The 56,490-nt window shown below is 65.6% G+C and carries 54 protein-coding genes and 1 pseudogene (1 of these 55 running past the window's edge); 27 read left to right on the forward strand and 28 right to left on the reverse strand.

Going from position 1 to position 56,490, the window contains the following annotated elements:
- A protein-coding gene (locus ACVT6V_RS11360; protein ID WP_489899839.1) for an ABC transporter substrate-binding protein crosses the window boundary here: on the reverse strand, positions 1–1,118 show its 5' portion. It extends 145 nt beyond the left edge of the window; the window shows 1,118 of its 1,263 coding nt (coding positions 1–1,118); the start codon lies at positions 1,116–1,118; its stop codon lies off the left edge, out of view.
- Positions 1,119–1,290: 172 nt separating this feature from the next.
- Here ACVT6V_RS11360 and ACVT6V_RS11365 point away from each other — a divergent pair, with 172 nt between their 5' ends.
- Positions 1,291–1,947 (forward strand): SDR family oxidoreductase, encoded by a 657-nt coding sequence (locus tag ACVT6V_RS11365; RefSeq protein WP_489899840.1) that lies wholly within the window; start codon positions 1,291–1,293, stop codon positions 1,945–1,947.
- A 105-nt stretch (positions 1,948–2,052) separates the two neighbouring features.
- Here ACVT6V_RS11365 and ACVT6V_RS11370 read toward each other — a convergent pair whose 3' ends face one another.
- From ACVT6V_RS11370 to ACVT6V_RS11380, 3 genes are read right to left on the reverse strand one after another with little or no spacing between them, the layout of a single operon-like run.
- The gene (locus ACVT6V_RS11370; RefSeq protein WP_489899841.1) at positions 2,053–2,748 is read right to left on the reverse strand and encodes a TSUP family transporter; all 696 of its coding nucleotides are present in this window, start codon (positions 2,746–2,748) and stop codon (positions 2,053–2,055) included.
- Between the two features lie 34 nt (positions 2,749–2,782).
- Positions 2,783–4,054, reverse strand: coding sequence for a Glu/Leu/Phe/Val family dehydrogenase (locus ACVT6V_RS11375; protein ID WP_489899842.1), 1,272 nt, complete (start codon positions 4,052–4,054; stop codon positions 2,783–2,785).
- Positions 4,051–5,439 carry an aspartate aminotransferase family protein gene (locus tag ACVT6V_RS11380; RefSeq protein ID WP_489899843.1) on the reverse strand — a complete coding sequence of 463 codons (1,389 nt, stop codon included), beginning with the start codon at positions 5,437–5,439 and terminating at the stop codon, positions 4,051–4,053. Before ACVT6V_RS11380 ends, ACVT6V_RS11375 begins: the two co-directional genes overlap by 4 nt.
- 177 nt (positions 5,440–5,616) lie before the next feature.
- On the opposite strand from ACVT6V_RS11380, the gene ACVT6V_RS11385 reads away from it, so the two are divergent.
- The 9 genes from ACVT6V_RS11385 to ACVT6V_RS11425 all read left to right on the forward strand — a co-directional run bounded on the left by ACVT6V_RS11385 (position 5,617) and on the right by ACVT6V_RS11425 (position 16,491).
- Entirely contained in the window at positions 5,617–6,405 is a 789-nt protein-coding gene (locus ACVT6V_RS11385) for an SDR family NAD(P)-dependent oxidoreductase (RefSeq protein ID WP_489899844.1), read from the forward strand.
- 155 nt (positions 6,406–6,560) lie between these two features.
- Positions 6,561–8,033 (forward strand): MocR-like pyridoxine biosynthesis transcription factor PdxR, encoded by a 1,473-nt coding sequence (gene pdxR, locus ACVT6V_RS11390; RefSeq protein WP_489899845.1) that lies wholly within the window; start codon positions 6,561–6,563, stop codon positions 8,031–8,033.
- Positions 8,034–8,303: 270 nt separating this feature from the next.
- Complete coding sequence (locus ACVT6V_RS11395) at positions 8,304–9,251, forward strand: ABC transporter permease (RefSeq protein ID WP_489899846.1); 948 nt, start codon at positions 8,304–8,306, stop codon at positions 9,249–9,251.
- Position 9,252: 1 nt separating this feature from the next.
- Entirely contained in the window at positions 9,253–10,227 is a 975-nt protein-coding gene (locus ACVT6V_RS11400; protein ID WP_489899847.1) for an ABC transporter permease, read from the forward strand.
- Positions 10,224–11,798: an ABC transporter substrate-binding protein gene (locus ACVT6V_RS11405; protein ID WP_489899848.1), complete on the forward strand. Its 1,575-nt coding sequence runs from the start codon at positions 10,224–10,226 to the stop codon at positions 11,796–11,798. The genes ACVT6V_RS11400 and ACVT6V_RS11405 overlap by 4 nt, the downstream gene beginning before the upstream one ends.
- A complete protein-coding gene (locus ACVT6V_RS11410; protein ID WP_489899850.1) occupies positions 11,795–12,817 on the forward strand; it encodes an ABC transporter ATP-binding protein in 1,023 nt (340 codons plus the stop codon). The genes ACVT6V_RS11405 and ACVT6V_RS11410 overlap by 4 nt, the downstream gene beginning before the upstream one ends.
- Positions 12,818–12,845: 28 nt before the next feature.
- Positions 12,846–13,862, forward strand: a complete 1,017-nt coding sequence (locus ACVT6V_RS11415; RefSeq protein WP_489899851.1) for an ABC transporter ATP-binding protein — start codon at positions 12,846–12,848, stop codon at positions 13,860–13,862.
- Between the two features lie 48 nt (positions 13,863–13,910).
- Positions 13,911–15,578 carry an amidohydrolase gene (locus ACVT6V_RS11420; protein WP_489899852.1) on the forward strand — a complete coding sequence of 556 codons (1,668 nt, stop codon included), beginning with the start codon at positions 13,911–13,913 and terminating at the stop codon, positions 15,576–15,578.
- Position 15,579: 1 nt separating this feature from the next.
- Positions 15,580–16,491: a CobW family GTP-binding protein gene (locus ACVT6V_RS11425; RefSeq protein WP_489899853.1), complete on the forward strand. Its 912-nt coding sequence runs from the start codon at positions 15,580–15,582 to the stop codon at positions 16,489–16,491.
- Between the two features lie 241 nt (positions 16,492–16,732).
- On the opposite strand, the gene ACVT6V_RS11430 is transcribed toward ACVT6V_RS11425, so the two are convergent.
- Positions 16,733–18,214, reverse strand: a complete 1,482-nt coding sequence (locus ACVT6V_RS11430; RefSeq protein WP_489899854.1) for an MFS transporter — start codon at positions 18,212–18,214, stop codon at positions 16,733–16,735.
- An 84-nt stretch (positions 18,215–18,298) separates the two neighbouring features.
- On the opposite strand from ACVT6V_RS11430, the gene ACVT6V_RS11435 reads away from it, so the two are divergent.
- Positions 18,299–19,297 (forward strand): Lrp/AsnC ligand binding domain-containing protein, encoded by a 999-nt coding sequence (locus ACVT6V_RS11435; protein WP_489899855.1) that lies wholly within the window; start codon positions 18,299–18,301, stop codon positions 19,295–19,297.
- Positions 19,298–19,522: 225 nt separating this feature from the next.
- On the opposite strand, the gene ACVT6V_RS11440 is transcribed toward ACVT6V_RS11435, so the two are convergent.
- A complete protein-coding gene (locus tag ACVT6V_RS11440; RefSeq protein ID WP_489899856.1) occupies positions 19,523–21,001 on the reverse strand; it encodes an amidase in 1,479 nt (492 codons plus the stop codon).
- Positions 21,002–21,058: 57 nt separating this feature from the next.
- Here ACVT6V_RS11440 and ACVT6V_RS11445 point away from each other — a divergent pair, with 57 nt between their 5' ends.
- Entirely contained in the window at positions 21,059–21,835 is a 777-nt protein-coding gene (locus tag ACVT6V_RS11445) for a TetR/AcrR family transcriptional regulator (protein WP_489899857.1), read from the forward strand.
- A gap of 424 nt (positions 21,836–22,259) precedes the next feature.
- Here the strand turns inward: ACVT6V_RS11445 and ACVT6V_RS11450 are convergent, their stop codons facing one another.
- On the reverse strand, positions 22,260–23,108 hold the full coding sequence (locus ACVT6V_RS11450; protein ID WP_489899858.1) for an alpha/beta fold hydrolase: 849 nt from the start codon (positions 23,106–23,108) through the stop codon (positions 22,260–22,262).
- Between the two features lie 72 nt (positions 23,109–23,180).
- On the opposite strand from ACVT6V_RS11450, the gene ACVT6V_RS11455 reads away from it, so the two are divergent.
- Positions 23,181–23,774 (forward strand): TetR/AcrR family transcriptional regulator, encoded by a 594-nt coding sequence (locus tag ACVT6V_RS11455; RefSeq protein WP_489899859.1) that lies wholly within the window; start codon positions 23,181–23,183, stop codon positions 23,772–23,774.
- A gap of 304 nt (positions 23,775–24,078) precedes the next feature.
- On the opposite strand, the gene ACVT6V_RS11460 is transcribed toward ACVT6V_RS11455, so the two are convergent.
- The 6 genes from ACVT6V_RS11460 to ACVT6V_RS11485 form a co-directional block, all read right to left on the reverse strand.
- The gene (locus tag ACVT6V_RS11460; protein ID WP_489899860.1) at positions 24,079–24,747 is read right to left on the reverse strand and encodes a TetR/AcrR family transcriptional regulator; all 669 of its coding nucleotides are present in this window, start codon (positions 24,745–24,747) and stop codon (positions 24,079–24,081) included.
- A gap of 31 nt (positions 24,748–24,778) precedes the next feature.
- The gene (locus ACVT6V_RS11465) at positions 24,779–25,924 is read right to left on the reverse strand and encodes an acyl-CoA dehydrogenase family protein (protein ID WP_489899861.1); all 1,146 of its coding nucleotides are present in this window, start codon (positions 25,922–25,924) and stop codon (positions 24,779–24,781) included.
- 307 nt (positions 25,925–26,231) lie between these two features.
- Positions 26,232–27,440 carry an acyl-CoA dehydrogenase family protein gene (locus tag ACVT6V_RS11470; protein WP_489899862.1) on the reverse strand — a complete coding sequence of 403 codons (1,209 nt, stop codon included), beginning with the start codon at positions 27,438–27,440 and terminating at the stop codon, positions 26,232–26,234.
- Positions 27,437–29,125, reverse strand: coding sequence for a class I adenylate-forming enzyme family protein (locus tag ACVT6V_RS11475; protein ID WP_489899863.1), 1,689 nt, complete (start codon positions 29,123–29,125; stop codon positions 27,437–27,439). The genes ACVT6V_RS11470 and ACVT6V_RS11475 overlap by 4 nt, the downstream gene beginning before the upstream one ends.
- Before the next feature lie 33 nt (positions 29,126–29,158).
- Entirely contained in the window at positions 29,159–29,908 is a 750-nt protein-coding gene (locus tag ACVT6V_RS11480) for an SDR family NAD(P)-dependent oxidoreductase (protein ID WP_489899864.1), read from the reverse strand.
- A gap of 35 nt (positions 29,909–29,943) precedes the next feature.
- Complete coding sequence (locus ACVT6V_RS11485) at positions 29,944–30,735, reverse strand: enoyl-CoA hydratase-related protein (RefSeq protein WP_489899865.1); 792 nt, start codon at positions 30,733–30,735, stop codon at positions 29,944–29,946.
- Positions 30,736–30,959: 224 nt separating this feature from the next.
- Here ACVT6V_RS11485 and ACVT6V_RS11490 point away from each other — a divergent pair, with 224 nt between their 5' ends.
- Complete coding sequence (locus ACVT6V_RS11490; RefSeq protein ID WP_489899866.1) at positions 30,960–32,081, forward strand: alcohol dehydrogenase family protein; 1,122 nt, start codon at positions 30,960–30,962, stop codon at positions 32,079–32,081.
- Positions 32,082–32,108: 27 nt separating this feature from the next.
- Here ACVT6V_RS11490 and ACVT6V_RS11495 read toward each other — a convergent pair whose 3' ends face one another.
- Entirely contained in the window at positions 32,109–32,279 is a 171-nt protein-coding gene (locus ACVT6V_RS11495) for a hypothetical protein (protein ID WP_489899867.1), read from the reverse strand.
- Between the two features lie 251 nt (positions 32,280–32,530).
- On the opposite strand from ACVT6V_RS11495, the gene ACVT6V_RS11500 reads away from it, so the two are divergent.
- Complete coding sequence (locus ACVT6V_RS11500; RefSeq protein ID WP_489899868.1) at positions 32,531–33,391, forward strand: ABC transporter permease; 861 nt, start codon at positions 32,531–32,533, stop codon at positions 33,389–33,391.
- Between the two features lie 84 nt (positions 33,392–33,475).
- On the forward strand, positions 33,476–34,276 hold the full coding sequence (locus tag ACVT6V_RS11505) for an MlaE family ABC transporter permease (RefSeq protein WP_489899869.1): 801 nt from the start codon (positions 33,476–33,478) through the stop codon (positions 34,274–34,276).
- A gap of 52 nt (positions 34,277–34,328) precedes the next feature.
- On the opposite strand, the pseudogene ACVT6V_RS11510 reads toward ACVT6V_RS11505, so the two are convergent.
- Together ACVT6V_RS11510 and ACVT6V_RS11515 are read right to left on the reverse strand one after the other, a co-directional pair.
- Positions 34,329–34,793 (reverse strand): annotated as a pseudogene (locus ACVT6V_RS11510) (FAD-dependent oxidoreductase); the annotation flags it as partial.
- Between the two features lie 10 nt (positions 34,794–34,803).
- Entirely contained in the window at positions 34,804–35,322 is a 519-nt protein-coding gene (locus ACVT6V_RS11515) for an NAD(P)/FAD-dependent oxidoreductase (protein WP_489899870.1), read from the reverse strand.
- 126 nt (positions 35,323–35,448) lie between these two features.
- On the opposite strand from ACVT6V_RS11515, the gene ACVT6V_RS11520 reads away from it, so the two are divergent.
- Both ACVT6V_RS11520 and ACVT6V_RS11525 read left to right on the forward strand, forming a co-directional pair.
- The gene (locus tag ACVT6V_RS11520) at positions 35,449–35,859 is read left to right on the forward strand and encodes a PucR family transcriptional regulator ligand-binding domain-containing protein (RefSeq protein ID WP_489899871.1); all 411 of its coding nucleotides are present in this window, start codon (positions 35,449–35,451) and stop codon (positions 35,857–35,859) included.
- Positions 35,860–35,905: 46 nt separating this feature from the next.
- On the forward strand, positions 35,906–36,901 hold the full coding sequence (locus ACVT6V_RS11525; protein WP_489899872.1) for a PucR family transcriptional regulator: 996 nt from the start codon (positions 35,906–35,908) through the stop codon (positions 36,899–36,901).
- Positions 36,902–36,956: 55 nt separating this feature from the next.
- On the opposite strand, the gene ACVT6V_RS11530 is transcribed toward ACVT6V_RS11525, so the two are convergent.
- On the reverse strand, positions 36,957–37,865 hold the full coding sequence (locus ACVT6V_RS11530; RefSeq protein ID WP_489899873.1) for a LysR family transcriptional regulator: 909 nt from the start codon (positions 37,863–37,865) through the stop codon (positions 36,957–36,959).
- Positions 37,866–37,949: 84 nt separating this feature from the next.
- Between ACVT6V_RS11530 and ACVT6V_RS11535 the strand changes: the two genes are divergently transcribed.
- Positions 37,950–38,870 carry an EamA family transporter gene (locus tag ACVT6V_RS11535; RefSeq protein ID WP_489899874.1) on the forward strand — a complete coding sequence of 307 codons (921 nt, stop codon included), beginning with the start codon at positions 37,950–37,952 and terminating at the stop codon, positions 38,868–38,870.
- 96 nt (positions 38,871–38,966) lie between these two features.
- On the opposite strand, the gene ACVT6V_RS11540 is transcribed toward ACVT6V_RS11535, so the two are convergent.
- The 4 genes from ACVT6V_RS11540 to ACVT6V_RS11555 all read right to left on the reverse strand — a co-directional run bounded on the left by ACVT6V_RS11540 (position 38,967) and on the right by ACVT6V_RS11555 (position 40,560).
- Positions 38,967–39,404 (reverse strand): type II toxin-antitoxin system VapC family toxin, encoded by a 438-nt coding sequence (locus tag ACVT6V_RS11540; protein ID WP_489899875.1) that lies wholly within the window; start codon positions 39,402–39,404, stop codon positions 38,967–38,969.
- Entirely contained in the window at positions 39,401–39,637 is a 237-nt protein-coding gene (locus tag ACVT6V_RS11545; protein ID WP_489899876.1) for a FitA-like ribbon-helix-helix domain-containing protein, read from the reverse strand. Before ACVT6V_RS11545 ends, ACVT6V_RS11540 begins: the two co-directional genes overlap by 4 nt.
- A 279-nt stretch (positions 39,638–39,916) precedes the next feature.
- On the reverse strand, positions 39,917–40,312 hold the full coding sequence (locus ACVT6V_RS11550) for a type II toxin-antitoxin system VapC family toxin (protein ID WP_489899877.1): 396 nt from the start codon (positions 40,310–40,312) through the stop codon (positions 39,917–39,919).
- Positions 40,309–40,560 (reverse strand): FitA-like ribbon-helix-helix domain-containing protein, encoded by a 252-nt coding sequence (locus ACVT6V_RS11555; protein WP_489900778.1) that lies wholly within the window; start codon positions 40,558–40,560, stop codon positions 40,309–40,311. Before ACVT6V_RS11555 ends, ACVT6V_RS11550 begins: the two co-directional genes overlap by 4 nt.
- Before the next feature lie 311 nt (positions 40,561–40,871).
- Between ACVT6V_RS11555 and ACVT6V_RS11560 the strand changes: the two genes are divergently transcribed.
- Genes ACVT6V_RS11560 through ACVT6V_RS11575 form a run of 4 tightly spaced genes read left to right on the forward strand, consistent with a single transcriptional unit; the run spans position 40,872 to position 45,361 of the window.
- Positions 40,872–42,233: an MFS transporter gene (locus tag ACVT6V_RS11560; RefSeq protein ID WP_489900779.1), complete on the forward strand. Its 1,362-nt coding sequence runs from the start codon at positions 40,872–40,874 to the stop codon at positions 42,231–42,233.
- 58 nt (positions 42,234–42,291) lie between these two features.
- Complete coding sequence (locus ACVT6V_RS11565; protein WP_489899878.1) at positions 42,292–43,692, forward strand: protoporphyrinogen/coproporphyrinogen oxidase; 1,401 nt, start codon at positions 42,292–42,294, stop codon at positions 43,690–43,692.
- Positions 43,693–43,730: 38 nt separating this feature from the next.
- Positions 43,731–44,627, forward strand: coding sequence for a dihydrodipicolinate synthase family protein (locus ACVT6V_RS11570; protein ID WP_489899879.1), 897 nt, complete (start codon positions 43,731–43,733; stop codon positions 44,625–44,627).
- Between the two features lie 56 nt (positions 44,628–44,683).
- Positions 44,684–45,361 carry a GntR family transcriptional regulator gene (locus ACVT6V_RS11575; protein WP_489899880.1) on the forward strand — a complete coding sequence of 226 codons (678 nt, stop codon included), beginning with the start codon at positions 44,684–44,686 and terminating at the stop codon, positions 45,359–45,361.
- 89 nt (positions 45,362–45,450) lie between these two features.
- Here ACVT6V_RS11575 and ACVT6V_RS11580 read toward each other — a convergent pair whose 3' ends face one another.
- Positions 45,451–46,107 carry a TetR/AcrR family transcriptional regulator gene (locus tag ACVT6V_RS11580; protein ID WP_489899881.1) on the reverse strand — a complete coding sequence of 219 codons (657 nt, stop codon included), beginning with the start codon at positions 46,105–46,107 and terminating at the stop codon, positions 45,451–45,453.
- 218 nt (positions 46,108–46,325) lie between these two features.
- On the opposite strand from ACVT6V_RS11580, the gene ACVT6V_RS11585 reads away from it, so the two are divergent.
- The gene (locus ACVT6V_RS11585) at positions 46,326–46,721 is read left to right on the forward strand and encodes a (R)-mandelonitrile lyase (RefSeq protein ID WP_489899882.1); all 396 of its coding nucleotides are present in this window, start codon (positions 46,326–46,328) and stop codon (positions 46,719–46,721) included.
- A 15-nt stretch (positions 46,722–46,736) separates the two neighbouring features.
- Positions 46,737–47,591, forward strand: a complete 855-nt coding sequence (locus tag ACVT6V_RS11590) for an aldo/keto reductase (protein ID WP_489899883.1) — start codon at positions 46,737–46,739, stop codon at positions 47,589–47,591.
- 57 nt (positions 47,592–47,648) lie between these two features.
- Here the strand turns inward: ACVT6V_RS11590 and ACVT6V_RS11595 are convergent, their stop codons facing one another.
- The 5 genes from ACVT6V_RS11595 to ACVT6V_RS11615 form a co-directional block, all read right to left on the reverse strand.
- Positions 47,649–49,022, reverse strand: a complete 1,374-nt coding sequence (locus ACVT6V_RS11595; RefSeq protein ID WP_489899884.1) for an MFS transporter — start codon at positions 49,020–49,022, stop codon at positions 47,649–47,651.
- A gap of 163 nt (positions 49,023–49,185) precedes the next feature.
- Positions 49,186–50,388: a cytochrome P450 gene (locus ACVT6V_RS11600; protein WP_489899885.1), complete on the reverse strand. Its 1,203-nt coding sequence runs from the start codon at positions 50,386–50,388 to the stop codon at positions 49,186–49,188.
- A 12-nt stretch (positions 50,389–50,400) separates the two neighbouring features.
- A complete protein-coding gene (locus ACVT6V_RS11605) occupies positions 50,401–51,378 on the reverse strand; it encodes a PDR/VanB family oxidoreductase (protein WP_489899886.1) in 978 nt (325 codons plus the stop codon).
- Positions 51,379–51,451: 73 nt separating this feature from the next.
- Positions 51,452–52,213 (reverse strand): IclR family transcriptional regulator, encoded by a 762-nt coding sequence (locus ACVT6V_RS11610; protein ID WP_489899887.1) that lies wholly within the window; start codon positions 52,211–52,213, stop codon positions 51,452–51,454.
- A 95-nt stretch (positions 52,214–52,308) separates the two neighbouring features.
- A complete protein-coding gene (locus ACVT6V_RS11615; RefSeq protein WP_489899888.1) occupies positions 52,309–52,557 on the reverse strand; it encodes a DUF2530 domain-containing protein in 249 nt (82 codons plus the stop codon).
- Between the two features lie 145 nt (positions 52,558–52,702).
- Here ACVT6V_RS11615 and ACVT6V_RS11620 point away from each other — a divergent pair, with 145 nt between their 5' ends.
- Positions 52,703–54,166: an NCS2 family permease gene (locus ACVT6V_RS11620; protein WP_489899889.1), complete on the forward strand. Its 1,464-nt coding sequence runs from the start codon at positions 52,703–52,705 to the stop codon at positions 54,164–54,166.
- A gap of 203 nt (positions 54,167–54,369) precedes the next feature.
- Positions 54,370–54,819, forward strand: a complete 450-nt coding sequence (locus ACVT6V_RS11625) for a MarR family winged helix-turn-helix transcriptional regulator (RefSeq protein WP_489900780.1) — start codon at positions 54,370–54,372, stop codon at positions 54,817–54,819.
- Between the two features lie 363 nt (positions 54,820–55,182).
- On the opposite strand, the gene ACVT6V_RS11630 is transcribed toward ACVT6V_RS11625, so the two are convergent.
- Positions 55,183–56,427: a GNAT family N-acetyltransferase gene (locus ACVT6V_RS11630; protein ID WP_489899890.1), complete on the reverse strand. Its 1,245-nt coding sequence runs from the start codon at positions 56,425–56,427 to the stop codon at positions 55,183–55,185.
- Positions 56,428–56,490: the final 63 nt, after the last annotated feature.

Below are 56,490 nucleotides of genomic sequence, written 5' to 3' on the forward strand. Positions count from 1 at the left end.
GCTGCGGCACGGATGGCACTGTTCACCGACGCTGCAGTGACGTCGCCCTTGACAGTTCCGGCGGTGCGGACGAAGCCGAGCATCGACTGATAGGCGGTCACCGCGGTTCCGTCGGGTGAGACCGAGGGTGCGTACTTGGCCATGATCGCCTGATAAGTCAGCGATTCCGGATCGGTTCCGGAGCCGAAGGCGGTGTTGAACACCTTGGACCCGTTCAGCTCTGCGCTGGCGGCCTCCATGACGCTCGGATCGAGGCATGGTCCGATCACCATCTTCTCCGCGTCCGTGCCGACGGTGCCGAGAGCCTTGAGCACGGAGGTGCACATCGTCGGATCGCCGACGATGCCCACGGCCTGCGGGTTGTTCTTGAGGCCGGCGGACACCTGCGGTGAGGCATCAGGATTCCCGAGGGGGATGGCAACGACGTTCAGGTTGATGCCGGCCGCCTGGAACGCCGGAACACCCATGGCCTTCGCGCCGTTGATGGCGGCTGCGGAGTCGGTGACATAGAGCGTCACGTCCTTCATGCCGCTACCCGCCGTGTACTTGGCCATCCCGCTCAGAACCGCGGGAAAGCCACCCGTCCATGAGTAGGAGTAATCCGGAGCCGTCAGCTCGGTCTGTCCTGCGCCCTGGTACGAGGTGTAGGGGATCTTGGCGCCGGTGAGGATGGGTACCATCACGTCGCCTTGGGCGGTGTTGGTCACCACGACGCCCACCACACCCGCCTCGACCATCTGGTTGGCGCACGCAGTTGCAGACGCCGGGTCTTCCTTGGATTTGCATTCCACAAGTTCGATCGGTCGACCGCCGATGCCTGCGAGATTCTCGTTGGCGTACTTGACCACGGCCTCGGCCGTTTCTCGATCCTCGGGCAACGAGATCGCCGGGCCGCCTTCGGGGTTGATCAGCCCCACCTTGACCGGTGTCCCGCTGGCCTGATTGCCGGCAAATGTACCGCTGGGTGCAGCCGCGACCGCGCTCTCGGCGGCTGCCGACGATGAGCCGCCCTCACTGGAAGAATCCTCGGTACATGCTGTGGCGCCGGCGATGACGACCACGGCGCCGAGGCACGCTGCCGCATAGCGGCGACGCGAGCGGGATGACGCGAAACGCATACTGACTTCCTTTGATCGGCGAGGCTCGTCGCGAGCCTCGGCACATTTTCGCTGCGTTGTGATGCAGACCACTCCGAAGGGTGATGGACGAAAGGTAGACGAATCAGTGAATACATGTCAATAAGTAAACTGATTTTGCTGAATATATTTGGTCCGACTATGCTTGAAACCCATGAGCAAACCGGTCATCGTCGTGGTGGGAGCAGGTCCGGGCGTCAGCGGTTCGGTCGCTCGGCGATTCGCGGCGAAGGGATACGACGTCGGGCTGCTCGGCACCGATGCGGATCGGCTGGCGGAGTTGGATCGCCAGGTTGCCGACCAGGGCGCGCAGACTCTCGCCGAGGTCGTGGACGTCACGGACGTGGCGGCGGCCACGTCAGAGATTCGTTCAATGGGGCAGTGGTGGAACCGAATCGACGTCCTTCACTTCAACCCCAGTGCTTTCCGGGAAAAGGATCCACTCGAACTCACTGTCGAGGAACTGCTCGAGGATGTCGCGCTCGGTGTGGGCGGCCTACTCACTGCGGTTCAGGCCGCGCGGCCGTTCATGTCGCCGGGTGGCCGCATCACCGTGACCGGGAGCATGGCGGCGGACAAGCCGTGGAATCGTGCGGCGTCTCTGGGCGTGCAGAAGGCAGGGATCCGGAATCTTGTTTTCAGTATCGACACGACTCTCGCACCGGAGGGCATCCGCACCGTGTCGGTGACGGTGCAGGGTTCGCTCGCCCAGGACGGGCCCTTCACTCCCGATCGGGTGGCCGGGGCGATCTGGGAAGCCGCCCACCAGGACGAGGCGTCATGGTGTGCCGAGGTGGCCTACCACGGGTGAGCGCGGTTCGATCCTCAGCGTGGCGGATCCCTTTCGCGTCAGGTGGGTTACGGGGCTGATCGGTCAAACCTCTGCACGACCACACTTTCGCCCCGACAGTAGCGCTCAGACGAGCGTGCGTGCGAGGAGTGCGCTGCCGGCGATGAGAATGACGGCCGAGGTGAGTTTGCGCGCGGTGGCGACCGACACCCAGTTCGCCATCCGGCCGCCCGCGGCGCCGCCGAGTATGACGGCGGGGGTGAGTAGCGCGGCGTCACCCCAATCGGATCCGCCGACATCGCCGGTCGCCTGAAGCAGGATGAGCGAAACCACTGAGACGGCGAGGAAGAACACCGACAGGGTTGCGCGCAATGTCCGGGCGTCCCCGGGTCGGTAGGCAAGTGCCAGTGGGGGACCGGGAAGCGCTGCGACTGCTCCCATGAGCCCGCCCATCGCGCCGGCCCACGCGAGGATCGACTTTCGCTGGGGCAGTCCAGCTCCGGCGAACGCTGCGAGTGCTGCGGCGATCGACACCGCGGCAGTCGTCGCGGTGAGCACGGTGGGGTCGGCGACGGAGGTCAGCCACACGCCCAGCGCCACCCCGGGCAGCATCGCCACGCCCAGCCGGATCGCCGTCGCCCGGTCGCAGTGTCGACCGTCGCGCCACACGACGGAGGCCATCGCGACGATGGTGAGCACGAATAGCGGCCCGGGCACGAGATCTGGGTCGATCATGAGTAGCAACGGTGCCGCGACCAGACCGAACCCGGAACCGGTCACCGCTTGCAGCATCGACGCGATGAACAGGACCGTGATCGCCACGCAAAGGTACGACATTCTGTTGCCGCCGTAGCTCTCAGTGCCCGAGTCCGCGGGCCACGCATGCCTCCGCGACTCGGGCGACCGCGATGTCGGTGGCCGCGACCCGCAGACCGGTGCCGTCGTGTCGTGCCGCCTCGACGACGTACTGCCAGGCGCGGGTCATCCGGACGTCGAGACGGTCACGGACCTCGTCGGCGCCCCACCACAATCCCTGTTGGGCCTGTACCCATTCGAAGTAGGAGACCAGCACTCCGCCCGCGTTCGCGAGGATGTCCGGGACCACCAGCACTCCCGCATCGTCGAGAAGTTCGCCCGCCGCGGTGCTGATCGGTCCGTTGGCGCCCTCCACGACGACCGCTGCCCGGACCTGCCGGACGTTGCCCTCGTGGATCACGCGCTCGACCGATGCCGGGACCAGCAGGTCCACGTCGAGTTCGAGGACATCGTCGGGGTCGGGGAGTGGGTCGGCGTTCCGGTATCCGACGACGGTGCCGGTATCCGCGACATGGCGTCGCAGGTCGGTGATGTCGAGGCCGCCACGGTTGAAAACCGCCCCGAACCGGTCGGCGACGGCGACCACCGAGTGCCCGCGCTCTTGCAGCAGACTCGCAGTCCAGGCTCCGACGTTGCCGAAGCCGTGCACCGCCGCACGCACATGGTCGCCGCTCACGCCCGCGTGACGTAGCGCCAAACTCGCGACGTGCACGACCCCATGAGCCGTCGCTGACGTGCGTCCCTGCGAACCGCCGAGTGCCAGTGGCTTGCCCGTCACCACACCAGGGACCGCGCGGCCGGCGGTGGTGGAGAAGGCGTCCATGATCCAGGCCATCGTCCGCTCGTCGGTGCCCACGTCGGGGGCCGGAATGTCGGTATCGGGACCGATGATCGGTCCGATGCCACTGACAAAGTTTCGGGTCACCCGTTCGAGTTCGGCGACACTGCTGGTGGCGGGGTCGACGGTCACCCCACCCTTGGCGCCGCCGTAGGGAATGTCGAGCAGCGCGCATTTCCACGTCATCCACATCGCGAGTGCCCGCACCTCGTCCAGGTCCACCAGCGGGCTGAATCGGATGCCACCCTTGCCGGGGCCGCGGGCCAGGTTGTGTTGCACGCGGTATCCGGTGAGCATCTCGACGCGGCCGTCGTCGCGCACCAGGGGAACGGCGACGGTCATCTCGCGTCGCGGATGCTGCAGCACCGAGCGTAACCCGGGCTCCAGCGCCAGCCGGTCAGCGGACGCCCGATACTGCGACAATGCGTCCTCGTAGGGTCCGGCGGTTCTCTCGACCGAGTCGAGGAGTGTCACCGCGCACCCGCGGTGTGCGAGTCGGCGACCTCGAGTGCCGTGTCCAGGATCGCGAGTCCCTCGGCCACCTCGTCAGGGGTGATGATGCATGGCGGAACAATGTGCAGACGATGGTACTGGTTGAACACCAGCAGCCCGTTCTCCTTTGCCGCACCCAGGGTTTCGCCGATCGCAGCGCTGGTGCCGCCGTACGGGGCAAGCGGTTCTTTGGTCTCTCGGTCACGCACCAGGTCCAGCGCCCAGAACACGCCGAGTCCGCGGACGTCGCCGACGCTCGGGTGTTTGGCGGCGAGTGCACGCAGACCGGGGCCGAGCACATCGCGGCCGATGGCGGCGGCGTTCTCGACGATGCCCTCTTCTCGCATCGTCTCGATGGTCGCCACGGCCGCCGCACATGCCAGCGGGTGTCCGGAATAGGTCAGACCGCCCTGGTAGACACGTTCGTCGAAGGTAGCGGCGATGCGCTCACCCACGATCACGCCGCCGAGCGGGACGTATCCCGAGTTCACGCCCTTGGCGAACGTGATCAGGTCGGGGGTGACGTCGTAGTGGTCGACCGCCAGCCATGCGCCCGTGCGCCCGAACCCGGCCATCACCTCGTCGCAAATCATGACGATGCCGTAACGATCGCAGATCTCACGCACACCGGGCAGATATCCGGGCGGCGGCGGCATGATGCCCGAGGTACCGGGAATCGTCTCGATCAGGATCGCCGCGAACGCCTCGGGTCCCTCGAAGCGGATCAGCGAATCGAGATGCTCGAGCGCCCGCTCGCACTCCTGTTCCTCTGTCTCCGAGTGGAATTCGGACCGGTAGAGGAACGGGGCGTGGAAGTGGACCGCACCGGCGCTGCCGTAGTCATTGACCCACCGGCGATGATCGCCGGAGAAGTTGATGGTCTCGGCGGTGGCGCCGTGATATGACCGGAAGGCCGACAACACCTTGTAGCGACCGGTGTGCAGGCGTGCCATGCGCACCGCGTGCTCGTTGGCGTCGGCTCCGCCGTTGGTGAAGAAGACCTTGTCCATTCCGTCCGGTGCAACCTCGGCCACGAGTCGGGCTGCCTCCGCACGTGCACTGTTGGCGTGTGCGGGTGCGATGGTGCACAGTTTGGCGGCCTGCTCCTGGATCGCAGCGATCACCCGCGGATGCTGGTGGCCGATATTGGTGAACACCAGCTGGGAGGTGAAGTCGAGGTAGCTGCGGCCTTCGCCATCCCACAGCCGGCTTCCCTCGGATCGTTCGATCACCATCGGACGCAACGATTTCTGCGCCGACCAGGAATGGAAGACGTGTGCACGATCGGTGTCGTAGGTCAGTTGTGCGGTGGAGATGACAGGCGCGGCCACGGGCCCTCCTCGATAGTCGAACGGATACCACTCCATGCTGGTTCGCCAGGGTCGGACTCACCAGAGCCAGTGACCCACCCGGATCGGGGGGCCAGCAACACTGTTACAACTGGCACCATCGAGACCCTGCCTCGGTGGCACTTCCGGGCCGGCCAGTTCCGGGCCACGATAAGAGCCATGAGTGAACACACCTCTCGCACTGACAGTCCGAATATGCCGGCTCCGAACGCGATGGCGGCATCGCCGAAAGTGTCGGTGGCCGAGCCCCATACGCCCGTAGCAGTGGTGACCGGCGCGAGCAGCGGTATCGGCGCTGCCACCGTCCGCCACCTCACGAAGCTGGGGTACCACGTCGTGATGGGTGCACGCCGACTCGATCGTCTCGAGGCACTCGCCGACGAGACGGGCGCGGTCGCGCATCGACTGGATGTGACCGACAAGGCCTCGGTCGACGCGTTCTGCGCGGCGATCCCTCGCTGCGACGTTCTCGTGAACAATGCCGGTGGTGCTGTGGGTACCGAGTCGATCGAGACCGCGGATGAGGCCGACTGGTTGGCGATGTACGACGTGAATGTCCTCGGCGTACTGCGGGTGACCCAGGGCTTGCTGCCCCGCCTGCGTGAGAGTGGAAACGCCACCGTGGTGTGCATCGGGTCGATCGCCGCTCGCGAACCGTACCTCGGTGGCGGTGGGTACAACGCCGCCAAGCACGCGGTCGGAGCGCTCAACCGGGTCCTGCGTCTCGAGTTGCTCGGCGAACCGATCCGGGTGTGTCAGATCGACCCGGGACTCGTCGAGACGGAGTTCTCGGTGGTTCGTTTCCGCGGCGACCAGGACCGCGCCAGCGCCGTGTATGACGGCATCGATCCGTTGACTGCCGACGACATCGCCGAGTGCGTCACCTGGATCGTGTCCCGCCCCGCCCACGTCAACATTGATTCGATGCTGGTGCTCACCCGCGACCAGACCTCGGCGCAGCGGGTGCATCGGCGGACTGCCTGACACGGTCCCCGACCACCGCCTCGCGTTCACCGCCAACGAAGTCGGCGGGCGCGGGGCGGCTCCATGATGTATGCCACATCCAGGCTTCTGGAACCATCGACATAGCAAAGGCGTGCAATACTTCGGGTGCCAGATAGTCATCCGGGAGGTATGCCATGTCCGCCAACTCCGGGGCGGGACCCATCTATCGTCGAGTCCGCGTGCTGCTGGAGGAACGCTTGGCGGCGGGTTTGTACGACGGTGGCCGGCCCCTCCCGTCGACGCGATACCTCGCCCAGGAACTCGGGGTCTCGCGCAACACCGTGACCGCCGCGTATGACGAACTGATTGCGCTCGGGGTCATCGAGAGCAGGCCACGCAGTGGTCTCTATGCGGCTGACACCCTGTCGACGCGCGCCGCGGCGCCGACCGTCGCCGCCCCACCGGCACCGGCGTCGTCCGACGTGGACTGGGGAAAGCTGTTGCGGGTGCGGCAGTCGCCGGAATTGACCCGCACCCTGGGTCATCCCGATGCCTTCGACTACCCGTACCCGTTCATCAGCTCGCAGCCGGAGCTTCGGTCGTTCCCGGTGCGGGCCTGGATGCGTGCGATGAACGATGCCATGAGTGGACCCAATCTGCGGTTCAGCATCCGAGACGCGGTCGACGAGAACGATCCGCTCCTGGTGGAAGCGCTGTGCAGCGAGATCCTCCCGTCCCGAGGCATCTCGGCGACGCCTGATCAGATTCTCATCACCAGTGGAGCGCAGCAGGGTCTTTCGCTGGTGACCGACGTGCTACTCGGGCCCGACAAGGTGATCGGCGTGGAGAACCCCGGGTATCTCGACGCCATGCACATCTTCGCGCGGTCCGGGGCGACCCTGCTGCCCATCCCCGTCGACTCCCGCGGTGCCGCGATCGACAAGGTCGGCCACTTCGACGCGGTGTACCTGACGCCGTCACACCACCACCCCACGAATGTCACGCTCAGTCTTCCGCGACGCAAACTACTGCTGCAGTTGCTGGGTCAGCGTAATGGCTTCGCCATCGAGGATGACTACGACAGCGAGTTCCGATTCCGTGGCCGACCCACGCCATCGCTGAAGTCACTCGACGCCAACGGGCGGGTGATCTACCTGGGTTCATTCTCCAAGTTCTTGTCCGCCGGGCTGCGCATCGGTTTCGTCGTCGCAGACCCGGCGGTGATCGAGGCGCTCCGAGCCGAGCGTCATCACCGGACGAAGCACCTGCCCGGGCAGATCCAGCGGGCTCTCGGACTGTTCATCCAGTCCGGCGAGTACCACAAGGTGCTGCGAGCTCAGCGCCGTCGGCTCAAGCAGAACTGGACGACCATCACCGCAGCCACCAGTCGGCATCTGCCGTCCGACGGACTCGAGGCGTTTCCGCCGGGTGGGATGTGTATCTGGTATCGGGGCCCGGGATGGCTCGACGCCGAGGAGGTGGCCCGACGCGCACGCGAGAGGGGCATCCTGGTAGCCGACGGGGCGCGCTATTTCATGCCCGGGACCGAGCAGCAAAACTTCCTTCGACTCGGATTCGGCTCCATCCGGCATGACGCCATCGAGCCGGGAATTGAGCTCTTGGGGAAGCTGATCACTGAATTGCACCCATCCGTCACCATTGCCTGAAGCGAGACCGGGGACACGGCGGATCGAGCCACGTTCGTGACCGACAGTGAGCTACGAACCACCGGTGTCAGTGGTCGGCGTCACGTCGGGAGCACGCGAAGCGGGCAGAAAGCCCACCCAGCCGTGAATTGTTAACGGCAGGAATCCTAACGAATTACACCATGTGACAACTGGATCGACGATTGCGCGATTTCCTGGTCCTTGTCGGTGGCAGCGCTGTCGACGACGATTGATTCGAATCAATTTCCACGACAACGGGAGACGCGCGGCATGGCATGGTATCTGGCTAGGAGAATAGGGACGGCGGTGATGGTGATCGTCGCGCTCTCGCTCATCGCGTTCGGGATGGTGCGTCTGATACCCGGTGATCCCGCGATGGTGTACCTCAACGTCAGCGACCCGGATCCCGCTGCCCTGGCGCAGATCCGGTCGCAACTCGGTCTCGACCGCCCGTGGATCACCCAGTACTGGGACTGGATTCAAGGCATCCTCACCGGCGACTTCGGCTCCTCGCTGACACGGCCCTACCAGATCGGTGATCAGCTCGGGGATCGGTTGCCGGTGAGTCTCCAGCTCGCGGTGTCGGCGATGATCGTTGCCGTCGCGATCGGCGTTCCGGCGGGCGTGGTTTCCGCGGTGCGGTCAGGTCGCGCGGCAGACACGGCGATCCGAGCAGGACCATTTGTGCTGCTGGCGATCCCGGCGTTTGTGATCGGCACCATCGTGATCCTGGTGAACTCGATGACGCTGAAGCTTCCCCTGGTCGGATACGTGCCGTTGAGCGAAGGCCTCCTGCGCTCGACCGCGTCGATGCTGGTACCGATCCTCGTGTTGTCCCTGTCGATGGCGGCGATACTGGCCCGCTACACCCGCAATACGGTCATCGATACCCTCGCGCAGGATTACGTGCGGACCGCCCGCGCGAAGGGCGCGTCGAGCTCCCGTATTGTGCTCCGGCACGCGCTGCGCAACGGACTGATCCCCGTCGTGACGATCGTCGGTGTCCAACTCGGCGCACTGATCGGCGGCACGATCGTGGTCGAGAACGTCTTCGCGATCCCGGGGATGGGCAGCATGCTCGTCGAGGCCATCAATTCGACCGACTACCCGGTCATCCAGACCTGCGTGCTGGTGCTCGGCGCCATCTACGTGGCCATCAACCTCGCGGTCGACCTGCTCTACCCGCTGATCGACCCTCGGATAAGGGCTGTGAACTGACATGACTGTTCTGACCACAACACGATCGTTCGTACTGAACCCATTGCGCGACAGAAGGTTGTACCTCCGTCGTCCTACCGCGCTCGGCTGGGGCGTCGGCCTGCTCGCCGCGATCGCCGTGGCGGCGGTCTTCGTCCCGATCCTGAGCCCGTACGCCGTCACCGAGATCGGTGACACCCCCTTCGGGGGCGTCAGCGCCGAACACTGGCTCGGTACCGACAACCTCGGCCGTGACAACTTGACCAGGCTCGCCTCGGCGGCGCAGGTGGCCCTGCTCGTATCGTTCTTCGCCACCACCATTGCCGCCGTCGTGGGATCTGCGATCGGTATCGCCGCCGGCTACCTCGGCGGTATGGTCGACAACCTGGCGATGCGTTTGGTGGACATCCTGCTCGCCATCCCGGCGGTGCTGCTGGCGCTGCTGGCCGGTGCGGTCTTCGGCCACGGCATGGTGCCGCTGATCCTGGCGCTCGCCCTCATCGCTGCGCCCGGTTTCGCACGGTTGATGAGAGCGCCGATCATGTCTCTCAAGGAGCGCGACTTCGTGGTGGCCGCCGAGGTCGCCGGCGTGCGACGTCCGCAGATCGCGGTGCGCCACCTGCTCCCCAACGCGCTGACCCCCCTGTTCGTCCAGTTCGCGTCCACGGCCTCGCTGGTCGTACTCCTCGAGTCCACGCTCAGCTTCCTCGGCCAGGGCATCGTGCCGCCAGACCCCAGTGCCGGCCGGATGATCTCGGACTCCATTCGGTTCATGGAGCGTGACCCGATGCTGATCCTGCTACCGTCCGCGCTCATCGTGTTGCTCACCATCGCCTGGAATCTGATCGCCGACGGGCTCCAGAACAAGTTCTCTCCCCAGGGCGGTGCCCTGCGCATCGCGGTCGGGCCCGTGCGGGCACTGGTCCGACGCGCCGACACCGGCGCCGATCCTGCCCTCAGCCTGAACCCCGAAACCAGCAAGGAGTCGACCCGATGATCGGTAGCCGACGATGGAAGGCGACGGTCGTCGCCCTGACCGCAACCGTCGCGGTCGGACTGAGCGGGTGCGCCGCCGACTCGGGCCGGCCGCTGCCCGCCGCGACCCCGGTGAGTGGCGGGGTGCTCGAGTACGGCACGGACGTGCAACCGACGGCCGGGGGTCTCGATCCCTACGTCGGGGGTTCGTTTGCGGCGCAGAATATTCTGGTCCAGGTCTACGAGTCGCTGCTGACCCGTGGCGACGATGGCAACTACCAGCCCGGTCTCGCCGAGGCGTGGAAGCAGACCGGTGAGCTGACCTACCGGTTCACTCTCCGCGACAATGCGCGCTTCAGCGACGGATCGCCGGTCACCGCAGACGACGTCGTCTTCTCCTACGAGCAGATGCGCGGGCCGACCGCGTCGCAACACACCCTGCTCACCGCCCTGAAAGACGTTGTCGCGGTTGGCCGGCGCGATGTCGAGTTCCGGCTCGCCTCGACGAGCGGAACATTCCTCAATCTGATTTCGGATCGCGGTGCGGGTGTGATCGTGTCCAAGGCGTGGTACCAGTCGACCCCTCCAGAGGTGCGACAACGCTCCACGATGGGATCGGGTCCGTTCAAGCTGACCAACTGGCAGGACCAGGTGATGATCTCGTTGGCCCGCAATCCTTACTACTGGGATGCTCCGCGACCGTATCTGGACGGGATCAACTTCCGGATCATCCCGGACGCCCAGGCCCGACTCGCCATGCTGCGTCAGGGGACCGTCGATGCCATCTGGTTGGCCGACCCGCAACTCGGCGAGCAGGCCGAAAGCGAAGGCTTTCAGATGGGGGAGAATGCCGAAACGCGCGGACTCTCGATCATGGTCGACGCCACCACTGGTCCGATGGCCAACCGTCTCGTTCGCCAGGCCGTCTCGAAGGCGCTGGATCGCGACCAGATCGCGAAACTTGCCACCTACGGGTACGGGAAGAAGTCGCTGACGGTCCCGGTCGGTGCCCCCGACGCGGTTGCGCCCGATGCCGCCACGCCGAACTACACCTACGACCCGGACGGGGCGCGAGCCCTGCTCGCGCAGGCAGGGCTCCACCACGTGACGATCGGCCTCACCTATCCGGGGGATGCGTCGTTCTCCCAGGACACGCCCACCTACGAGGTGATGCAAGAACAGCTGGGCAGGGTCGGGATCACGCTCAACCTGCATCCCCTGCCGTGGGCCGACGTCATGCAGCGCATGATGGGCGGCACGTTCACCGACTTGCTGGCGCTGCCGATGCCGGTGACGGTGGACCCGGCGATGTCGTTCGCCTTCTTCCTCGCGCCGGGCATACCGAGCAACAAGACCGGGCCCGACGGCGCTGACGCGGCCAAGCTGTTCGGCCGCCTGATGGTCGTCGCCGATCCTCAGGCCCGCCGCGCAGCCCTCAGGGATCTGGAGAACGAGGTCGCCGAACAGGCGCTGGTCCTGGTCCCTTACGCAGTCCCACTCCGTCAGGAGCTCTGGTCGCGCCACCTCGCCGGCTACCGGCCCGACACCTATTCGTATCGCTACCGCCTCGCCGACAGCTGGATGGAATCATGACTGCAGCAACCGAAGTACAGACCCTGCGCGACAAAGACGACCAGGCCGATCCAATCGCGCCCTGCCTGGCCGTGTCCGGCCTGGACGTCGCCTACGGTGCGGGCACGCCTGTCGTGTCCGACTTCTCCCTGACCGTCGCTCCGGGCGAAACCGTGGGCCTGATCGGCGAATCCGGGTGTGGAAAGTCCAGCGTCGGACTGGCGCTGCTCGGCCTCCTGCCGGAGGCGGCGCGTGTCAGCGCCCGTGCCCTCCACATCGCCGGCCACGACGTGCTCGGGGCCACCGATCGTGACTTCCAGGGTCTGCGCGGCCAGGAGATCGGCATGATCTTCCAGGAGCCGATGTCGGCGCTGAACCCGTGTATGCGGATCGGCGCGCAGATCGCCGAGGTCATGCGAGTCCATGGACTGGCGGACAAGAAGTCGGCAAAGGCCCGGGCGCTGGAGCTCCTGCAGTTGGTGCAGGTCCCCGAACCCGAGTTGAGGATGCGCCAGTTCCCGCACCAGCTCTCCGGCGGCATGCGCCAGCGCATCGTGATCGCGATGGCTCTCGCCGCACGCCCACGGGTTCTGGTCGCCGACGAGCCGACCACCGCACTCGATGTGACGGTGCAGGCTCAGATCTTGCGTCTGCTGGCCGACATCCAGCGGGATTCGGGAGCCGGGATGGTGCTGATCTCACATGATCTTGGAGTCATCGCCGAAAACTGTGATCGCGTGGTGGTGATGTATGCCGGCCAGATCATCGAAGAAGGCACCCCGGACGAGGTGCTGTCCGCTCCGGCCCATCCGTACACAGCGGGTCTGCTGGCGAGTATTCCCACGCTCGCCGGAGATCCGAGCACCGAATTGTCCACGATCCCCGGCGGCATCAGCGCAGAGGACCGGGCTCGGCCAGGATGTCGGTTCGAGCCGAGGTGCGCGCTGGCCGGTCCGGAGTGCGCGCAGACCCTATCGTTGCGCGACGTGACCGAGCGGCATCGGGTGCGATGCGTGAAATCTCCTACGCAGGCCGCGTAGGCCACCGGACGACCAGTGAGGATATGAGATGAACGGAAAATCCGGCGGCAACAATCGCCACGATTACCTGCTGAGCTTCGAGGGGGTGCGGCAGGACTTTACTGCACGCGGTGGTAATGCCGTTCGTGCGCTCGATGACGTGACCCTCAACATCGTGCGCGGCGAGACGTTGGGAATCGTGGGTGAATCAGGTTGCGGGAAAAGCACTCTTGCCCGGGCGGCGATGCTGCTGCGCAAACCGACGGGCGGGCGGATCATCTTCGATGACACGGTTGTCAGCGACCTGAGCGGTGCGGCCCTGCGAAAGCGGCGGATGCGGATGCAGATGGTGTTCCAGGATCCGAACGACTCTCTCGACCCCCGGTATCGCATCGAACGCTCGATTTGCGAACCACTGATCGCCGGTGGCCGTTCGCGTGCCGAGGCGCGCGGCGACGCACGGTCGGCGCTCATTTCCGCGGGCCTCGACCCCGAGGTGGCCCGCCGCTACCCGCACGAGTTCTCCGGTGGTCAGCGGCAACGAATCGCGATCGCCCGCGCCATTGCCGCGCACCCGGAGTTCATCGTGCTCGATGAACCCACCTCAGCGCTGGACGTGTCCATCCAGGCTCAGATCCTCAACCTCCTCGCCCGCCTGCAGCGGGAGGAGAACCTCACGTACATGTTCATCTCACACAATCTCGGGGTCGTACGTCACCTGGCCACCCGAGTCGCGGTGATGTACCTCGGCCGGGTCGTCGAGGTGGGTACGACCGCCGAGGTGTTCGGCAATCCGCAGCACCCGTACACGAAGGCACTGCTGTCGGCGGTGCCGGATCCCGCGCGTACGGTCGGGGAGCCGATCGTCCTCGAAGGCGATCTGCCCAGCCCGCGTCAGCGACACAGCGGGTGCGCGTTCGCGAGTCGGTGTTGGCTGGCCACCGACAAATGCCGCACCACCAAGCCGATGCTTGACGACCACACCGACTCCCAGGGCCGGCACCTGTCGGCGTGCCACCACGCCCCGCGTGTCTCCGAAGATCTCGCGCCGGCACTTGCCGGCTGAGCCACGAGCCGAGCACCACGAAATCAAGAACAGGAAGGCGCACCGACAATGACTTCAGAACCCACCATCATCTACCCCGCCGCCACAGTCCGGACAATGGATCCGGCGCGACCCGTGGCTCAGGCTGTTGCGGTGCGTGGCAACCGGATTCGTGCGGTCGGCGCCGTGGCAGAACTGCAGAGCTACCCGAACACGGTCGTCGACGACCGCTACGTCGACCGCGTGCTCGTGCCCGGCTTCATCGAGGCGCACAGCCACAGCTTCGGCGGTCTGATGTGGGATCTCACCTATGTCGGACGCTTCGAACGAACCTCCCCGGACGGACGGCATTGGCCGGGCTGCGAGTCGGTCGAGGACATTCTCGAACGACTCCGCGACATCGAGCGCACCATGCCTTGCGATGGCTCGCCACTGCTGGCATGGGGACTCGACCCCATCTACTACCCCGGTCGCGAGGTGACCGCCACCGAACTCGACACCGTGTCCACGAGCCGACCGGTGATCGTCTCACACGCGAGCGGCCATCTGTCGGTGGTGAACTCGGCCGCGATGGCCGCATCCGGCATCGACTCCGACACGGATGTGATCGGCGTCGACAAGCATGCCGACGGCACCCCTACCGGCGTACTCCGCGAACCCGCCGCCATGTCACTGGTAAAGGGGGCAGTGTTCGACCTGGCCTCGGGCGTCTCCGCGGCCGGCTTGGCGAACTTCGCTTCCGACGCCGTGAATCACGGAGTCACGACCCTCACCGAGCTGGGCTCGGCCTGGGTGTACAGCGACGACGCACTCGCGCAGCTGCAATCCATCGTGACTGATTCCTTCCCGATCCGGCTGTCTGCCTTCGGGTTCGGCGGCGTACCGGGACACGGCGCACCGTCCGACGCCGCTGACCGGGTTGCTGCGATCCGCGACCGGAGCACCGATCGGCTGCGGCTCGGACACGTGAAGCTGATCCTCGACGGCTCGATCCAGGGATTCACCGCCCGGCTGCAGGACCCCGGCTATTACGGCGACGAACCGAACGGCATCTGGGTGACCGATCCAGCCGCCTTCGAGACGACGTTCGCGGAGTTCCACCGTGCCGGACTGACGATCCACGTCCACTGCAACGGCGACCAGGCGACCCAGGTGTTCATCGAGGTCCTCGAACGTACCCTCGCCCGGTACCCACGCTGGGATCACCGGCACACCGTCACCCATTCCCAGCTCACCACGGCAGCGCAGTACCGACGCCTCGCGGCGCTCGGCGCGTGCGCGAACATCTTCGCCAACCACGTGTGGACCTGGGGAGATCAGCACCTCGACATCTCGTTGGGCCCTGATCGGGCGTCCCGGATGAATGCCGCCGCCACCGCACTGCGCAGCGGCGTGCCGATCTCGCTGCACAGCGACACCCCGGTCACACCGCTCGGCCCGCTGAAGACCATCCAGCACGCCGTCACGCGCCTGACCCCGTCGGGCCGGGTGATGGGTGAGCACGAACGAATCACGGTGGAGCAGGCACTTCATGCGGTCACCCTGGGTGGTGCGTACATGCTCAAGTTGGATCATGAGGTCGGCTCGCTCGAGGCCGGCAAGCTCGCCGATCTCGCCGTGCTCGACGCCGATCCGATGGACGTGCCCGCGACCGAGATCGGTGAGATCGGAGTCCTCGGCACCGTGGTCGGAGGCAGCCACTACTCAGCCGCGGCGGCGACGGTCGCGGTCGGCTGAGATGTCCGCCACGGTGACGGTGCTCGGGGGCTATCTCGGCACCGGGAAGACCACCCTTCTCAACGGTCTGTTGCGGTCTGCGAACGGTCTGCGCATTGCGGTGGTGGTCAACGATTTCGGTTCCGTCAACGTCGACGCGGAGCTGATCCGTGCGGTGACCGACGACTGCATCGAACTGTCCAACGGCTGCATCTGCTGCAGCCTGGCCGACGGTGCGACCGCTGTGATGACCCGGCTGGCCGACCGCACCGACCTCGATCACGTCGTCGTCGAACTCAGCGGCGTCGCGATGCCGTCGTCGATGACCAGTTGGGGAACCTTTCCTGGACTGAGCCCCGGCCCCACCGTGGTGTGCGTCGACCCCGGCACCGTGGCGACTCGTCTGCGCGACCCGTATGTCGGTGACGTCGTCGCCACACAATTGCGCTCGGCGCAGCTGCTGGCGATCACCCACGCCGATGTCTGCGACGACGGCGTCCTTTCCACGGCCGACCGGCTGTGTGACGACAACGCGCCCGCGACGCCTCGGCTGCGGGTGGCTGCCGGATCGATATCGGTCGACGAACTGATCACCGCTGCCGCCCCAGTGGACTCCGCCGGGACGGATTCGACTGCGACGGAGGCGCCGACACCCCACCGAAGCATCACCCTCACCACGCGTCACACCGTTGACCGTGCCGCGCTGTCGGGTGCCCTCGCCGAGTCGACCGGCAGCCTGGTCCGGGCCAAAGGATTCATCCGCACCCCGGATGCGCCTGACCGCAGAACCGTGGTGCAGTACGTGCGGCCCGAGCTCCGGTTCGCCGACGGCACCGCCACCGTGTCCGACGAGTCGGTGTTGGTCCTGATCGCGACCGGTCCCAGCTCGGACCCGGACCCCTGGCCGGTCGCTCTGACCGATCTGTTCTCGTGACCTCGGGAGCCTGACGGCCACCACACGTCGGGCGGACTCATGGGAGAACAGTCGAGGCCCGCATGTGGCGAGCCGGCACCGAGGGATTCCAAGCACTGGAATCCCTCGGAACCTTTCGTTGGTGAGCTACCAATCAATGTGCCCACGGAATTGGCGGAGGATTGGGTAAGCGGCGGTTGACGCGACAGCCCGCCCGTCGTGCACCGCACACCCCCCCGGCGAGCACGTGGCGCAGACGCACTCAGACGGTTGCGCGCTCGGCATCTCCCAGATCAGGAGCGGCAGTACTCGTTGCTGTGCGGGACCGACGTGCCTCGACAAAAGGGGACAGTACGGCGATCGCAACACCGAGCGCCGCGCAGACGCCCCAGATGGTGGCATATGCGGTGAAAGACGGGACCGCGTTCGCCTTTCCGGCAACCGTGGTGGTGGTCACCAACGTCGACATGATGAGTGCGAATACCGCGCCTGCCACCGACCCGGCGCCGGTCCGAGCACTGTTGTACACACCCGACGCTATCCCGACCGAATCCGCGGGTGCTCGCTCGACGATGATCGCGGGCACGACTCCGGCAAGTATCCCCGAGCCGAAGCCCACGCAGAAAAGCCATAGCGAGAAGACCAGTACATCGTTGTGGACAGCGATCATGGCGATGTAGGCAGCCGTGCTGAGCAGCGCACCGGCGGCGATTGCGTAGCGCGGGGTCAGCGCCCGGGCGATGCTGTCGCTGATGGTGGCGCCAACGAAGGCGCCGCCTGCCGCGATCGCCATGAGCAGACCGGCGACGGTTGCGGTTACCCCGAGGCCGTAGCCGTAAGCCGACGGATCGGTCCGTGAGAAGAGGGTGATCGGCGCCTGAGAACCGAACAGCTGGGCGCCGAGCAGCCCCGCGAGGACGATCGGGATGGTGAGGTGTCCGCGCCGGATCACGCGGAAGTCGATCAGTGGGTCGGTGGTGCGATTCTCGACGATTACGAATGCCGCCAGTGCGCATGCTCCGGCGACGATGCCGCCGATCACCAGCGGGCTGGTCCACCCGAGCGCGTTGCCGTTGGACACACCTCCGAGGAACATGAGCAGCCCGGTCGAGAGCAGAGCTGCTCCGGCCCAGTCGATCCGTCCTTCCTTTCGGATGGAGGTCTCCTTCACCAGGAACCGCGCGACGGGCACGCACACCAGCATCATGACGCCCGGAACCGCCAGGACCAGGGTGAGGTCATCAAGTCTTGTCATCAGCCAGCCCGAGAAGAAGCCGCCGACGATGGCTCCGATGGTCAGGGCTCCGATGAGGCGCCCGATGTTGCGACCCGCCCGCTCCGGGTCGCGCTGCCGGACGATGGCGAACTCCAACGGCAGGAATGCGATCAACGGTGCCTGCAGGCAGCGGCCGACGAGGAGGACGGCGAACGAGGGTGCGAAGGCGGCGAGTAGACAGCCGACGGCAACTGTGGCTGCCGACACGACCAGCATCTTGCGATGGCCGTAACGGTCGCCGAGCATGGCGATCACCGGTACGCAGGCGACGGACGCCAGCAGGAAGATTGCGTTCACCCAGTTCAGCGATGCGGCCGTGACGTCATGTTCCTCACCGATGCTCGTGAGCAGCGGTGGATACCACCCTTGTAGCAGACCACTACCGAACTCCATGATCACCAGGAATCCGACGACCGCAGAGGCACCGCTGCCGCGGTCTTTGGTTGCGGTTTTCTGCCAGGTGCTCATTTTTCCTCCACGTGTAGCCTGCGCCTTGCCGTATCGTCAGCCGTGCCGATCTTCGTCACAACAGGTGTCAGGAAAAGGTGCAGGATGTCCCATCCAAAACAGGATTCGGTGCGAGCAGAGTCGGATCTCCGGTTGATACACGCTCTGCAACTCGAACCACGAGCATCCTGGTCCGATCTCGGTAGGGCCCTCAGCACAGACCCGGTTGCGCTGGCCCGGAGGTGGCGCCGAATAACCGACGAAGGCCTGGCCTGGGTCACCGGTATCTCTGCCCTGGCCGCCTTCGCAGTGGTCGAGATCGAGTGCATGCAGGGCTGCGCCGCCCAGGCCGTGCGTGTGCTGGCCGAAGAATCGATCGTGCGCACGATCGATTACACGTCGGGCGGGCGTGACCTCGTGGCCGTGGTTGCGACAGCAGATCTTGACTCGCTCTCCGAGTTCGTCATCGACCGACTCGGCAACCAGCCATTGATCACCCGCGCACGGACCCACCTGGTCACCGAGGTGCTGGTGGAGGGCAGCGCGTGGAGGCCCCACGCGCTCTCGCCGTCGGAGGCGGCGCTCGTGCCGATGGCCAAGCTGCCCAGGGCTCGGGCGCCGAGGAACGTTTCCCCCGAGCTTCGTGCGGTCATTTTCGACGAACTGTATCGCGATGGCCGGGCGGCGGCGGGAGACATCGCCCTCAAGGCCGGCGTCAGCAACCAGCGCGTCACCGATGCGATTGCGACCATGCGCCACTCGGGTGAACTGCTGCTGAGGACGGACGTCAATCGCAGTTACACCGGGTGGCCGATCAACACGTGGTACTTCCTTCAGGTACCGGCATCGTCCATCGCGACCCTAGGAACTCGACTGTCGAAGCTCTCCGAGGTTCGGCTCGCGGTCACCAGTGCAAGTATCTACAACGTGATCATGAACTTGTCGGTTCGTGATCTCGCGGACGTGAATCGCTTCGAAGCCCTGCTCGAGACGGCTCTCTCCGGCGCCCGCGTAGCCGACCGTGCCGTGGTCGTGCGGCAAGCGGTTCATCTGGGGCATCAGCTGGACGGAACCAGGGAATCGGCCGGGCCTGACGATGTCTGATCGCTTGATCAGATTGGGGCCGAGCAACTTTCACTTCCTGCGGTCGATCGACAGGCAACTCCGATGAAGTGGAGCCGTCGGTTGGCAGAAGGCTGTGGGGCTGTTCGACGTCGGGGCGCCCAAAGCCGGATGCGCTGAGCACACGAAACAGCGAACACGGTCCACTCCGACCGGAGGGACCGTGTTCGCTGTCTTCGCGTCAAATCTGTCGGCAGAGCCGGAGCGTCACTCGACGCCTGCTGCGCTCAGGCTGTCGAGCCGCTGCAGCATCTGCAGGCGTGGTGCCTCGAGTTCCGAACCAAGGGCTTCCTCGATCACACGGCAGGCCCGCAGCACCTTGGCCTCGGAATGGGCCGGTCCGATGACCTGGACACCGACGGGCATACCGTCCACATAGCCGCACGGTACGGTCACCGCGCACGTATCGGTCATATTGACCATGCCCGTGAAGGTCGTTCCGTTCTGCGGCAGTACATACGGCTCGCGCCACTCATCCGGGATGAGCGGTGCATATTCGGCCATCGTCGGGGTGAGAATCAGGTCGTACCTGTCGAACAAGGTGTCGAAACTTTGCTGCATGCGATTCCGCTCGAGGATGGCGTCCTGGTACTGCTCCAGGGTGACCGGCCCCCGTGCACCCGGCCGGAGGTGGGGACTGAGCTGCTCCGGATCGACGGCCGCGAGCCGCGCGAGGGCCTCCGGCGTTTCCAGCGGCGTCTTCGGGGTGTTCGCATACATGGCGCGCCCGAGGATCATCGTCGTGAAGGTGTCGAAGGAGTAGGGCAGGTAAATCGGATCCTCGTCCACAGTCGCCCCGCCGTCTTGAAGCAGCATTGCCGCGCGCCGACCCAGTGCAACGAGCCGCTCGTCCTTGACAGTGACGTGACCGAGATCGCCCGACCACACGGTCCGCATCCCTTCGACACCCCGGTCCAGGGATGCGAGGAACGGTCCACGTGGTACTCGCGAGAGTCCGCTGTAGTCCAGGTAGTCGTAAGCCGCGATGGCGTCCAGCATGAGGGCCGCGTCGCGGACGTCGCGAGCGATCGGGCCCAGGCTGGAGTGCGGACCACCGCCGAGTACGCCGTGGGCGGAGACGATGCTGCGCGTCGGCTGGACGCCGACGACGCCACACTGGGCGGCCGGGATGCGGGTCGAGCCGCCACCGTCAGAACCCACCGACAGCGGGATCAGTCCCGCGGCCACTGCGGCGGCGGAACCGCCGCTGGACGCTCCCGGGACCCTGGTGAAATCGTAGGGGTTCACGGTCTCACCCCATGTGGGGTTCGCGTTGCGCGGGTGGCTGCAGAACTCGGGCACGTTGTTCTTGCCGACGACGATGGCACCGTTGTCCCGCAGCAGCCTCGTCACTGTGGCGTCCTCGGTCGGGTAATGATCAGCCCAGGCGGCGGACCCCGCGGATGTCAGCACCCCCTTCGTCGCAATGATGTCCTTGAGGCCGACCGGGATTCCCGGGAGCAGCCCGCTCGCTTCCCCGCGCGCGAATGCGTCGTCGGACTTGCGGGCCTCGTCCATCGCCGCTTCGGCCAGAACGGTTATGAAACTGTTGATGGCCGGATCAATCGATTCGATCCGGTCAAGGCAGTGGCGCACATATTCCGACGGGCTGACCTGGCCGCTGCGATACCACTCGATGACCTGCCAAGCCGGCTGATAATCGAACTCGTGGCGGGGGATTGACATGGGGAGACCTTCTTTCCTGCTGGGTTCGTCGTTGACCGTTTGCCACGGCGTCCCACTATGACCGAGTCGGTCATATTGACCGACTCGGTCAAACTTGCTCTGATGTGTCAGAGTTGTCAACAGCTCGACAGCCCGAAGCCGGGCTCGTTACAGGACGTTAACCTCGTCCGCGTAACCGAGATGGAGGAAGCGATGGTCGGCACAGCAAAGACGTCGGGTGCGCTGCGCCGCGCGCCCGAGAGTGAGCTGCCCACCGCGTGGGAGCAACGTCGACAGCGCGCTGCGGCCGGGATCGAACACGCCGCGCTGAGTCTGTTCACCAAGCGTGGCTACCAGGCCGTGACCGTAGAAGACGTCGCCGCAGCGGCAGAGTGTTCGATTCGCACGGTGACTCGGCACTTTCCGATGAAAGAGGACCTTCTGCTGGCATTCCATCGACGGAAGGATCAGATGATCCTCGATGAGCTCGCGCTTCTCGAGCCGACGTCAGAGCCGATTGCCGCCATTTGGAATGTGTGGACGAACCTGGCCGAGCGGCACTCGGCAGAATTGGACGAATACATCCAGTGGATGAGGGTTGCCGCAGCCGCGCCGGAGGTGATGGACCGAGCGAACGGGGCAAGTCAGAGGAATATCCAGGCGGCTCTGACGGGCATCGTTGCCCGCTCGCTCGGCGTCGACCCGGGTTCCGACGCCAGGCCACGGCTCCTCGCGGCGGTGGTCGCATCCGCGAACTTCGCACTAGTCCGTTACTGGGTAGACCGCGGCGGCGTGGACGACCTCATCGCGTTGTACGAATCCGCAGCGGATGAGCTCTGCGAGTTCCGCGTCTAGCCGGGGCGATCGCGAGGGGATCTACGATCGTGGGCCGACCATCGACGAAGCGTTCGCGCTCGCCGATGACTGAACTGTTCCACCCGGCGGTCGAGTAGCCGAGGTGCGTCGCCACCGGAGCGGTTCCCATCCGGTCCCTGAGGAGGTCCGGAGCGCTAGCGGAGGGCCGTCACGAAGGGGCAAAGGTCGCGGGGTCTCGATACGCTCCTCACTCTGTTCGTCGCTACTCGACCAGCGGAGGGGTTCCGCTCCTCACTCTGTTCGTCGCTACTCGACCAGCGGAGGGTTCCGCTCCTCACTCTGTTCGTCGCTACTCGACCAGCGGAGGGGGGTTCCCGTCCGGTTCCCTGAGGAGGTCGCTGGTCGAGTAGCCCGAGGCGCTAGCCGAGGGCGTATCGAGACCCGCGTAAACGCCGCGGCCCCATCACATGTCCGCGGTCTCCCGTCGCTCGACCAGAAACGCGCCGATCTGCCGGGCGACCTCGGCGGGTTGATCGAGCATCGACAACACGTAGGCGTCGTCGATCTCTGCGTACCGTGCGCCGGGAATCAGTGCGGCGAGACGCCGTCCGTGGTCGGGCGGCATCACCCGGTTGTCCGACCAGAGCACCAGCGTGTCGCCGTCAAAGTGGCGCAGCGCCTCGGTGTCGCGGATCAACTCGTCGCCGACAAGAGCTGTCGCGGTGTACTTCTCCAGATCCCGGCGCACCTCTGGATTGGTCAGCGACGGTGTGGTCCAGCGGCGGGCGAGTGCATCGGAGATGGGGCGACGGGTCATCCAGCCGAACAGTGGGGGCGTTCGGCGTAGCCAGCCGATGCGGATCTGTCTGGCGGCCAGCGCGATCCCGCCGGGCAGTTTCGTTGCGAGGGTGGCCATCCGGCCGGGCAGGCCGGGTGGGAAGTTGTCGAAGGCTTCGCAGGGCAGGACAACCATCGCGCCCACTCGTTCGTCGCGACCGATTGCTGTCAGGAACAGGCCTCCACCCCAATCGGCGTGGACGACAGTCGCATCGCGCAGGTCGAGCGCCTCGAGGAAGTCGGCCAACAGGTGTGCCTGCCCGGTCAGGGAGAGGTCGGCGTCGGGATTCATCGGTACGCGGTGCCCACCCAGCGGCAGGATGGGGCGAAGGTAGCGGAAACCTTTGGGCAGCAGGGGCAGCGTGCTGTCCCAGAGGGATTCGTCCATGAACAAGCCGTGCAACAGGACCACTGGTGGGCCCGACCCGTCCTCGGCGTATTCCAGCGGACCTGCGGGGAGTTGGACCTGTCGCATGCTGACCTCCAGAGGGATTAGAACGGTTGCTCTAGAATGGTCACTCTAGAGCAATTGTTCTACGATGGCCAGATGCGGACAGATGAACGGATCGTGGTGGCGATGGGCGAGCTGTTGCGGCGCCAGGGCTACGCGGCGACGGGCATCAAGCAGATCGTGGACGCTGCCGGCGCGCCGATAGGTTCGGTGTATCACCACTTCCCGGGTGGCAAGCGCGCGGTGGCAGAGGCCGCGTTACGGCAGTCCGCGGCCGCTTATGCCGAGCTGGTGATGTCGCTGCTGGCGCCCTACGACGATCTCGCCGAGGGGATCGAGGTCGCGTTCAACGCCGCCGCCGAGGACATCGAGCAGACCGGGTGGGCCAACATGTGCCCGGTCGCCACGGTCGCCGGGGAGGTGGCCGACGCGGAGCCTGAACTGCGGGAGGTGGCTGCCGAGGTGTTCGACTCGTGGATCGTCGGTGGTGCAGCGTTGTTTCGGGAGCGGGGGCTGTCGGCGGACGACGCGAGATCCTTGATCGTCGCGCTCGTGGCCGCACTGGAAGGAGCGTTCGTGCTGGCCCGAACCCTGCGATCGGCGGACCCGCTGACCGCGGCCGGCGGGAGTGTGGCGGCGTACGCGCGGACGATGATGCGTGCGAGCGTGACCCCGGTGCGTGGGGAGTGAGCTTGCTTGCGTGAACCCCGTCCCGCGAGCGTGACCCGATCCCTGAGGAGCGAGCTTGCGAGCGTGACCCGATCCCTGAGTCTGAGGAGCGAGCTTGCGAGCGTCACGAAGGGTCGGCCCTTCGTGACGCTCGGCTGGCGCCTCGCTCCTCAGGGACCGGTTGTAGGCTGCTGCGCCTCGCTCCTCAGGGACCGGTTGTAGGCTGCTGGTGCGATGGATCAGTGGCGCGGGGGCCGGGGCCATATCCGATTTCACGAACACGCTCAAGGGCCCAGTTGTAACTCGCTGCGCTGCTCCGGCGAGTTCAGATCCGGTCGAGGTATTCCTCGAGTTTCTCGGGAACCACCAACGGCGGCAGAGCGAATCGAAGCTGCGCGGCGATGTAGCGGTCCAGCGCGTACTCGGGTGCGAAGTGCCAGTGCTTGAGCGCCCATCCGTGGGCGAGCATCATCAGGTCGAACACCACCAGATCGGCGTCAACCTCGTTCATCAGGCCGGCCTCGACGCCCGCGCTGATCGCGTCACGCATCGGCGCCGACGTCTCGACCTCGAGTTCCTTGATACGTTCGCGCCCCGCGGCATCGAGTGTGCGGCTTTCTCGATAGGTCAGGACAACCGCGTCACGGTTCGCTTCCACGATGGTCGTGTACTGGCGGAAACCCGCGATGAGTCGCATCACCGGATCGTCACCGGCCTCGTCCATGGCGGGCTGCAGTTGATCGCGGAAGGTCTCGAGGATGTCGACGATCGCGGCGAGGAGGATGTCCTCCTTGCTGCCGAAATACTTGTAGAACAGTCCGACGCTGACGTCGGCCTCGTCGGCGAGCGCTTGCATCGACATCTGATGGAAGCCGGTGCGGCCCATGACCGCGACGGCGGCGTCGAGCAGTTGGCGACGGCGTGAAGACGCGCGCACTGCGCGTACCGCCTCGGCGACGTCGGTCGACGTCGTTGCTCCGGTGCTCCTCGACACCCCGGCACTCCTCGTCACGGCTGCAATCCTCTCAGATACCCAGGTCCTTGGCGACGATGGTCTTCATGATCTCCGTGGTGCCGCCGTAGATCGTCTGAATACGGGCGTCGACGAACGCCCGCGACACCGGATACTCGCGCATGTAGCCGTAACCGCCGTGTAGTTGCAGGCAGCGGTCCGCGGTCCGCACCTGCAGCTCGGTGGCCCACCACTTCAAGCGGGCCGCGCGCGCAGCCGTCAGTTCGCCTGCGACGTGTTCGGCGATGCAGTCGTCGAGGAAGGTCCGGGCGATGTCGAGTTCGGTGGCGAGCTCGGCCAGCACGAACTGGGTGTTCTGGAACGACGAGATCGGCGAGCCGAATGCGGTGCGTTCCTTCACGTAATCCAGTGTGCGCGCGAACGTGCCCTCGGCGGCGGCGACCGCGCCGATCGCCAGCGACAGGCGTTCCTGCGGAAGATTGTGGACGAGTTGGTAAAAGCCCGCACCTTCCTCGCCCAATCGGTTTGCCACCGGTACGCGCATATCGACGAACGACAGCTCGCTGGTGTCCTGGGCGTGCAGCCCGATCTTCTCGAGTTTGCGGCCGCGCTCGAATCCGGGGGTGTTTGCCTCGACGACGAACAGCGTCAGGCCCTTGTGTTTGTCCGGGCCGGTGCGGGTGGCGACGACGAACAGGTCCCCGTTGCGGCCGTTGGAGATGAAGGTCTTCGACCCGTTCACGATGTAATGGTCGCCGTCGCGCACCGCCGATGTCCGGATACCGGTCAGATCGCTGCCGGCGCCGGGTTCGGTCATCGCGATACCGAGGACCGTCTCGCCGGCCACCACGCCCGGGAGCCAGCGGGCCTTCTGCTCGTCGGTGGTCACCTCGACGAGATAGGGCAGCACCACGTCGTTCTGCAGCGAGAAGGCGATCGCTTCGGCGGCCGCGCCGGTCTTGGCGGTCTCCTCGATGACAATGGCGTTGTAGCGGAAGTCGTCGACGCCGGGCCCGCCGAACTCTTCGGGCACCGGAAAGCCCAGCAGACCGTTCTTTCCCGCTTCGGTGAACAGGCTTCGATCCCACAGACCCGCCTCCTCCCAGCTCTCGTGTGCCGGGGTGATCTGGTCGGCGACGAACTTCACGACGGTCTCGCGGAAATGCTTGTGCTCGATGTCGTGGGTGAGTGAGGTCATTGGGTTCTCCCTGATGGGCTTGTGGTGGAGGGGGTTTCGATTCGCGTCGGGCTCGCTGCGCTCGCTCGTCGCTACTCAACCAGCGGTGGGGTGGCGGGCTCGCTGCGCTCGCTCGTCGCTATTCAACCAGCGGTGGGGTGGCGGGCTCGCTGCGCTCGCGCATCACACTGAAACCAGCGGCGGGGCCCCGCTGGTCGAGTAGCCTCCGAGCCGCCAGGCGAGGCGGCGTATCGAGACCACCTGTGAGATTGTGGTCTCGATACGCGTCTCCTTCGTCGCCGCTACTCGACCAGCGGAATGGGGATGTTCAGCGGAAGGCGTTCTCGCCCGTGAACGCCTGGCCGAGCACGAGTTGATGCATCTCCGGTGTGCCCTCGTAGGTGAGCACCGACTCCAGGTTCACCATGTGCCGGATCACCGGGTACTCCAGCGAGATCCCGTTGCCGCCCAGAATGGTTCGGGCAGTGCGGCAGATCTTGATGGCCTCGCGGGTGTTGTTGAGTTTGCCGAAGCTCACCTGATCGGGCCGCAGGCCGACGGAGTCCTTCAATCGGCCGAGGTGCTGGGCCAGCAGTTGCCCCTTCTGCAGCTCGATCGCCATGTCGGCGATCTTGGCCTGCGTGAGCTGGAACCCACCGATGGGTTTGCCGAATTGTGTGCGCTGCTTGGCGTAGTCGACGGCCGCCTCCCAGGCCGAGCGCGCGGCGCCGATCGAGCCCCAGATGATCCCGTAGCGTGCCTCGGTCAAACTCGACAACGGGGCCTTGATCCCGTTGCCCTTGTGCAGGTCGTCGTTGCCGGGCATCAGCGCATCGGCCGGCAGCCGGACGTTGTCCAACACGATCTCACCGGTCGTCGAGGCGCGCAGGGAGAGTTTGTGTTTGATCTCCGGGGTGCTGACACCGGCCGTGTCGGTGGGCACGATGAACCCGCGGACACCGTTGTCGGTCTTGGCCCACACGACGGCGACGTCGGCGATGGGGGAGTTGGTGATCCACATCTTGCGTCCGTCGAGAATCCAGTCGTCGCCGTCGCGACGTGCGCGGGTCTTCATCGACGCCGGGTCGCTGCCGGCGTCAGGCTCGGTCAGCCCGAAGCAGCCGACGGTGGTGCCCTCGGCCATCGACGGCAGCCAGCGTTGCTTCTGTTCCTCGCTGCCGTTGTTGTAAATGGAGTACATCGCCAAGGAGCCCTGCACCGACACCATCGACCGTATTCCCGAGTCGCAGGCCTCCAGCTCCAGGCTCGCCAGGCCGTAGTGCACGGAACTCGCCCCGCCACAACCGTATCCGTCCAGGTGCATGCCGAGCACACCGAGTTGGCCGAATTGTTTGAACAGGTCGCGCGCGATGGGGATGCCGCCCTCCTCGAACCATTCGCCGATGGACGGCGTGACGTGCTCGGCGAGGAAGCCGCGCACGGAGTCCCGCACCGCGAGCTCGTCGTCGGAGTAGCCGAGGTCGAGATTGAGGGGGTCGAGGGCGGAGAACTTCGGGATGCTGGTCGTAGTGCTCATCGGGTGGCTCCTTGGGGGGTTTGTGGGGTGACGAACTCGCCGGCCGCCATCTCCGCGGCGGCGGATTCAGTTGCCTTGTAGTGAAGTTTCTTTCCGGTCGCCGAGACCGGCAGGGCGCCGATGAACCGATAGGCGCGGGGTCGTTTGAACTGCGACAGCATCGGGTGCGTGCGGCAGTACTCGTCAAGTGCCTCGGCGGAAGGCGACGCACCCTCGACCGGGAGGATATAGGCGACGACCACTTGGCCCCACCGGTCGTCGGGAACGCCGACGACCAGCGAGTCGGCCACATTCGGATGGCTGTTGAGTGCCTCTTCGACCTGAACCGGGTGTACGTTCTCGCCGCCGGAGATGAGCATGTCGTCCTTGCGGCCGACGATGGTGAGGAACTCGTCGCGGTCCCAGGTGGCGAGGTCGCCGATGTGTAACCAGCTGCCCCGGTATTTGGCCTTCTCCTGGGCAGGCGAGTCATAGTAGGCCACAGCACACTTCGGTGATCGGATGATGACCTCGCCGACCTCGTTGCCGTCGCGGGACACCACGTCGTCGGGGCTCGCGAGCTGCCCGTCATCGTGCACCTTGACCACCCGGACGTCGTCGTCGATGCAGGCCCGCCCCGCGGTGCCGGCATGGTCGGGGAGGTCGGTGGGGCGCAGGAAGGTGTTCCAGAATCCCTCGGTGCTGCCGTAGCCGTTGAAGATCCGCGGCGTCAGTACCTGCTGATATCGCAGTGTCGCCTCGCGCTCCAGCGGCGCGCCCATCGTGACGATGCCGCGCAGGCTGGACAGGTCGCGCGGGTTGGCTTCCTGGGCGTTGGCGAGCATCGCGAGGTTGGTGGGTGCGCCGATCAGGAACGTCAGGCGGTACCTCTGCACCCAGTCCAGCGTCTGCTCGGGATCGAACGTCCGCATCGGTACGAGTGACGAGCCCAGGTAGAAGGTCGGATTCGGTCCCGCACAATACAGTCCGCCACGGTGGAACCAGGGCGTCATGTTCAGCGTCCGGTCCTCCGGGGAGAGGGGGAAGTGCATGATCACGTCGTGCGCCGAGAAGATCTCGATGGCGCTGTTCATCGGGACCGCCTTGGGCATCCCGGTGGTCCCCGACGTATAGAGGCGGGTGGTCTCGTCGAAGACTGTCCGTGTCGGCGTGGGCAGCGCGGTATCGGACCGTAGGTCGGCGAAGCGCAGGGATGTCGGCCCGTCGACGAGGTCGCCGTCGCCGACGCCGACGAGCACGTCCGGGGTGTGGTCGGCGCGGGCGATCGCTCCGGATACCACCGCGGTCAGATCGGTGTCGTAGACGTAGACCTTCGGCCGGCTGATGTCGAGGATGACCGCGGTCTCGCCGGCTGCGAGGCGGAAGTTCACCGGAGAGCCCACCACCCCCGCGGCCTGGGTGGCCAGGTAGAGCTGGGCGAACTCGGGTCCGTTCAGCAACTGGTAGGCCACCACATCGCCGTCGTTCACGCCTCGTTCGCGGAGGGCGGCGGCGACGGAGTCGACCGCGCGCCCCAGCTGGGCGTAGGTCCATTCGGTGTCGGTGAGCGGGTCGATCATGGCGACTGCGTCGGCATACCGTGCGACGTTGCGCCGGAAGCCGTTCAGGTAGGTGAACTCGTTCTCGAAGAAGGTCCGGTACTGGTGCGCGTCGTACACGTAGGGTGCGGTGTCGGTGGGGCTCATGGCAGGTCTCCGATGATCTGGTATGCCGACCGGTCAGCCGGCCATGGTGAGGCCGCCGCTGACGCTGATCACCTGGCCGGTGATGAACGATGCCGCGGGCGAGGCGAAGAACAGGACAGGCGCGGCGACCTCGTCGGGACGGGCGAGCCGACGGAACGGGATCGCCTTGACGAGTGCCTCTTTGAGCTTGTCGGACTGCGCCTGGAACAAGGGTGTGTCGGTGGGGCCGGGGCAGACCGCGTTGACGGTGATCTGGTGACGTGCCATCTCGCGCGCCAACGACTTGGACAGCGCGATGACGCCGCCCTTGGCGCCCGCATAGATCGATTCGCCGGAACTGCCGACGCGGCCGGCATCGGAGGCGAGGTTGATGACCCGGCCTCCCTGCCAGTAGTCGCTCGTGGATGCCTCGACCATGCCGGGGAGGAAGGCGCTGGCCATGTGGACCGGTCCGAGATAGTTGATCGCCACCACCTTCTCGGCGAATTCGGTTGTCGCGTTGAGGAACTGATCGGTGCGGTCCCAGCCGGCGGCGTTCACCAGGATGTCGGGGACACCGACCTCCGCGTTGACCGCGTCGCGCAGCGCGTCGACCGTGGCGCGGTCGGCGACGTCGACACTCATCGGGATGATCTTCGCGCCGGCCTCGGCGGTCTGCTTGGCCGCGTCGAGGTTCAGGTCGGCGGCGATGACGGTGGTGCCCTGCTCGGCGAAGGCCAGTGCGATGGCCTTACCGATGCCGGACCCGGCGCCGGTGACGACTGCGATGCTGTTGCTGTTCATGGTGTTTCCTCTGTGTGCTCGACGGTCCGGTCGGGTCAGACGCCGACGTACTTGTTGAACTCGGGAGCGCGCTTCTCGGCGAATGCCGTGGCACCTTCGAGGCCCTCGGGGGAGTGGGTGAACAGGTCGAGCGCGCTCATCGCCATGTTCGACAGTCCGGCCTGGTGATCGGTGTCGGCGTTGAAACTCTGCTTGAGGAACTTGATCGTGGTCGGTGACTTCTCGGCGATCTCGGCGGCGATCTTCTTCGCCTCGTCGAGCAGGTCCGCGGCCGGCACGACCCAGTTCACCAGGCCCCAGCGCTCGGCGGTTTCCGCGTCGTACTGGCGGCACAGATACCAGATCTCGCGGGCACGCTTCTCGCCGACGATCCGGGCCAGGAAGGCCGAACCGAACCCGGCGTCGAACGATCCGACCTTGGGCCCGGACTGGCCGAAGCGGGCGGTGTCGGCGGCGATGGTCAGGTCGCACAGCACGTGCAGCACATGGCCGCCGCCGATGGCCAGTCCGTTGACGGCCGCGATCACCGGCTTGGGGATGTCACGGATGGTCTTGTGCAGGTAGCCGATCTCGAACATGCCGCTCTCGGACGGACCGTAGTCGCCGGTCTCGGCGCGCTGCTTCACGTCGCCACCGGTGCAGAACGCCTTCTCGCCGGCGCCCGTGAGGATCACGGCCTGCACGTCCCGGTCGGCCCAGGCGCGGCGGAAGGCGTGGATCATCTCCTCAACCGTCTTGGCGCGAAATGCGTTGTAACGCTGCGGACGATTCATCGTGATGATCGCGGTCGGGCCCTCGACGGTGTACTCGATGTCCTCGTAGTTCATGTCTGCAACTCCTTCGATCGGTGCGGTGTGTGACCGCGCTTTCATAGTGAATGAATATACATTCATTTCGACGAGCGTGTCAAGGGTCACAGCGAAACGGCGGTGTCGTCGTCTTCATTCGCTGGAGGCTGGGGTGTGGTGTTGGATCGCAGCCTCGGCGAGGACATCGGTCGCGGCCTGGTGGATTCGATCGCGACGGCTGTCGCGAGGAGTAAATTGGCGAGATGAGCAAACGGAGCCCGCTCTTCGAGCCGCCGGCGACGATGTCGGCCGTGCTGCTCACGGGCCACGGTGGCCTCGACAAGTTGGAGTATCGCACCGACGTGGCGACTCCTCGACCTTCGGCGGATCAGGTGCTGATCGAGGTCGCTGCCGCGGGGGTCAACAACACCGACGTCAACACCCGCATCGGATGGTACTCGAAATCCGTTGTCGAGGGCACCGATGCGGGTGGGACATCCGGGTTCGCGGCGCTGCGAGGCGACGACGGTGCGTGGTCGGGCACCCCGATGCACTTCCCCCGGATCCAGGGTGCTGATGTCTGTGGCCGCATCATCACAGTGGGGACCGGAGTGTCGCCCGAGCGTATCGGTGAACGGGTATTGGTACGTACCATGCAGAGAACCTATGTCGATCGTCGGCCGTACGAGTACTGGACGCTGGGAAGCGAATGTGACGGCGGCTTTGCACAGTTCGTGGTGGCCGCGGCCGCGGAGACTTTCGCCGTGGAATGCTCGTGGAGTGACGTTGAACTGGCCGCGGTTCCCTGTGCCTACTCGACCGCGGAGAACCTGTTGCATCGCGCCAAGGTCGTTGGTGGCGAACGCGTCCTGGTCACCGGTGCATCCGGTGGTGTGGGGCTGGCCGCAGTACAGCTGGCCAAACGGCGCGGTGCCGTCGTGATCGCTGTGTGCTCACCCACCAAGGCCGGCGCTGTGATCGAACACGGTGCCGACCAGACAGTGGACCGGGGAGCCGATCTGGTCGAAGCGTTGGGGGAGGAGTCGATCGACGTGGTGATCGACCTGGTGGCCGGACCGGCGTGGCCGCAGCTGCTGATGATCCTGCGCCGAGGCGGTCGATATGCCGTCGCCGGTGCCGTCGGGGGACCGATCGCGCAGATCGACATCCGCACCCTGTATCTCAAAGACCTCTCGCTACTCGGCTGCACCTTCCAGGACGACGAGGTGTTCGAGAACCTGCTCGGATACATCGAGCGCAACGAATTCCGGCCGACGGTGTCGGCCACCTATCCGCTCTCCGACATCGTGCGGGCCCAAGAAGACTTTCTGTCCCGCAAGCACATCGGGAAGCTGGTCCTGATCCCGCCGCAGCTCCCCGCCTGACCGGTGGGGTCGATGGCGCGTTTGTGCTCAGGCGAAACGCTGCGCCGCTCCGGTCACGAGATTCTCGGCTGCCCAACGCATATGGTCGATCTCAGCCTTGCGAGCGATGTTTGGCTCGCCGATCTCGATGGCATCGATGATCGCGCCGTGTCGGTCGGCGTCCATGTTCCCGACGGCCTGTTCGGTGCCAGCGTACATGAGTGATATCCCGATCGGACCCCTCGCTGGCCGACAGCGCGGACCACAAGCTGGTGACAAATAACGATCAACGTATCACGTCTCGTGCAGGTATACATCTACGGGTGTGATGTAGAACACGACCCGCGATACCGGTTGGGATATGCGCTCGCAATCGAGCGACCGAGGGCCGAGGGGACGCCCGCCATCGACGACGCTTGACCGCCCGCCAGTCAGTGGGACGGCCGCCAGACGAGAGGTAGGACAGTGTGATGGGCGCAGTTGCGCTGGACGCAGGTCGCGCATCGCCGCAAGGGGCGATCATTCTACGGAGAATTGCGGTTGGCTTGCTGGACAGAGTGATCCGGAGCGTGAACACGTTGGGCCGATGCGCTCGGCTCGCCGCCGACGTCTTGCGGTTCTCCGTCACCGACTCGCTGGCGCTTCGACTTCCGGGCGGCGAGGTCATCGAGCAGATGTGGAAGCTCTTCAAGGTCACCGCACTGCCGGCGCTGTTGATGGCCGTGCCGATCGGTGCCGAGGTCTCCGTCCAGGTGGGCGGCGTGATGGACCAGGTCGGCGCCAACTCGCTGGCCGGAGCCGCCAGCGGACTCGGGGTCGTCGGCCAGGGGGCTCCCATGGCCGACGGCATGCTGATGAGTGGTGCGGCGGCGTCCGCCATCGCATCCGACCTCGGAGCCAGGTCCATTCGCGAAGAGATCGAAGCGATGCGGGTGATGGGAGTGAACCCCATCCAGCGGCTCATCGTCCCCCGCTTTCTCGCTATGGTGATGATCGCGCCCGCGCTCTGCATCATCATCATCGCGTCGGGCGTGGCCGCCGGTCTCGCGATCTCGGCGAACGTGAACGACGTGGTCCCGGCAAGCTTCTGGCAGTCGTTCGGCGCCTTCGCGACACCGACCGATCTGGCGTTCTCGATGCTCAAGGCAGTGCTGTTCGCGATACTGGTCGTCATCATCGCCAGCCTGCGAGGACTCGAGGCGAAAGGCGGGCCGAAGGGCGTCGCGAACGCGGTGAACGCCTTGGTGGTGCTGTCCGTGTTCTGCATCTTCATGACCAATCTGATAGTCCGCCAGTTGCAGACGATGTTCTTCCCGCCGAGGCTGGCCTGAGATGGCGTCGTTGACCGGTGAACCGGCAGGCGCCAACCTCCTCACGGGGGGCAGGGGATCGGCCGAGGACTCCTCGGCATCGCGATGGAGATAGGGCAGATCGTCGTCTTCGTCTGGAAGACCATCGTTCTGTTGCTCACCACGATCCGGCACTACCGCAAGCAGACGGCCAAGACGATGAACGACATGGCCTGGGGGAGCGGATCTCTCATCGTCGACGGCGGCGTGGTGAGCCTGATGTTCTTCCTGGGTGTCGCCGTCGGAGCGGTCGTCGCCATCCAGGCGTTCATGGCGTTCGACCTCCTCGGCTTCGGTGCGCTCACCGGCATCATCGGCTCGTTCGGCAACATCCGCGTCATCGCGCCGATCATCACCGGTATCGGATTCGCGGCGCAGGCGGGGTGTCGGATGACCGCGGAAATCGGGGCCATGCGGATCTCGGAGGAGATCGACGCCACCGAGTCGATGGGCCTTCGCGCCATCCCGTTCGTCGTCGGAACCCGCCTCGTCGTCGGAACCCGCCTCGTCGGCGGAATGCTGGTGGTACTGCCCAGCTATCTGATGGCGCTGGTCGTCAGCTTCATCACCGGCGGTTTGATCATCAAACTGTTCCACGAGCAACCGAGCGGGACCTACGACCACTACTTCGCACAGTTCGTCACGCTGCCCGACCTCATCGCCTCGGTGATCAAGGCGCTGGTGTTCTGTGCCGTGGTGACGATGATCCATTGCTACTACGGCTATTTCGCCAACGGCGGGCCGGCGGGGGTCGGTTCGGCATCGGGCCATGCCATCCGCGCGAGCCTGGTGGCGATCGTCGTACTGAACTTCGTGATGACCGTCGCGATTTGGGGCCTGAACCCCGAGTTGCCCTTCAGAGGATGACATGGCCAGGCACACGAGCCAGGATTTCATCCGCGGGGATCTCCGCGGACAGTTACGCACACTCGGAGTGGTGGGCACAGGCACACCGAAGAGTTGCAATGGTAGGGCACGCCGCGGCCACGACCACCAGCCGTCCGTCGGCCGTCGGATGCGCATACAACCGCAAGTGCCGCATGTCGTTGAACGCGGCACGACTAGTCAGCCCGATGCTCTCGCGGATCTCCTGCGGAATCGGTGCCGTCGCAACGACCAGCGAGTACAGCGGGGCGACATCTCGGCGGGAGTCGGCGAACTGCGGTGGGTAGGCTTCCGTCGCACGTACCACTACGCCGACAGTCACCGTGCCGTGGTTGGTCCGCACCGCACCGTCGGCGATCGATTGCGCGGCCGTGTTCTCGTAGATCACACCGCCGAGATCTTCCACCTTGGCCGCGAGTGCCCGCACCAGCCGATCCGGTTGGACCAGGGCGCAGTGCTCGGTGAAGATCCCGCCGAGAACATTGGTGGCGCCGACTCGCGCCGACGCCTCATCCGCCGAGACGAACTCCCATTGACCTGCGACACCGAAAGCCTCGGAGCCGGCAACAGTGGCGTGTGCTCGCCGTAGTTTGAGCGGGAGTCCGGGCGAATGACAGGAATCCCTCGCGGGCGCAGTCGCAGTCGAAGCTCTCGGCATCGACGACCGCTCCGATCTCGGACACGGTCGCATTCATCTCCGCCTGCAGATGGAGGGCCACCCGTTTGTCGTACATTTTCGCCACCCGCGCCAGGGATACCGGGAAGATTGAGGACGCCCACCCGCCGTTGCGTCCCGACGCGCCGAAACCTGCGTACTCCCGCTCGATCAGCGCGACCTTCAGCGACGGATCCTCCCGCAGGATGTAATACGCGGTCCACAGGCCGGTGAAGCCGGCGCCGACGATTGCGACGTCGACCTCCACATCGCCCGGAAGCGGCGCACGAGCGGAACCGACACGGTCCTCCTGCCACAACGCGACTCCCGACGTCGAGGACATCGGCCTGAACTTCTGGGCGTCAATCGTCACGATCTTCCTCCAACATTCGTCTGACTGTGCTGCGGACAAGCATCAGCTGTCGACGTGACTGACGACATACACGAATGTGCTCATCTCAGTGGCTCCTCTTTTACTTCTGTATGAACTCGAGGTCCGATGATCTCCGTCGATCAACTAGCCGCCGTCCCTTCCTTGGGACTGAAGTTTCTGGCCGGTTCTCGCGGTGGTCCCCGACTTGTCACCTGGGCGCACGCGTGCGATCTGCCCGACCCCTGGGCGTGGTTCGAATCCGGTGACCTGGTCATTACCACCGGAGGTGGACTGCCAGTGGACGCACAGGCGCAGCGAGATTGGATCGGCTCCCTGATCGACAGCGGAGTTTCCGGCCTGGTCGTCGCGATGAGTCCAACCGCGCCTGCCCTGACCGCTGACCTCCTCGACGTTGCCGAGGAGCGTGGATTTCCGGTGTTGGAGGCGGCGTTCGAACCGCAGTTCGTCACACTCGCACGAACGGTGATCGAGAGCGCCATCGAAGCCGAGCGACGACGCCATCAAGCATGTGTATGACGTGTACTGGCAGTCCTTGCATCGCCGGGGATCGATCGGAGAGCGGATGTCGGCTCTCGAGTCGTCTACCGGGTGGATGCTGGAGGTGCGCGAGCTCGAGTCGAACATCCCGGTCGCGCTTGGCCGACGTGCGTTCACACACAGGGACGGCACTCGTGACCACGAGGTCACCGTCGACATGCCGGGCGGCGCCCACATCGCCCTCGCTGCGCGGCCCGATCGCCGAGACGTGGCTGACCTCGCACTGTTGGAGCACCTGGCCGGACTGATCGCACTCGAGCTCGAGCATGCGGCCGCGGCCAGAGACCGCACGCGGGCGTCGGGCGAAGCCATGATGAGTGGTCTACTCGACGAGTCCATCACCCTGTCGGCTGTTTGGCCGGAACTCAGGCATCGCGGAATGAGCGGCGAGGTCGTGGTCGCATGCTGGCAGTCCGCGTCGGGGGCCGCGCTCGACCACACCCAGATCCACCAGCAGATCTGCCTGCAGAACTACGCCCCGCTGCTGCTGCCAAGTGGAACGATGCTCGTCGGCATCGTGCCGAACGACCACGGAGTTCTTCGCGCCATCGGATGCGTCCTCGCACCAGACTGCGCCGTCGGCGTCTCACCACTACTGGCGTTGAACTCGCAAGTGTCTGAAGCGGCGCGACAAGCTCATCTTGCTGTTGTCCGGGCCCACGACCAGCATGACGATCTGGTGACTTACGGCGACGAATCCACCGGGTTCGACCTGCTACAGGGCGGAGTCGAAGACATCCGGCGCCTCGTCCAGCGCGTTCTCGGACCACTGATCAGGTACGACCGTGAGCACGACAGCGAGCTCCTCGCATCGGTTCGAACGTTCGTCGACAACGACGGTGCCTGGCAGCGTTCAGCCGAGGAGCTCAATGTGCATCGACAGACGCTGGTCTACCGGCTCAAAAAGGTGCAGCAACTGACGGGATTGCACCCGTCCTCCGCCGAGGGGACCGCGCTGTTTTGGCTGGCCTTCACGGGGGCTCTGCGCGCTGGATTGGACCTGGCCGAGATTGATGTGTGACGGTCGGGCGGTGACCGGGTGAGGTACCGCGGTGAGAAGGTGACTTTCGCCGCCATCAGCCGACTCGCGGCCACCCGTCCAGAACCGGGGGAGTGTGGTCGGGAGAGGTCAAGCGTTCCACCACAAGTCGCAGCGGTGGCCAGGCGTCGCGGCCCTTGCGGGTGACGGCGTAGGCGGTCAGGTGGAGGCCGGGTTGATCGAGTGGTAGTACTTTCAGTCCTGCGCGCGCCGGCCGGTGGAGGGGTAACAGGGCGACACCGTAGCCGGCGAGGATCAGGTCCTCGACGAGCTCGAGACTGTCGATCTGGTGGCCGATGTTGGGTGTGAAGCCGGCCGGCCCGGCCAACGCGCGCACCGCAACCTCGTCGGCGGTGTTGCGAGAGTTGACGATCCAGTAGGTCTCCGCGTAGTCGGACAGCTCCACGGTGTCGGGTGCGTCGGCCGGCACGGCCAGTCCCCACGGGCTGGACCACAGTGGGATGGCCTGCAGCACCGGATCGGGGGTGGCGGGGGCCAGGTTGTAGTCGTAGGACAGCGCGAGGTCGAGGTCGTCATCAACCAGCAGTCGAAAGGCCTCGATCGGTTCGTACTCGCTGACGACGGTGCGCACGCCCGGATGGGTGTCGGCCAGTTCGGCCAGGACGGGTAACAGCGACACGCGGATGCCGGTGGCGAAGCCGCCGACGCGCAGGATTCCGGCGGGTTCGGCGTCGGGATCGAGATCGCGCAGGGCGGCGTCGACCCCGGCGAGGATGGTCACCGCGTGATCGGCGAGGCGCTGACCGGCCGGGGTCAGCCGCACCCGTCGTCCGTCGGGTTCGATGAGCGGGGTCTTGATCTGTCGGGTCAGGGCGGCGATCTGCTGGGAGACCGTCGAGGTCGTCAGGTGGTGACTGTCGGCGACAGCACGCATCGAACCCAGCCGGGACAGGGCCAGTAACAGTTCCAGACGCCGGAGGTCCACCCCGCAATTGTCCATGATTCGTGAACGGTTTGTACAGGATAATCACGTGGACATGAACGGTCGATCGAGTCTTCAATGGAGTGCATGCAGAACTCTGTGCGCTCCGGGACGACGATGGCCGTCGTGTCGATGTTGTGTGTCCAGCTCGGCCTGGCGGCGTCGGTGACCCTTATCGATCGTATCGGCGCCGAGGGTGCGGGCTGGCTCCGATTGGTGTGGGCGGGAGCGATTCTCCTGGTGGTGGTGCGGCCTCGGCCGTCGGCATTCACCCGGCAGACATTCGGCATGGCGGTGGCGCTCGGCGTCGTCACCGGAGGCATCGTGCTGTTGTTCATGGCCGCGGTCGCGCGCATCCCGCTCGGCACCGCCAGCGCGATCGAGTTCCTGGGGCCGTTGGGCGTTGCGGTCGCGACGGGGCGCGGAGGCCGACGTGTGGTGTGGCCGTTGCTGGCGGCGATCGGTGTGGTTCTGCTGACCCATCCGTGGTCTGGTGCCGTCAACTGGGCCGGTGTGCTCTTCGCGGTGGCGGCCGCCGGATGCTGGGGCAGCTACATCCTGCTGACGCAACGTGTCGGCGACGAGGTGGTCGGGGTGCAGGGGTTGGCCGTGTCGATGCCCGTGGCCGCACTGGTTGCGACGATCGTGGCCGGACCGTCGACGATCGGCCGGATGACGCCGGAGTTGTGGTTGATCGGCGTGGGGTTGGCGATCTTGCTGCCAGTGGTGCCGTTCGTGTTGGAGATGAAGGCGTTGCAGCGGCTGACGACGTCGGCGTTCGGCACATTGATGGCGTTGGAGCCGGGGTTCGCGATGGTCATCGGACTGCTTATCCTGCACCAGATTCCCGGTCCCGCATCGTTGTTGGGCAGTGTGCTGGTGGTGATCGCCGGCATCGGCGCGGCTCGCGCGGGTGCGCGCAGCCGCGAGGTGGTCGTCGCACCCGTGTCGGGGGAGCATCTGGTCGGGGGGGAAGCGTTGTGCGGAGCGCGTTCGCCGGCCGGCTGAGCTCACGACTGTGCACGCGCCTATGCGCGGTCATCGAGAATGTGGTCCACGTGTGTGCTTGCAGGATGTGGGTCCCATCCACGTTGTCGCCGGATGTCAACTTCCTGCGGGCCTGGCCCGGTCGAACGGATTGATGACCCGAACGCCGGCGGCGGCAAATGGTTCGATATCCCTTGTGGCGATGCCAAATCCGTGCACGAGGGCGATTGCGGCGATGAATCCGTCAGCCATGCCGATGGACGCGCCGCGTCGGCGAGCGGCGGCGGCCAGTCGCGCGTAACTGGCACTTGCCTGATCATCGAAAACCAGTACTCGTCCGGCAAATTGGGGCAGCAATCGGCTCTCGAAGAGGTCTGCCAACCGGTCACGGCGCTTGCCTCGCGGCAGTGCCGCGATACCGTACCGTACTTCTGCAAGAGTGATCGCAGTCAAGTACAGGGTCTGCGTCGACTGCTCGTCCAGCCACGCCGCGGCCTCAGGATGAGGTTGCGGACGCATGACCTCGGAAATCACATTGGAGTCCAGAACGATCATGAGAAACTGATGGGCTCGTCAGGTTTGCGATTGCGTTCGATCTCGATGCCGATTCCCGCCTCCTTGCCAATTTCGGTCAGCAGTGTCCCCAGCTTTACGCGTTCGGCCGGCAGGACGGCTTCATCGAGAATGGCCCGTACTTCTGCCTCTGTGCTCCGATTATGTTGCGCTGCGAGCGCCTTCAGTGCCCGATGGGTCTCGTCCGAGAGTCCCCTCACGGTGATCGCCGCCACGTCGCCCCTCCTTGATATCAGTTTCTAGAAATGATAGCAGGCGCTCTCGTCGGCGGAGAAGTACTTGCTGATCGGATCGTTGATGGTTCGCCGAACCGGGTGCGGTGTTGATCGTCGAGGCTGACCGGTGAACTGACGAAGGGAACCGACGATGACGAGTCAGCCGGTCGTGCTGTCAACGTGCCGGTGTGCTGAGTGTTGATTGGGCATGCAGTGGGCGTCCGATCACAATCTCCTCACCGTTGACCGTTTCCGGACGCTTCGTCGTAGAGATGTAACTCATTGCGGCAGAACCACAATCGGGACTCCGATGTCAGGTGATCGGGATAGTCGCGCATCAGAGGTGACGAGATCAGCATCGAGGAATCTGGCAGTGGTGACATAAAACGCATCCGAGATACGCAACGACATTCTCAGATCCCATGTTGCGCTGGATATTTGATTGCCTTCGGCACGGCGGATCGGAGCTGTCCACACCGCCTCGATGGCGTGCTGGGCCTCCGCGGAACTGAATTGCGACGTCCGCTGAAGGCGCCAGATCGCCGATGCTGCCTCCATGTCCAGAACTGTCGGGGCCCAGAGCTCGTAGCCCGACATTGATCTCAGGGCGGCTGCCTGCCGTGCGGTCGGTAGCACGGAGTCGATCAGCGCGCTTGCGTCGACAACTCGCCTCATCTATCGCCGGCGTCGTATTCGTCGCGCACCACATCCAGAGCGCCCACGACGTCGATGCTCCGTCCTGGCCCGTCGCTGCGGAGAGTCGCGGCCCATTCGTCGAACAATGGGCGATTCAGGTCGTCGCGCAGAAGCTTGGTGACGTACTCGGACATGGACATATGTAGCTTGGCGGAGCGCTCGCTGAGCTGAGCATGAAGGTCGTCCGGCAGATTGCGGATCGAGTATCGATTGAAGTCGATATCGATTCAAGACGATACTTCCAGGGCTCGGCTCGGCTCGGCTCGGCTCGGCTCGGCTCGGCTCGGCTCGGCTCGGCTCGGCTCGCGCACGTACGTAAGCATGAGCGGCACCTCGCGGGATCTCAGGGTGGGGTGTGGCCGACCGTTCATCACTCCACGCGCGCATCGTCGGTCATGTCCAGGCGCTTAAGCCGCCACGTGGCGGGGCAACAAATGAAGTGCACCGAAGTTAGGCATTGTGTGATCTGTGATCACAAGTTACCCTGATGACTGAGACGCGGATCACAATTCCCGATTACTCCACCGAGGAGCCCACCATGATCACCAACCCGCTCGACGACGCACCTTTGACGAGGTTTCACAAAAAGCTCGCGGTCTTCTCTTCCGGGGGACCATTTCTCGACGGGTTCATCCTGTCGATCATCGGGGTGGCGATGGTCCAGATCTCCGATCAGTGGCATCTCTCCGCGGCCGCGCAGGGTTTGATCGCCGCGTCGACGCTGGTCGGCATCCTGCTCGGCGCCTATGCCGGTGGCCGGCTGACCGATCGATTCGGTCGGGAGGTGCTGTTCACCATTGATCTGATCGCGATCATCGTCTTCTCGGTGGCCCAGTTCTGGGCCCCGAACGTTTTGTGGCTGATCATGCTGCGTCTGCTCATCGGCATGGCCGTCGGCGCGGATTACCCGATCGCGACCTCGCTGTTGACCGAGTTCACTCCGCGCAAGTATCGGGGCCCGTTCCTGGGTGCGTTTGTCGCCATGTGGTTCGTGGGTGCGGCCGTCGCCTACATCGTCGGGCAACTCCTTGCACAGACCGGGGACGTGAACGCATGGAGGTGGATGCTGGCCAGTGCCGCCATCCCGGCGATCATTATCGTCCTCGCCCGAATCGGCACGCCGGAGTCGCCGCGGTGGCTCGCGAGCAAGGGCCGCAACGACGAGGCCGACGAGGTGATGCGCAAGGTCTACGGCCCCGGGGTCACTGTTGCCGATCTGCCGCAGGAAGCTGACGCGAACGTCGGCGTCAAGGATCTGTTGCGCTCGGGATACGGCACACGGATGGCATTCATCACGCTGTTCTGGACCTTCTCCATCGTCCCATTGTTCGCCGTCTACGCGTTCGCGCCGAAGATCCTGGGAGCGCTGAACCTCTCCGGGAACGCAGTGCACATCGGATCGGCCGTGATCACCATCCTGTTCCTGGTCGGGTGCGTCATCGCCCTGTTCCTCGTGAACCGCGTGGGACGTCGCCCGCTGCTCATCCACAGCTTCGGATGGTCGGGTATCGCGCTGGCGCTGCTCGGCTTCTTCCCGAACGCCTCGACGTGGATCATCGTGGCGCTCTTCGCCATCTACGCGGTGGTGATCGGCGGCACGCAGATCATGCAGTGGGTCTATCCGAACGAGTTGTTCCCCACGGAAATCCGCGGGACAGCGGTGGGCATGGCGTCCTCGCTGAGCCGGGTCGGCGCCGCGATCGGCACCTTCCTGGTGCCGATGGCACTGGACTCACTCGGCATCGGCATGACGATGCTCATCGGTGCCGCCATCACCCTCCTCGGGGCGGTCCTGTCGCAGTTCATGGCACCAGAGACGCGCGGCATGACGCTGACCGAGAGCGCCGCGCTGAGCACCGCGCCCGCCCCGTCTCGTCCGGCGGTCCGGGCCGCCGCGTGAGGCTCGGCATCAGCGCACTGCAACATCACATCAATCACCCTGAGCGAGAGGAACAATCATGAAGGACGTAGTGATCGTCGGAGGTGGACTGGCCGGACTGTCGGCAGCCTGGCGACTGCGGAACTGGGACACCGTGGTCCTGGAATCCGGCAGCCGCGTGGGCGGCCGCATCCGCTCGGAGAAGAGGGGACAGTACTTCCTCAACTGGGGTGGACACGTCTTCGCCGGCGCCGGCACCTCCACCGACGCCCTGCTGTCCGAGACCGGGACCGCATCGACCAAGGTGCCCGGATCGCTGTCGGGCCTGGCGATGAACGGCAAGGTACTTCTCGACGGCCCGGTGCAGAGCTACCCCTTCCGTGTGCCGATGCCGTTCTCGTCCCGCGTGGCTCTGCTCAAGGCGGGCGCCAAGGTCGGGTTCGACGTCCTGCGGTACGCCCGTGCGGTGCGGGTCCGGCCGGGTGAATCCACTCAGGTGCGACAGCAGCGGATCTACGAGTTCGAGAACGACCGCTCGTTCGCCGACTACACCGGAGTGCTGCCCGAGGACGCCGACGCGCTCTTCCGCCCGACCGTGACCCGGTCGGCCGGTGATCCCGACGAGTTGTCGGCCGGAGCCGGCATCGGCTACTTCAGCCTCGTCTGGAACATCGGTGCGGGTCTCGACCGCAGCATCCTCGGTGGGCCATCGACGCTGATCGAGAACATCGCCGCGTCGATGCGGGACCGCATCGAGCTGGGTGCGGCGGTGAACGAGGTTGTGCACAAGAAGAACTCGGTCGTCGTCCGCTACACCCAGGATGATGTCGAGCGGGAGGTGGAGGCGCTGTATGCCGTGCTGGCCACGCCGGCGACGGTGAGCCACAAGGTCGCCGTCGACGTTGCGGCGGACCTGCGTGACGCGCTCGGCAAGATCCAGTACGGCCCGTACGTGAGCGCAGCATTCCTCACCAACGAGACCGGCCCGCAGCCCTACGACGGTGCCTACGGCATCGCCACCCCCAAGCGGTCGTTCAACGTCGCGCTCAACATGGGCAACATCGTCCGCGGATCAGAACGGACCCGTCAGCCAGGGGGCAGCCTGATGACCTTCTCGCCGGCCAGTCTGGCGCGCAAGCTGCTCGATCGCAGCGACGACGAGATCGTCGACACCTACGTCGGTGACCTCGACGACATCTTCCCGGGCTTCGCCGGCAACATCGAGGAGGCGCACGTGCAGCGGTGGCACACCGGCGCCCCCTACTGCTTCCCGGGACGCGGCAAGCTGCAGACCACACTCACCCGACCGTCGGATCGAGTGTTTCTCGCCGGCGACTATCTCGGCACCCTGTACACCGAGACCGCCATCGGCTCCGCATTCACCGCTGCCCAGGAAGCCGCCAGCCGGCTCGCTCGCGACTACCAGACTCGCTCGCTGGTCAGCGTCCCCGATCTGAAGCTCACCACCGCGGCCATCTGACCCACCAGAACAATTCTCGTAGAAGGAGATCCACTGTCATGACCAACGAATTGCGCGGCGTCCTCACCGCCCTGACCACCCCGTTCGACACCGACGAGAACATCGACACCACACTGCTGAAGCGAATCGTCGACCGTTCCATCCATGCGGGCGTCGACGGCGTGGTCGCCGGCGGATCGACCGGCGAGTTCGCCGCGATGAGCCACGACGAGCGTCGCGAACTCGTCGACACCGTCGTCGCTCACACCGCCGGTCGGGTCCCGGTCGTCGCGCAGACAGGTGCCACCACCACCCGTGAGGCCGTTGCACTCTCCCGTGCCGCGCAGGCGTCCGGCGCCGATGTCCTGATGCTCGTCACCCCGTACTACGAGCCTCTCTCGCTCGACGAGACGGTCGCCTACATCAAAGACGTCGCCGGTGCGGTCGACCTGCCGGTGATGCTCTACAACATCCCCGCCGCCACGGGCGTCAACCTCGATGCCGCCACAGCGGCCGGCCTCGCCCGCGAGATCGACAACATCCGCTACATCAAGGACTCCAGCGCGAACTGGGAACAGGCGCTACAGCTCATCCATCATCACAGCGACGTGCTCGGCACCTTCATCGGCTGGGACAGCTACCTCTACAGCGCACTCGCCGAAGGTGCGACCGGTGTGATGGCCGGTGCCGCCAACGTGGTCCCGAACGAGATCGTCGCGGTGTATCGGTCGATCGCCGACGGCGACCTCGACGGCGCTCGCGCCCAGTGGGGCAGCCTGTATCCGGTCATCGACGCATTGATCTCGGTGCCGTTCATCTCGGCGGTCAAGGCCGGGCTGCGGATCCTGGGGGAGCCCGTGGGCTCGCCACGACGACCGGTGTCCGATCTCAATTCCGACGAACTCGCCAAGGTCGAGGCGGCTCTCGCAGGCCTGCGCGAGACGTCGTTGGTCTAGACGCGGCCTCATCAGGGGTATCGGCCTACGCGGCCGATACCCCTAAGATGTGATCTGTGGTCACAGAAGTGCAATCCTCGTTGCTGACGGATCAGGTCTACGAGCAGATCCGCGATGCAATCCTGAGTGGCGAGTTCCCGGTGGGCCACCGGTTGCGAGTTCGCGACCTCGCGGCAATGGTCGGCACCAGTGTGATGCCGGTCCGTGAGGCGATCCGGCGCCTGGAGGAGGCCGGCCTCGCCGAACGCGAACCGCACAAGGGTGCAGTGGTCAAGGAACTCTCGCTGGCGGAGTTGAAAAGCGTCTACGACGTCCGGCGCCTGCTCGAGGTGGAAGGCGCCCGCCTTGGGGCCGAGGGTATTTCCGCGGCCGACGTCGAGCGGATGACCACGGAATACGAGGCGATGCGGACTGCGATCATCGCTGAAGACGTTCCGGAGTACCTCGACCGTGACGAGGCGCTGCTGGCGATCTTGTACGAGGCGTCTGGCAACCCGGTGCTCGTGAGCACCATTCGTTCCCTCTGGAGCCGGTGTCGCGCCTACAAACTGGTGGGTGCCCAAGGCACGCTGGGTTCCGAACGTGGCGAACACCTGTGGACGTATCAGCTCGAGTTGATCGATGCGGCGTCCGGCCACGACAGCGCCGCGGCGGCTGCGATCAACGACCGGTCATTGATCGATGCGACCGAACGTATCGAGGAGTTACTCGCCGCGCAGACTTCCGGCGGATGAGCCCGACGGGACTCGCGTGGCGGGAGCCGATCGATCCAGCCGTAGCGGGCTGCCCCGGTGGATCGGCTCTCGTGCCCGCGCGGGTGCGACTACGAGCGGCGGCGATGTGTCATGGCGGCGTGCGTTGTTGCTGAACTGAGCGCGGGCGCCGGAAGTGGGGTGAATCGCCGGTCGTCGCTGCGGATTCCGTCCAGGAAGAAGGTCAGGTACCGCTCGTAGACCTCGGGTGCGACGTCGCGGGTGCTGTTCATGATCGGCGCCATCGCCGACTGGATGAACGTGACATCGGTCGGCTCGAAGTCGTCACGGACGACTCCGGCTGCCTTGGCGCGGCTGACCAGTTCGACGATCAGCGGTGCGATCCGCACCCGGACGTCGTTGATCCGTTCGTCGCCGAGTGTGGGGTCGTCGAGGATCTGGTGGAGCCCGCGATCGCCGAACTGCATCGCCAGCGCGCGCCTGAGGTAGTCGGTCAGTGCCCTCCAGGGATCTGATTCATCGAGTGCTTCGCGAGCGACCGCCTCAACGGCCTGCAATCGCTCCTCGAAGAGCGTGTCGATGATTTCTTCCTTGTTGGCAAAGCGTCGGTACGCGGTGCCCACACCGACGCCGGCGTGATGGGCGATGTCGTTGAGCGTGACACCGAGTCCCTTCTCGGCAAACAACTCCCGAGCAGCCTCCAGCAGCCGGTCGCGGTTGATGGACGCGTCCTTACGCAGTGGACGCGGAGCCTGCGCCTTCGCCATGTCACCACGGTAGCAGCATAAGCGGATTGACGATATCCGCTTAAGCGCCTACCGTGGATAAGCGGATATCCCACATCCGTTAATGACGGAGGAGGGTGCACGCTCATCCGCGCAGTGGTGGACGCCGCCATCGTCTGATCGCGATCCACGTAACGCGCGTTGGCAGGACCATGTTCGGTGGCGAGCGTGACCCACGACAGGAGAAAGGATCACCAGTCATGAAGTACACCCGAAGCGGAGGACAGTCTGCCCCCGGACCCGCTGACTGGTTCACCGGCACCGTCGCTATCGACGGCATCCGCAACCCCGACGAGCAATCGGCGATCGGTTGCGCCCACGTCCGATTCTCGCCCGGCGCCCGTACCGCCTGGCATCACCATCCGAAGGGGCAGACGCTGTATGTGACCGACGGGATCGGCCTCGTCGCCACCCGTGAGGGCGGTGTGCAGGAGATCCGTCCCGGCGACGTGGTCTACATCGAGCCGGGCGAGGAGCACTGGCACGGAGCCACACCCGACCGCTTCATGGCCCACGTCGCCATGCAGGAGGCCGATGAGAACGGCCAGGTCGTCACCTGGCTCGAGCACGTCAGCGACGACGAGTACAAGGCCTGAGGGGAGCGAAAAGTCGTGGCTCTCAACGAGACCTACACATTGTCCAACGGCGTTCAGATCCCCAAACTGGGCCTGGGTACCTGGTTCATCGACGACGACAAGGCCGCCCGTGCGGTCACCGAGGCCGTCGGCATCGGTTACCGCAACATCGACACCGCGCAGGCCTACGGCAATGAGCGCGGCGTGGGCGAGGGCATCCGCACCAGCGGCGTCGCCCGCGACGAGCTGTTCGTATCGACCAAACTGGCCGCCGAGATCAAGAACTACCAGGAGGCAGCCACGGCGATCGACGAGTCACTGCTCACGATGGGCCTCGACCACCTCGACCTGATGTTGATCCACAGCCCACAGCCGTGGGCCGACTGGCGCGGCGGCGACTACGCCGAGGGCAACCGCGAGGCGTGGCGCGCCCTGGAGGACGCCTACCAGGCAGGCAAACTCCGGTCGATCGGTGTCTCCAACTTCGAGCAGAACGACCTCGACAACATCATCGCGACGAGCACTGTTGCGCCGCAGGTGAATCAGATCCTGGTGCACGCCGGCAACACCCCGGCCGACCTCATCGCCTACTGCGAGAGCCACGATCTCCTCGTCGAGGCGTACTCGCCGATCGGGCACGGAGAGGTGCTCGAGAATCCGGATATCGCGGCGATGGCCGAGCGCTACGATGTGAGCGTTCCGCAGCTCTGCATCCGCTACACGCTACAGCTGGGCGCGGTGTCACTACCGAAGACCGCCAACCCCGACCACATGCGCAGCAACGCGCGGGTCGACTTCACCATCTCCGCCGACGACATGGATGCGTTGCGCTCCCTGCGCATCGCGGACTATGGCGAGTCGAGTGCGTTCCCGGTGTTCAGCGGGAGCTGACCCATCGATGCCCGCCGACCTCGGGTCGGCGGGCATCGGATCACCGTGGGCTGTGGGTCAGTTGCGACTCATGTCCGGCCGGGGCACGGGTGCCTGAACGCCGGAGCGTGTCCCGGCAGGACGACCGCTGCGGGAGATGAGCATGACCGCGCCTGCCGCGCCGACGAACAGCACCGCCATCAGGGTGTACAGCGAGGCGGGTGACCAGTCGGCGTCGAGCAGAGTGCCTGCGACCAACGGCGACAGGATGGCGCCGATCCGTCCGATGCCGATGGCCCAGCCCATGCCGGTGGCTCGGATCGGTGCGGCGTAGGACGTCGTCGTCAGAGCGTAAAGCCCGGCGATACAGCCGTTCACGACGACACCGAGTCCGAATCCCACCGCCAGGGCGACGGCGAACGCGGCGGCGGAGGGGACGAAGATCGTCATGAGTGCAGCCGACACGAGGAAATAGCAGACGAGGACCTTCGCCAGGCGAAAGCGGGCCGCGAGTGCACCGAGGAGACACGTGCCGAGGATTCCGCCGAGGTTGAGAACCATACCGCCGGTGATGCCTTCCTTGGCCGACATCCCCGCTTCGACCAGGAGCTTGGGCGTCCAGCTGGTGACGAAGTAGAACCCGAACATGGCGAAGAAGAACGCCGTCCAGACGAGGAGCGTGGTCCGTCGGTTCCGCCGGTCGAAGAGCTGTCGGGCGGTGTCGACGACACCGTTCCTGGGCGCGGTGGTGGCCGTCCTGGCCGGTAGCTCCCGGAGCGGTTCATGCCCAGCGCGTTTGGCGAAGGTGTTGATGCGGGCCAAGGCGTCGCCCGGCCGGCGAATGAGCAAGAAGTCGATGGACTCCGGGAGTCGCAGCAGGACCAACGGGACCAGTGCCGCGGTACAGGCACCGCCGACCAGGAACACCGAGCGCCAGCCGAAGCTGTCGATGAGCACCAGCGCGGCGATCCCGCCGACGGTGGCTCCGATGGCATAGCCTGTCGAGTTCAGGCTCACCGCGAGGCCGCGCCAACGATTGGAGGCCAGTTCTCCGCCGATAACGTTGCTGCAGGCGAGGATTCCGCCGATGCCGACTCCGGTCAGCACCCGCAGCATGCCGAGTTGGCCGGCATTTTGACTGATCGACGACAGCATCATTCCCGCCGACGACAGGATCAGGCATGCCAGGATCAGCTTGCGTCGCCCGACGATGTCGGCGAGAGGTGCGAGTCCCAGAGAACCGATGGCCATACCGAACAGACCGGCGCTGAGCAGCACGCCCAGCGCGCTGGTCGACAGGTTCCACTCGTCGGACACCGACGTCGAGGTGAAGGCCATGGCGAGGACGTCGTACCCGTCGAGAACGTTGAGCAGGACGCAGATCGCGATCGCGGTCCATTGGTAGCGGGACATCGGTCCCTCGTCGATGCTGCGCCGAAGGTCAAGGGTCATGGCTGGTCTCCGTTGTGGTTGATGGCTGGTTGTCGGATGCGCGGGACGGTCGGATGTGTTGTGAAATCGCAGAAGTGGACGGACATGGGGCATGCGCGATCACCTCCGGCACCCTGGGGTGTGGAGGTCTGTGGCCACCTGGTGTGTCAGGTGCGACGGCGGATCAGGTCAGCAGTCGCAGTGGAATGGACTTCCAGGAACGCAACGTGTTGTTCAGATGCCGTTGCGGTTCACCGGCCAATTCGATCCTCGTGACGCGTGTGGCCAGCGCCGACAGCAACGCCTCGGACTCGAGGCGCGCGACGTGTTGACCGACGCATTGATGAATACCCATACCGAATCCCACGTGACCGGACGGGTCGCGCTGCAGGTCGAAGGCGTCCGGCCGTGTCCATCGGTGGGGATCGCGGTTGGCCGCACCCAGGAACATGAGAATCTTCTCGCCGTCCGGGATCACGGCGTCGCCGATGCGGATGTCGTTGGTGGCGGTACGGAAGAAGGTCTGGACCGGTGACTCCCAGCGGACGGCCTCGTCGAATGCGGTGCGGGCCAGAGTCGGATCCTCACGGACACGCTGCCATTGCTCGGGGTGGGTGGCGAAGGCATAGAGTACGGCGGCCAACCCGTTGACGGTCGTGTCGACCCCGGCGGTCAACAGCGATCGCACGATGAGGGGCGCTTGGGTGGTGGTGATGTCGCCACGATCGCTGGCTGCCCAGATCTGCGCCCCGAAACCGTTCTCCGACAGATTCTCCCGGTGGCATTGGTCGTTGACCCAGGCGCTGAGATCCGCTACCAGCGGCTCGCCCTCCTGGACGAGGCTGTTGTGCGGGCCGAAGGCATTGAAGGTGAGATTGCCGTAGGGCAGTAGGTTCTCGCGTCCCGCCTGGGGCAGTCCGACCGCGTCGGGAAACACGCGCAGCGGGAAGGCCTGTGCCAGGGCGGGCACAGCGTCGATCTCCCCGTCCCCGTCGAGCACCTGATCGACGAGCTGTTCGGCGTCGGCGATCCATTCGTCGCGCAGACGCATGAGAGCACGCGGCCCGAGCACTTTGGACACCACTGCCCGCGGCGCGTCGTGAAACGGGGGATCCGCTTCCAACAGCACACTGGGTGGCCGCCAGGGCTTCTCGTGGCGGAAGTTGCTGAGCCCGACTCCGGCCGCGGACTGGAAGGACTGCCAGTCGGTGAGTGCGGCGCGAACCTGTTCGTAGCGGCCCATGGCGAAGACGTCGTATTTCGGCAGATAGACAACGGGCCCCGCGTTTCGCAGGTCCTCCTGAAAGGCCAGCGGGTCCGCGAGGAGATCGAGGTCGAACGGGTCGGCCTGGGAGGTGGGCAGGGTGGGTGAGGCGGCGATGGTCATGAGTATTCCTGGTCAGATGTCGAGGACGAGTCGGTCGGAGCGAGAGCGGGAGACGCAGACGAACATGCAGTCACCCGCGTCGCGTTCGTGTGGCTCGAGGATGGCATCACGATGATCGGGCCGTCCCGCCAGAACTGTGGTTTCGCAGGTGCCGCAGACTCCTTCGCGGCAGGAGGACAACACGGGAACGCCCGCTGCGGACAGCGCGTCGATGATGCTCTCCTCCAGCGGAATTGTGAGGACCCGTTGCGTGCGGGCGAGTTCCACCTCGAACGGTGTGGTCCTGGCCGGAGCGGCTTCGGCTGCGCTGAACCGTTCGATGCGAAGCTTTCCGGGCGGCCAGCCGGCGGCGTGGGCCGTCAACTCGTCGAGCATCGGCAGTGGTCCGCACGCGTAGACCTTGGTGGTGTCGTCGACGGTCGACACGTGGGCGGCCAGGTCGGTCCGACCGTCGCGAGTGCTGGCCACGGTGATGACTCGTTCGCCGTGGGCGGATAGTTGCTCGAGGAACGGCATCGAGTCGAGCGTGCGGCCCAGGTAGAGCAGCCGCCAGTCAGCGCCGACGATGATCGCCTGAGCGATCATCGGGATGATCGGGGTGATGCCGATCCCGCCGGCGATGAACAGGTAGCTTTCTGAAGGCGTCATCGGAAAGTTGTTGCGCGGCCCGCCGACCTCGACGTCGTCCCCGACCTGCAAATGGTCGTGGATGTAGCCGGATCCGCCGCGGCTCGTCCTCTCGCGCCGAACGGCGATCTGATAGCTCTGTGCGTCCCACCGGTCGCCGCACAGCGAATACTGGCGGCTCAACCCGTTCGGCAGTATCAGGTCCAGATGGGCGCCGGGCGCCCAGTCGGGCAGCCGGCGGCCGTCCGGATGCGCCAGCGTCAGCAGCACCACGTCGGTGGCGGCCGGTGTCTTGTTCACGATGCGCAGCGCATTGCCCGAATCGACGTCGCGACCCATGTTCTCTCCCTTGCTCACGGTCATCCCAGATTCGCTGCGCTGGGTGAGGCATCGCTATCCGCTTCTCAATCATTGAGAGAGGAGTTCGTGCTGTGGGTCACTTCCCGCGGACTGTCGACGTAGACATCACACGGCTGATGCCCCTCGCGGCGGCCCGCAACGCCGGAACACGTCCGAACGCGGCGTCGTCGTTCGGAATGATGAGTCCGAGTGCGGCGACCACCATGTCTCGGTGGTCCCGGATGGGCACGGAAATGCCTGTGGTGGTGGGAAAGATGTGGCCGGCGCACAGGGCGTATCCCTCGCGGCGGATGTGAGACAGCGCCGCCCGCAGCCTGTCGGGATCGGTGATCGTCTGGTCGGTATAGGCCTTCATCGGCCCGGCCACCACGGCGCCGAGCACCTCGGTGTCGGCGTAGGCCAACAACACCAGCCCCGACGACGACGCATGCAGGGGCAGTCGCCCGGCGATCCGCGAATAGTTGACCACCGGCGTCGGGGAAGTCAGGCGTTCGAGGAACAGAACCTCGTTGCCCTCGCGCACAGCGAGTTGGACGTCGTAGCCGATCACATGCTGCAAGTCCTGCATGAACGGCATGGCAGCGGCGCGCAGTCCGACGGCCGGCGACGACCGTGATGCCACTTCCCACAGGCGGACACCGATGCGGACGCCACCGTCCACTCGTTCGAGCCAGTCCGCCTTCACGAGTTCGTCGATGAGCCGCGACGCCGTGGCGACGTGCAATCGGGAACGCCGAGCGATCTCACCGACGGTCAGCGTCGTGTCGTCGAGGCCGAACGCCTCGACGACACGAACGGTTCGGGAGGTGACTGACTCACCAGTCGACACGCGTGGCACGTCTGTAGATTGTGCTCCTACTCGCAGGTGCCGGCCGTTGGGCTCGGGCTATCGACCATCCGGTCGTCGATGCGGCCCGATTCGGCGGCGCGCGCTCAGTCCAACCCCTGCTGCGCCGTCCGGTCACCGCGCCGCACCGCGGCACGTTGGATGAGGACGATCGTCGTACCGAGCACGCCGACGGCGAGTCCGACCAGGCACACCTGCAGCGACCGGTCCCCGCCCCAGTCCGTCAGCCACACGACGATCGTGGCGATCAGCCACGCGACCATGCCGACGATGATCACCGGCTCGGGTGCACGCAACGCACGAGAAAGTTCGGGAATGTCGGGTGCGTCGGTCATGCCACCAGAGTAACTTTCGACTGTGCCCACCGATCCGTCGAGCGAGCCCACGACATCGTCGACAGAACCCGGAAATCCGTCGACAGAACCCGAAAACTTGCCGACAGAACCCGAGATTTCGCCGAGAGCATCCAACCCGGGGGCCGTGGAACCCGACCGGCCGCCGCGTGAGCCCACCGGGGGCCTCGACCGGTTCTTCAAGATCAGCCAGCGCGGATCGTCGCTGACCCGCGAGTTCCGCGGAGGCCTTGTCACTTTCTTCACGATGGCCTACATCGTGGTGCTGAACCCGATCATCATCGGCGGCATCCCTGGCGAACCGAAGAACGCCGACGTCCTCGGCAACGTGCTGCCGCTCGCGCAGGTCGCCGCGGTGACCGCGCTCGTCGCGGGTGTCATGTCGATCATATTCGGCCTCGTGGCGAACTATCCGTTCGCCATCGCCACGGGCCTCGGCATCAACAGCCTGCTGGCGGTCACGATCGCCCCGCAGGTCACCTGGCCGGAGGCGATGGGTCTGGTCGTCATCGACGGCATCATCATCGTGCTGCTGGCGGTCACGGGGTTCCGTACCGCAGTGTTCAACGCGGTCCCGACCGAGCTCAAGGCGGCGATCGCCGCCGGCATCGGTGCCTTCATCGCCTTCATCGGGTTCGTCGATGCAGGCTTCGTGCGTCGCGTGCCCGATGCCGCGAACACCACCGTTCCGGTGCAACTCGGTACCGACAACTCGATCAACACCGTTCCCACACTCATCTTCTGCATCGGCGTGTTGTTGATGGGTGTGCTGGTGGTGCGCAAGGTGCCGGGCGGGCTGCTGATCGGGATCGTCATCACCACCATCCTGTCGATCATTCTGGAGGCGACCCTCGACCTCGGGTCGAGTGCCGTCAACCCCGGCGGATGGAGTCTGTCCATCCCGAAGATCCCCGACGGACTCGGGGGAGTACCCGACCTGGCACTCGTCGGAGATGTCGACCTGTTCGGCGCGTTCACCCGCATCGGTGTGCTCGCCGCGTCGGTGTTGGTGTTCACCCTGGTGTTGTCGAACTTCTTCGACGCGATGGGCACGATGACCGGGCTCGGCAAGGAGGCCGGCCTCGCTGATCCCAAGGGCAATCTGCCCGGGGTGGGCAAGGCACTGGTCGTCGAGGGCACCGGCGCGATTGCCGGCGGTGTCGCATCGTCGTCGTCCAACACTGTCTTCGTCGAGTCGGCCTCCGGTATCGCCGAGGGGGCGCGCACGGGCCTCGCGAACGTGGTCACGGGGGCGTTGTTCCTGCTTGCGATGTTCCTGACCCCGCTGTACGAGATCGTTCCGCTCGAAGCTGTCGCACCGGCACTCGTCGTGGTCGGCGCGATGATGATCGGTCAGCTGACGGCGGTCGACTTCACCAAGTTCTCGCACGCGCTGCCGGCCTTCTTGACCGTCGTGATCATGCCGTTCACGTATTCCATCGCCAACGGCATCGGCGTCGGGTTCATCAGCTGGGTGGTGATGGCCGCGGCCGCCGGCAAGGCACGGACGGTCCATCCGTTGCTGTGGATCATCGCCGCAGTGTTCCTCGCCTACTTTGCGCGCGGTCCGATTTACGACCTGGTCGGCTGAGAACTTCCGTATCCGCAGCGATGGGCGGCCGAGAATTCGATCGTTCGCATTAGCAAGAAATGACACTATTGCATTGCGTGATCGAAAAAGTGAATTACGCTTAGTGTCGGGAACCACGTGGTCTCAGATTGGACCCGCTCGGAACGGAGCATCGAGGCATGACGATCTCGCAACTTGCACCCTCGGACATGACAGTGTCGAACATGGACCTGTCGGACAAGACTTTCTCGGGCCTCTCCGGAGAATTGTCGCTCGCGGTGGTCCGCCTCGCCCGACGATTACGTGGTCGGCGGGTCAGCAAGGTCGTGTCGCTGACCCAGCTGTCCGCCCTGTCGACCCTGCACCACGAGGGCCCGATGACGCCGGGGGCCCTCGCGCTGGCAGAGCGGGTGCAGCCGCCCTCGATGACGCGGGTCATCGCCTCGCTCTCCGATCTGGGGATGGTCAAGCGTGAGCCGCATCCCACGGATGGCCGCCAGGCGATCGTCACGCTCGCGGAGAAGGGGAGTGACGTCATCACGGCCGAGCTCGACGCCCGCGAGGAGTGGCTCAGCGGGCGGCTCGAGGAACTGACGCCGTCCGAGCGCGAGACGCTGTCGGCGGTGGTCCCCATCATCAACAAGCTCATCAACGGCGGCGACGACGTTCGCTGACGCCGACGGGATCGGGTGAGAGTCTCATCCACCCGGTCGCTGAAGAGTTGGCGGGCCTGCGAGGGTTCCATCCACTCGGTCCCTGAGGAGCCTCCGAGCTTGCGAGGATGCGTCACGAAGGGCCCCTTCGTGACGCGTCGCTCGTTCCTCGCGAGGCTCCTCAGGGAGCGGTTGGTTGCGCGTTATTGCGAGGCTCCTCAGGGAGCGGTGGGTGGCGCGTTCTTGCGAGGCTCCGCGGCTGGGGGTGGGCCCTTCGTGACGCGTTGCTCGTTCCTCGCGAGGCTCCTCAGGGAGCGGTTTGGTTGCGCAGGGAGCGGTTGGTGGCTCAAGCACCGGTGGGTGGCACACCGGAGTGAATCGCGCCTAGAAGAACGTTCCCGAGAATGGGGCCTTGTCGGCCGCGAAGGCGTGCTCGACGGCGGCGAGGGTTTCGGGGCTGTCGGTCCAGAGTCGATCAGCGGCGGCGAACGTCCGGGCGGGTGTGCCGCCCAGGAACAGCGATCCGAGCACTGAGATGTCCAGGCGCACAGTCGGTTCCGCGGTGCTGGGGGCAACGATGGCGCCACCGTTGCGAACCGAGACGTCGAAGACCCCTCCGTGACCGCGGAAATGATCGGTCACCTCGAGCACGATGTCGAGGTCGGCGGAATACCGCCGGACGGTCAGCGCCCGCGGGACATCGAGGATGCGCAGCCACATCTTGTCGTGCAACCCGGTCACCGAGACGGCCCGATGGTTGGTCAGTTTGGCCTGCAGAGGGTCGTCGACGGGGATCGACGCGGTGACCGTCGACAACAGATCGAGACCCACGAGAACCCGCCACAGGTCGGTGTGCGCGGCGTCGGTGACCGCGATGACCTCCTCGATATCGGCGCGGGTCGGTTCCGCCGACTGGTTGATCCGGTAGCTCGCGTAGCCGTCGGCGTGCAGTAGATAGTGCAGCCCGCTGCTGTTGTTCGGCCGTTGGGACTGCCGGTCGGCCAGGATCGGGTCCCACCACGAGGACGGACGAGTCAACGCACCGGCTCGGGCCGCCGCCCACCGTGCATGCAGCTCGGGGACTCGTCGGGCGACTTCATCACCGGCGGCGTAGTTGACGGGCGAATCGTGCCGATCGGCCCGATGACGCATCTTGGCCGCCGACAGATCGATCGTGACGTCCTGTGCGAAGCAGGCCGGGCCGAAACCGAACCTCTCGTAGATCGTCGCCTCGCTGGCGGTCAGGATGGCGAACACCTGATCCTCGGACTCCCACCGATCGAACAGTTCGGTGATCATCGTGCGCAGAATGCCCCGACGACGGTGGGTGGCGGCCACCGACACCCAGGAGAGACCGGCCGCGGGTTGCTGCACACCGCCCGGAACGGTCATCGTCATGCGGTAGTACATCGAGACCCCGACCAGGGGTTGCCCGACCAGCCCCTCGGGATCGCGCACCAGCACGACATCGTCGTCGACGACCTTTCCACGCAGGTCGGCCTGCTCGGCCGGCGACAGCGGATTGGTCATCAGGAAGGCGCGCGCGTCGGTCGCGAAGATCTCGTCCCAGTCGGCGTCGGTGGCACGGGCGACGGACAGCGCAGAGGATGTGGCCTGCGGAGTACTCACCCGTCAACCGTTTCACAACACGATCACAACGGTTCGGCCAACCCGCCGATTACCCCCACGAGC

The sequence above is a fragment of the Gordonia sp. LMA167 genome (assembly GCF_058130025.1).

Bases quoted from the DNA above. Each gene is read 5' to 3' on its own strand.
- ACVT6V_RS11500 (WP_489899868.1), top strand. From the start codon at position 32,531: ATGGGCGCAGTTGCGCTGGACGCAGGTCGCGCATCGCCGCAAGGGGCG.
- ACVT6V_RS11580 (WP_489899881.1), bottom strand. From the start codon at position 46,107: ATGGCGAAGGCGCAGGCTCCGCGTCCACTGCGTAAGGACGCGTCCATC.
- ACVT6V_RS11565 (WP_489899878.1), top strand. From the start codon at position 42,292: ATGAAGGACGTAGTGATCGTCGGAGGTGGACTGGCCGGACTGTCGGCA.
- ACVT6V_RS11495 (WP_489899867.1), bottom strand. From the start codon at position 32,279: ATGTACGCTGGCACCGAACAGGCCGTCGGGAACATGGACGCCGACCGA.
- pdxR (WP_489899845.1), top strand. From the start codon at position 6,561: ATGTCCGCCAACTCCGGGGCGGGACCCATCTATCGTCGAGTCCGCGTG.
- ACVT6V_RS11605 (WP_489899886.1), bottom strand. From the start codon at position 51,378: ATGACCGTGAGCAAGGGAGAGAACATGGGTCGCGACGTCGATTCGGGC.
- ACVT6V_RS11550 (WP_489899877.1), bottom strand. From the start codon at position 40,312: ATGAGGCGAGTTGTCGACGCAAGCGCGCTGATCGACTCCGTGCTACCG.
- ACVT6V_RS11505 (WP_489899869.1), top strand. From the start codon at position 33,476: ATGGAGATAGGGCAGATCGTCGTCTTCGTCTGGAAGACCATCGTTCTG.
- ACVT6V_RS11625 (WP_489900780.1), top strand. From the start codon at position 54,370: ATGGACCTGTCGGACAAGACTTTCTCGGGCCTCTCCGGAGAATTGTCG.
- ACVT6V_RS11425 (WP_489899853.1), top strand. From the start codon at position 15,580: ATGTCCGCCACGGTGACGGTGCTCGGGGGCTATCTCGGCACCGGGAAG.
- ACVT6V_RS11440 (WP_489899856.1), bottom strand. From the start codon at position 21,001: ATGTCAATCCCCCGCCACGAGTTCGATTATCAGCCGGCTTGGCAGGTC.
- ACVT6V_RS11535 (WP_489899874.1), top strand. From the start codon at position 37,950: ATGCAGAACTCTGTGCGCTCCGGGACGACGATGGCCGTCGTGTCGATG.
- ACVT6V_RS11400 (WP_489899847.1), top strand. From the start codon at position 9,253: ATGACTGTTCTGACCACAACACGATCGTTCGTACTGAACCCATTGCGC.
- ACVT6V_RS11570 (WP_489899879.1), top strand. From the start codon at position 43,731: ATGACCAACGAATTGCGCGGCGTCCTCACCGCCCTGACCACCCCGTTC.
- ACVT6V_RS11395 (WP_489899846.1), top strand. From the start codon at position 8,304: ATGGCATGGTATCTGGCTAGGAGAATAGGGACGGCGGTGATGGTGATC.
- ACVT6V_RS11455 (WP_489899859.1), top strand. From the start codon at position 23,181: ATGCGGACAGATGAACGGATCGTGGTGGCGATGGGCGAGCTGTTGCGG.
- ACVT6V_RS11600 (WP_489899885.1), bottom strand. From the start codon at position 50,388: ATGACCATCGCCGCCTCACCCACCCTGCCCACCTCCCAGGCCGACCCG.
- ACVT6V_RS11410 (WP_489899850.1), top strand. From the start codon at position 11,795: ATGACTGCAGCAACCGAAGTACAGACCCTGCGCGACAAAGACGACCAG.
- ACVT6V_RS11475 (WP_489899863.1), bottom strand. From the start codon at position 29,125: ATGAGCCCCACCGACACCGCACCCTACGTGTACGACGCGCACCAGTAC.
- ACVT6V_RS11415 (WP_489899851.1), top strand. From the start codon at position 12,846: ATGAACGGAAAATCCGGCGGCAACAATCGCCACGATTACCTGCTGAGC.
- ACVT6V_RS11490 (WP_489899866.1), top strand. From the start codon at position 30,960: ATGAGCAAACGGAGCCCGCTCTTCGAGCCGCCGGCGACGATGTCGGCC.
- ACVT6V_RS11520 (WP_489899871.1), top strand. From the start codon at position 35,449: ATGATCTCCGTCGATCAACTAGCCGCCGTCCCTTCCTTGGGACTGAAG.
- ACVT6V_RS11480 (WP_489899864.1), bottom strand. From the start codon at position 29,908: ATGAACAGCAACAGCATCGCAGTCGTCACCGGCGCCGGGTCCGGCATC.
- ACVT6V_RS11470 (WP_489899862.1), bottom strand. From the start codon at position 27,440: ATGAGCACTACGACCAGCATCCCGAAGTTCTCCGCCCTCGACCCCCTC.
- ACVT6V_RS11585 (WP_489899882.1), top strand. From the start codon at position 46,326: ATGAAGTACACCCGAAGCGGAGGACAGTCTGCCCCCGGACCCGCTGAC.
- ACVT6V_RS11540 (WP_489899875.1), bottom strand. From the start codon at position 39,404: ATGATCGTTCTGGACTCCAATGTGATTTCCGAGGTCATGCGTCCGCAA.
- ACVT6V_RS11435 (WP_489899855.1), top strand. From the start codon at position 18,299: ATGTCCCATCCAAAACAGGATTCGGTGCGAGCAGAGTCGGATCTCCGG.
- ACVT6V_RS11405 (WP_489899848.1), top strand. From the start codon at position 10,224: ATGATCGGTAGCCGACGATGGAAGGCGACGGTCGTCGCCCTGACCGCA.
- ACVT6V_RS11365 (WP_489899840.1), top strand. From the start codon at position 1,291: ATGAGCAAACCGGTCATCGTCGTGGTGGGAGCAGGTCCGGGCGTCAGC.
- ACVT6V_RS11450 (WP_489899858.1), bottom strand. From the start codon at position 23,108: ATGCGACAGGTCCAACTCCCCGCAGGTCCGCTGGAATACGCCGAGGAC.
- ACVT6V_RS11560 (WP_489900779.1), top strand. From the start codon at position 40,872: ATGATCACCAACCCGCTCGACGACGCACCTTTGACGAGGTTTCACAAA.
- ACVT6V_RS11525 (WP_489899872.1), top strand. From the start codon at position 35,906: ATGTCGGCTCTCGAGTCGTCTACCGGGTGGATGCTGGAGGTGCGCGAG.
- ACVT6V_RS11465 (WP_489899861.1), bottom strand. From the start codon at position 25,924: ATGACCTCACTCACCCACGACATCGAGCACAAGCATTTCCGCGAGACC.
- ACVT6V_RS11430 (WP_489899854.1), bottom strand. From the start codon at position 18,214: ATGAGCACCTGGCAGAAAACCGCAACCAAAGACCGCGGCAGCGGTGCC.
- ACVT6V_RS11615 (WP_489899888.1), bottom strand. From the start codon at position 52,557: ATGACCGACGCACCCGACATTCCCGAACTTTCTCGTGCGTTGCGTGCA.
- ACVT6V_RS11385 (WP_489899844.1), top strand. From the start codon at position 5,617: ATGCCGGCTCCGAACGCGATGGCGGCATCGCCGAAAGTGTCGGTGGCC.
- ACVT6V_RS11595 (WP_489899884.1), bottom strand. From the start codon at position 49,022: ATGACCCTTGACCTTCGGCGCAGCATCGACGAGGGACCGATGTCCCGC.
- ACVT6V_RS11485 (WP_489899865.1), bottom strand. From the start codon at position 30,735: ATGAACTACGAGGACATCGAGTACACCGTCGAGGGCCCGACCGCGATC.
- ACVT6V_RS11380 (WP_489899843.1), bottom strand. From the start codon at position 5,439: ATGGAGTGGTATCCGTTCGACTATCGAGGAGGGCCCGTGGCCGCGCCT.
- ACVT6V_RS11420 (WP_489899852.1), top strand. From the start codon at position 13,911: ATGACTTCAGAACCCACCATCATCTACCCCGCCGCCACAGTCCGGACA.
- ACVT6V_RS11445 (WP_489899857.1), top strand. From the start codon at position 21,059: ATGACCGAGTCGGTCATATTGACCGACTCGGTCAAACTTGCTCTGATG.